The sequence below is a fragment of the Piscinibacter sp. PDB1-1 genome (genome assembly GCF_056675995.1).
Genome location: NZ_JBWVZJ010000003.1, coordinates 113,330 through 169,605, shown reverse-complemented (window position 1 = coordinate 169,605; position 56,276 = coordinate 113,330). Strand labels below are relative to the sequence as shown.

General features: G+C 64.2%; 55 protein-coding genes and 1 tRNA gene (1 of these 56 cut by a window edge). 31 read left to right on the top strand and 25 right to left on the bottom strand.

Going from position 1 to position 56,276, the window contains the following annotated elements; translation table 11 throughout:
- The 4 genes from cyoD to cyoA all read right to left on the bottom strand — a co-directional run.
- Positions 1-47, bottom strand: the beginning of a protein-coding gene (gene cyoD / locus AC1KAR_RS16755; RefSeq protein ID WP_480319741.1) for a cytochrome o ubiquinol oxidase subunit IV. It extends 370 nt beyond the left edge of the window; the window shows 47 of its 417 coding nt (coding positions 1-47); its start codon is at positions 45-47; its stop codon lies beyond the left edge, outside the window.
- On the bottom strand, positions 44-640 hold the full coding sequence (gene cyoC, locus AC1KAR_RS16750) for a cytochrome o ubiquinol oxidase subunit III (RefSeq protein WP_480320762.1): 597 nt from the start codon (positions 638-640) through the stop codon (positions 44-46). The genes cyoD and cyoC overlap by 4 nt, the downstream gene beginning before the upstream one ends.
- Positions 641-704: 64 nt before the next feature.
- On the bottom strand, positions 705-2,708 hold the full coding sequence (cyoB, locus tag AC1KAR_RS16745; protein WP_480319739.1) for a cytochrome o ubiquinol oxidase subunit I: 2,004 nt from the start codon (positions 2,706-2,708) through the stop codon (positions 705-707).
- Between the two features lie 64 nt (positions 2,709-2,772).
- Positions 2,773-3,858, bottom strand: coding sequence for a ubiquinol oxidase subunit II (gene cyoA / locus AC1KAR_RS16740; protein WP_480319737.1), 1,086 nt, complete (start codon positions 3,856-3,858; stop codon positions 2,773-2,775).
- 169 nt (positions 3,859-4,027) lie between these two features.
- On the opposite strand from cyoA, the gene AC1KAR_RS16735 reads away from it, so the two are divergent.
- The 14 genes from AC1KAR_RS16735 (at position 4,028) to AC1KAR_RS16670 (ending at position 21,149) form a co-directional block, all read left to right on the top strand.
- The gene (locus tag AC1KAR_RS16735) at positions 4,028-5,374 is read left to right on the top strand and encodes an MFS transporter (RefSeq protein ID WP_480319735.1); all 1,347 of its coding nucleotides are present in this window, start codon (positions 4,028-4,030) and stop codon (positions 5,372-5,374) included.
- A gap of 142 nt (positions 5,375-5,516) precedes the next feature.
- On the top strand, positions 5,517-5,756 hold the full coding sequence (locus tag AC1KAR_RS16730) for a hypothetical protein (protein ID WP_480319733.1): 240 nt from the start codon (positions 5,517-5,519) through the stop codon (positions 5,754-5,756).
- Positions 5,753-6,325, top strand: coding sequence for a tRNA adenosine(34) deaminase TadA (gene tadA, locus AC1KAR_RS16725; RefSeq protein ID WP_480319731.1), 573 nt, complete (start codon positions 5,753-5,755; stop codon positions 6,323-6,325). Before AC1KAR_RS16730 ends, tadA begins: the two co-directional genes overlap by 4 nt.
- A 61-nt stretch (positions 6,326-6,386) precedes the next feature.
- Entirely contained in the window at positions 6,387-7,259 is an 873-nt protein-coding gene (locus AC1KAR_RS16720; protein WP_480319729.1) for an LD-carboxypeptidase, read from the top strand.
- A 179-nt stretch (positions 7,260-7,438) separates the two neighbouring features.
- Positions 7,439-9,700, top strand: a complete 2,262-nt coding sequence (locus AC1KAR_RS16715) for an ABC transporter substrate-binding protein (protein WP_480319727.1) — start codon at positions 7,439-7,441, stop codon at positions 9,698-9,700.
- Positions 9,697-10,680, top strand: coding sequence for an ABC transporter permease (locus tag AC1KAR_RS16710; RefSeq protein WP_480319724.1), 984 nt, complete (start codon positions 9,697-9,699; stop codon positions 10,678-10,680). Before AC1KAR_RS16715 ends, AC1KAR_RS16710 begins: the two co-directional genes overlap by 4 nt.
- A gap of 12 nt (positions 10,681-10,692) precedes the next feature.
- Positions 10,693-12,147, top strand: coding sequence for an ABC transporter permease (locus tag AC1KAR_RS16705; RefSeq protein ID WP_480319722.1), 1,455 nt, complete (start codon positions 10,693-10,695; stop codon positions 12,145-12,147).
- Positions 12,148-12,164: 17 nt separating this feature from the next.
- Positions 12,165-14,003: an ABC transporter ATP-binding protein gene (locus AC1KAR_RS16700; protein ID WP_480319720.1), complete on the top strand. Its 1,839-nt coding sequence runs from the start codon at positions 12,165-12,167 to the stop codon at positions 14,001-14,003.
- Positions 14,004-14,332: 329 nt separating this feature from the next.
- Complete coding sequence (locus AC1KAR_RS16695; protein WP_480319718.1) at positions 14,333-17,161, top strand: TonB-dependent receptor; 2,829 nt, start codon at positions 14,333-14,335, stop codon at positions 17,159-17,161.
- Between the two features lie 260 nt (positions 17,162-17,421).
- Entirely contained in the window at positions 17,422-18,072 is a 651-nt protein-coding gene (locus tag AC1KAR_RS16690) for an energy transducer TonB (RefSeq protein WP_480319715.1), read from the top strand.
- 87 nt (positions 18,073-18,159) lie between these two features.
- Positions 18,160-19,011, top strand: coding sequence for a MotA/TolQ/ExbB proton channel family protein (locus AC1KAR_RS16685; RefSeq protein ID WP_480319713.1), 852 nt, complete (start codon positions 18,160-18,162; stop codon positions 19,009-19,011).
- Between the two features lie 29 nt (positions 19,012-19,040).
- On the top strand, positions 19,041-19,469 hold the full coding sequence (locus AC1KAR_RS16680) for an ExbD/TolR family protein (RefSeq protein ID WP_480319711.1): 429 nt from the start codon (positions 19,041-19,043) through the stop codon (positions 19,467-19,469).
- A gap of 13 nt (positions 19,470-19,482) precedes the next feature.
- The gene (locus AC1KAR_RS16675) at positions 19,483-19,914 is read left to right on the top strand and encodes an ExbD/TolR family protein (protein ID WP_480319709.1); all 432 of its coding nucleotides are present in this window, start codon (positions 19,483-19,485) and stop codon (positions 19,912-19,914) included.
- 14 nt (positions 19,915-19,928) lie between these two features.
- Entirely contained in the window at positions 19,929-21,149 is a 1,221-nt protein-coding gene (locus AC1KAR_RS16670; RefSeq protein ID WP_480319707.1) for a tetratricopeptide repeat protein, read from the top strand.
- Between the two features lie 74 nt (positions 21,150-21,223).
- Here the strand turns inward: AC1KAR_RS16670 and AC1KAR_RS16665 are convergent, their stop codons facing one another.
- The 7 genes from AC1KAR_RS16665 to AC1KAR_RS16635 form a co-directional block, all read right to left on the bottom strand.
- Positions 21,224-21,982, bottom strand: a complete 759-nt coding sequence (locus tag AC1KAR_RS16665; protein ID WP_480319705.1) for a 3-hydroxyacyl-CoA dehydrogenase — start codon at positions 21,980-21,982, stop codon at positions 21,224-21,226.
- A gap of 90 nt (positions 21,983-22,072) precedes the next feature.
- On the bottom strand, positions 22,073-22,726 hold the full coding sequence (gene adk, locus AC1KAR_RS16660; RefSeq protein WP_480319703.1) for an adenylate kinase: 654 nt from the start codon (positions 22,724-22,726) through the stop codon (positions 22,073-22,075).
- A 104-nt stretch (positions 22,727-22,830) separates the two neighbouring features.
- Positions 22,831-23,583: a 3-deoxy-manno-octulosonate cytidylyltransferase gene (gene kdsB, locus AC1KAR_RS16655; protein ID WP_480319701.1), complete on the bottom strand. Its 753-nt coding sequence runs from the start codon at positions 23,581-23,583 to the stop codon at positions 22,831-22,833.
- Positions 23,580-23,786, bottom strand: a complete 207-nt coding sequence (locus AC1KAR_RS16650) for a Trm112 family protein (protein WP_480319699.1) — start codon at positions 23,784-23,786, stop codon at positions 23,580-23,582. The genes kdsB and AC1KAR_RS16650 overlap by 4 nt, the downstream gene beginning before the upstream one ends.
- Before the next feature lie 11 nt (positions 23,787-23,797).
- Positions 23,798-24,817, bottom strand: coding sequence for a tetraacyldisaccharide 4'-kinase (gene lpxK, locus AC1KAR_RS16645; RefSeq protein WP_480319697.1), 1,020 nt, complete (start codon positions 24,815-24,817; stop codon positions 23,798-23,800).
- A 42-nt stretch (positions 24,818-24,859) separates the two neighbouring features.
- Positions 24,860-25,285, bottom strand: coding sequence for an ExbD/TolR family protein (locus AC1KAR_RS16640; RefSeq protein ID WP_480320761.1), 426 nt, complete (start codon positions 25,283-25,285; stop codon positions 24,860-24,862).
- 26 nt (positions 25,286-25,311) lie between these two features.
- Complete coding sequence (locus AC1KAR_RS16635) at positions 25,312-25,953, bottom strand: MotA/TolQ/ExbB proton channel family protein (RefSeq protein WP_480319695.1); 642 nt, start codon at positions 25,951-25,953, stop codon at positions 25,312-25,314.
- 231 nt (positions 25,954-26,184) lie between these two features.
- On the opposite strand from AC1KAR_RS16635, the gene AC1KAR_RS16630 reads away from it, so the two are divergent.
- The 3 genes from AC1KAR_RS16630 to AC1KAR_RS16620 all read left to right on the top strand — a co-directional run bounded on the left by AC1KAR_RS16630 (position 26,185) and on the right by AC1KAR_RS16620 (position 28,284).
- Positions 26,185-26,325, top strand: a complete 141-nt coding sequence (locus AC1KAR_RS16630) for a hypothetical protein (RefSeq protein WP_480320782.1) — start codon at positions 26,185-26,187, stop codon at positions 26,323-26,325.
- Positions 26,270-27,625 (top strand): exodeoxyribonuclease VII large subunit, encoded by a 1,356-nt coding sequence (gene xseA, locus AC1KAR_RS16625; RefSeq protein ID WP_480319693.1) that lies wholly within the window; start codon positions 26,270-26,272, stop codon positions 27,623-27,625. The genes AC1KAR_RS16630 and xseA overlap by 56 nt, the downstream gene beginning before the upstream one ends.
- A 77-nt stretch (positions 27,626-27,702) precedes the next feature.
- The gene (locus tag AC1KAR_RS16620) at positions 27,703-28,284 is read left to right on the top strand and encodes a superoxide dismutase (protein WP_480319691.1); all 582 of its coding nucleotides are present in this window, start codon (positions 27,703-27,705) and stop codon (positions 28,282-28,284) included.
- A 66-nt stretch (positions 28,285-28,350) separates the two neighbouring features.
- Here the strand turns inward: AC1KAR_RS16620 and AC1KAR_RS16615 are convergent, their stop codons facing one another.
- Positions 28,351-28,791, bottom strand: a complete 441-nt coding sequence (locus AC1KAR_RS16615) for a DUF192 domain-containing protein (RefSeq protein ID WP_480319689.1) — start codon at positions 28,789-28,791, stop codon at positions 28,351-28,353.
- Positions 28,792-28,936: 145 nt separating this feature from the next.
- Here AC1KAR_RS16615 and icd point away from each other — a divergent pair, with 145 nt between their 5' ends.
- On the top strand, positions 28,937-30,190 hold the full coding sequence (gene icd / locus AC1KAR_RS16610) for an NADP-dependent isocitrate dehydrogenase (protein ID WP_480319688.1): 1,254 nt from the start codon (positions 28,937-28,939) through the stop codon (positions 30,188-30,190).
- A gap of 89 nt (positions 30,191-30,279) precedes the next feature.
- On the opposite strand, the gene AC1KAR_RS16605 is transcribed toward icd, so the two are convergent.
- Positions 30,280-30,534, bottom strand: coding sequence for a cold shock domain-containing protein (locus AC1KAR_RS16605; RefSeq protein WP_480319686.1), 255 nt, complete (start codon positions 30,532-30,534; stop codon positions 30,280-30,282).
- A gap of 215 nt (positions 30,535-30,749) precedes the next feature.
- On the opposite strand from AC1KAR_RS16605, the gene clpS reads away from it, so the two are divergent.
- Complete coding sequence (gene clpS, locus AC1KAR_RS16600) at positions 30,750-31,103, top strand: ATP-dependent Clp protease adapter ClpS (RefSeq protein WP_480319684.1); 354 nt, start codon at positions 30,750-30,752, stop codon at positions 31,101-31,103.
- Positions 31,100-33,403 (top strand): ATP-dependent Clp protease ATP-binding subunit ClpA, encoded by a 2,304-nt coding sequence (clpA, locus tag AC1KAR_RS16595; protein WP_480319682.1) that lies wholly within the window; start codon positions 31,100-31,102, stop codon positions 33,401-33,403. The genes clpS and clpA overlap by 4 nt, the downstream gene beginning before the upstream one ends.
- A 42-nt stretch (positions 33,404-33,445) precedes the next feature.
- Here clpA and AC1KAR_RS16590 read toward each other — a convergent pair whose 3' ends face one another.
- Genes AC1KAR_RS16590 through AC1KAR_RS16570 form a run of 5 tightly spaced genes read right to left on the bottom strand, consistent with a single transcriptional unit; the run spans position 33,446 to position 36,661 of the window.
- On the bottom strand, positions 33,446-34,216 hold the full coding sequence (locus AC1KAR_RS16590) for a M90 family metallopeptidase (protein WP_480319680.1): 771 nt from the start codon (positions 34,214-34,216) through the stop codon (positions 33,446-33,448).
- An 8-nt stretch (positions 34,217-34,224) separates the two neighbouring features.
- Complete coding sequence (locus tag AC1KAR_RS16585) at positions 34,225-34,995, bottom strand: UDP-2,3-diacylglucosamine diphosphatase (protein WP_480319678.1); 771 nt, start codon at positions 34,993-34,995, stop codon at positions 34,225-34,227.
- A gap of 10 nt (positions 34,996-35,005) precedes the next feature.
- Positions 35,006-35,506, bottom strand: a complete 501-nt coding sequence (locus AC1KAR_RS16580; protein WP_480319676.1) for a peptidylprolyl isomerase — start codon at positions 35,504-35,506, stop codon at positions 35,006-35,008.
- A 1-nt stretch (position 35,507) separates the two neighbouring features.
- Positions 35,508-36,059 (bottom strand): peptidylprolyl isomerase, encoded by a 552-nt coding sequence (locus AC1KAR_RS16575; protein ID WP_480320759.1) that lies wholly within the window; start codon positions 36,057-36,059, stop codon positions 35,508-35,510.
- Between the two features lie 53 nt (positions 36,060-36,112).
- Positions 36,113-36,661, bottom strand: a complete 549-nt coding sequence (locus tag AC1KAR_RS16570; RefSeq protein WP_480319674.1) for a tetratricopeptide repeat protein — start codon at positions 36,659-36,661, stop codon at positions 36,113-36,115.
- A 267-nt stretch (positions 36,662-36,928) separates the two neighbouring features.
- On the opposite strand from AC1KAR_RS16570, the gene cysS reads away from it, so the two are divergent.
- The 11 genes from cysS (at position 36,929) to AC1KAR_RS16515 (ending at position 47,293) form a co-directional block, all read left to right on the top strand.
- Entirely contained in the window at positions 36,929-38,302 is a 1,374-nt protein-coding gene (gene cysS, locus AC1KAR_RS16565) for a cysteine--tRNA ligase (RefSeq protein ID WP_480319672.1), read from the top strand.
- Positions 38,303-38,305: 3 nt separating this feature from the next.
- Complete coding sequence (locus tag AC1KAR_RS16560; RefSeq protein WP_480319670.1) at positions 38,306-38,941, top strand: DNA-3-methyladenine glycosylase family protein; 636 nt, start codon at positions 38,306-38,308, stop codon at positions 38,939-38,941.
- A 62-nt stretch (positions 38,942-39,003) separates the two neighbouring features.
- Positions 39,004-39,975, top strand: coding sequence for an acetyl-CoA carboxylase carboxyltransferase subunit alpha (locus AC1KAR_RS16555; RefSeq protein WP_480319668.1), 972 nt, complete (start codon positions 39,004-39,006; stop codon positions 39,973-39,975).
- Positions 39,926-41,266 carry a tRNA lysidine(34) synthetase TilS gene (tilS, locus tag AC1KAR_RS16550; RefSeq protein ID WP_480319666.1) on the top strand — a complete coding sequence of 447 codons (1,341 nt, stop codon included), beginning with the start codon at positions 39,926-39,928 and terminating at the stop codon, positions 41,264-41,266. The genes AC1KAR_RS16555 and tilS overlap by 50 nt, the downstream gene beginning before the upstream one ends.
- 61 nt (positions 41,267-41,327) lie before the next feature.
- Positions 41,328-42,596 (top strand): aspartate kinase, encoded by a 1,269-nt coding sequence (locus AC1KAR_RS16545; RefSeq protein WP_480319664.1) that lies wholly within the window; start codon positions 41,328-41,330, stop codon positions 42,594-42,596.
- Between the two features lie 38 nt (positions 42,597-42,634).
- Positions 42,635-42,727: transfer RNA gene (locus tag AC1KAR_RS16540), tRNA-Ser, on the top strand.
- Positions 42,728-42,839: 112 nt separating this feature from the next.
- Positions 42,840-43,958, top strand: a complete 1,119-nt coding sequence (locus AC1KAR_RS16535; RefSeq protein WP_480319662.1) for a metallophosphoesterase — start codon at positions 42,840-42,842, stop codon at positions 43,956-43,958.
- Complete coding sequence (locus tag AC1KAR_RS16530; RefSeq protein WP_480319660.1) at positions 43,958-44,668, top strand: c-type cytochrome; 711 nt, start codon at positions 43,958-43,960, stop codon at positions 44,666-44,668. Before AC1KAR_RS16535 ends, AC1KAR_RS16530 begins: the two co-directional genes overlap by 1 nt.
- Positions 44,665-45,912: a c-type cytochrome gene (locus AC1KAR_RS16525; RefSeq protein WP_480319659.1), complete on the top strand. Its 1,248-nt coding sequence runs from the start codon at positions 44,665-44,667 to the stop codon at positions 45,910-45,912. The genes AC1KAR_RS16530 and AC1KAR_RS16525 overlap by 4 nt, the downstream gene beginning before the upstream one ends.
- 115 nt (positions 45,913-46,027) lie before the next feature.
- Entirely contained in the window at positions 46,028-46,354 is a 327-nt protein-coding gene (locus AC1KAR_RS16520; protein ID WP_480319658.1) for a plasmid stabilization protein, read from the top strand.
- 180 nt (positions 46,355-46,534) lie between these two features.
- On the top strand, positions 46,535-47,293 hold the full coding sequence (locus tag AC1KAR_RS16515; protein WP_480319657.1) for an esterase/lipase family protein: 759 nt from the start codon (positions 46,535-46,537) through the stop codon (positions 47,291-47,293).
- 33 nt (positions 47,294-47,326) lie between these two features.
- Here AC1KAR_RS16515 and AC1KAR_RS16510 read toward each other — a convergent pair whose 3' ends face one another.
- The 7 genes from AC1KAR_RS16510 to AC1KAR_RS16480 form a co-directional block, all read right to left on the bottom strand.
- Entirely contained in the window at positions 47,327-48,274 is a 948-nt protein-coding gene (locus AC1KAR_RS16510) for an oxygenase MpaB family protein (RefSeq protein WP_480319656.1), read from the bottom strand.
- 6 nt (positions 48,275-48,280) lie between these two features.
- The gene (locus AC1KAR_RS16505; protein WP_480319655.1) at positions 48,281-49,411 is read right to left on the bottom strand and encodes a hybrid sensor histidine kinase/response regulator; all 1,131 of its coding nucleotides are present in this window, start codon (positions 49,409-49,411) and stop codon (positions 48,281-48,283) included.
- Complete coding sequence (locus AC1KAR_RS16500) at positions 49,408-49,992, bottom strand: chemotaxis protein CheB (RefSeq protein ID WP_480319653.1); 585 nt, start codon at positions 49,990-49,992, stop codon at positions 49,408-49,410. Before AC1KAR_RS16500 ends, AC1KAR_RS16505 begins: the two co-directional genes overlap by 4 nt.
- Positions 49,989-50,816, bottom strand: a complete 828-nt coding sequence (locus AC1KAR_RS16495; RefSeq protein ID WP_480319651.1) for a CheR family methyltransferase — start codon at positions 50,814-50,816, stop codon at positions 49,989-49,991. Before AC1KAR_RS16495 ends, AC1KAR_RS16500 begins: the two co-directional genes overlap by 4 nt.
- 12 nt (positions 50,817-50,828) lie before the next feature.
- On the bottom strand, positions 50,829-54,311 hold the full coding sequence (locus AC1KAR_RS16490) for a response regulator (RefSeq protein WP_480319649.1): 3,483 nt from the start codon (positions 54,309-54,311) through the stop codon (positions 50,829-50,831).
- Between the two features lie 70 nt (positions 54,312-54,381).
- Positions 54,382-55,809 (bottom strand): RNA polymerase factor sigma-54, encoded by a 1,428-nt coding sequence (rpoN, locus tag AC1KAR_RS16485; protein ID WP_480319647.1) that lies wholly within the window; start codon positions 55,807-55,809, stop codon positions 54,382-54,384.
- A gap of 207 nt (positions 55,810-56,016) precedes the next feature.
- The gene (locus AC1KAR_RS16480) at positions 56,017-56,199 is read right to left on the bottom strand and encodes a hypothetical protein (protein WP_480319645.1); all 183 of its coding nucleotides are present in this window, start codon (positions 56,197-56,199) and stop codon (positions 56,017-56,019) included.
- Between the last annotated feature and the right edge of the window lie 77 nt (positions 56,200-56,276).

Here is a 56,276-nt window from a genome sequence, read left to right as displayed (position 1 = left end):
CCGTGGCCGTGAGGTGCAGAAGCCGAAGAATCGTTGGTGTGGCTCACGACAAGGACCCCATCAGGTAGACGAAGGTGAAGACGCCGATCCAGACGACGTCCAGGAAATGCCAGAACATCGACAGGCACATCAGGCGGCGGCGGTTCTCGCGGATTAGGCCGTGCTTGCCGAGTTGCGCCACGAGTGTCACCAGCCACACGATGCCGAAGGTGACGTGCAGCCCGTGCGTGCCGACCAAGGCGAAGAATGACGACAGGAACGCGCTGCGCTGCGGCGTGGCTCCCTCTGCGATAAGGTGATGGAACTCGTACAGCTCGATGCCGACGAAGCCCGCGCCCAGCAGGCCGGTCACGATCAGCCAGCCAATCACGGCCTTGAGGCGGTTGCGCTGCGCCTCGATCATCACGAAGCCGTAGGTGATCGACGAGAGCAGTAGCAGCGAGGTGTTGACAGCCACCAGCGGCAGGTCGAACAGATCGGCGCCCGAGGGACCGGCCGCGTAGTTGCGGCCCAGCACGCCGTACACCGCGAACAGGCAGGCGAAGATGAGGCAATCGCTCATCAGGTAGAGCCAGAAGCCCAGCAGCGTGCCGTTCTCGGGGTGGTGATCGCCGCCGTCGTGGAAGTCGGGCATCGGCATCGACGGGCCGCGGCCGGAGCCGGGCGAGGTGCCGACGTCGTTGCCGGTGGGGGTGGCTGTGAGTTCAGACATGGCGTGCCAGCAGTGCGGTGCGCAGGCCCTCGGTGCTTTCGACCTGGGTGACCGGGATGTAGTAGTCGCGCTTGTAGTTGAAGGTGTGGACGATGGTGGCCACGATCAGCGCCGCGAAGACGGCGATCGCCGGGATCCACATGTGCCAGATCAGCGTGAAGCCGAGCGCTGCGCTCAACATGGCGAGCACGAAGCCGGCTGCCGTGTTCTTGGGCATGTGGATGGGGCGGAAGCCTTGCGTCGGGCGTTCGTAGCCGCGCTGCTTCATGTCCCACCAGGCGTCGTTGTCATGCACGCGCGGCGTGAAGGCGAAGTTGTAGTCGGGCGGGGGCGATGAGGTCGACCACTCCAGCGTGCGGCCCCCCCACGGGTCGCCGGTGTGGTCGCGCAGCGATTCGCGGCGCCGGTAGCTCACCACCAACTGGATCAGGAAGCTTGCAATGCCGATCGCGATCAGCACGGCACCGAAGGCAGCGATCTGGAACCAGATCTGTAGCGAGGTGTCTTCGAAGTGGCTGACCCGGCGCGTCACGCCCATCAGGCCGAGCACGTACAACGGCATGAAGGCGAAGAAGAAGCCGATCTGCCAGAACCAGAACGAGCACTTGCCCCAGAACGGATCGAGCTTGTAGCCGAAGGCCTTCGGGAACCAGAAGGTGATGCCGGCCATCAGCCCGAACAGCACGCCGCCGATGATCACGTTGTGGAAGTGCGCAATGAGGAACAGGCTGTTGTGCAGCACGAAGTCGGCCGGCGGAACGGCCAGCAGCACGCCCGTCATGCCGCCGATCACGAAGGTGACCATGAAGCCCACGGTCCACAGCATCGGCACCTCGAAGCGGATGCGGCCGCGGTACATGGTGAAGAGCCAGTTGAAGATCTTCGCGCCCGTGGGGATCGAGATGATCATGGTCGTGATCCCGAAGAACGAGTTCACGCTGGCGCCGCTGCCCATGGTGAAGAAGTGGTGCAGCCACACGAGGTACGACAGGATCGTGATCACCACCGTGGCGTAGACCATGGACGCGTAGCCGAATAGGCGCTTGCCCGAGAAGGTGGACACCACTTCCGAGAAGATGCCGAACACCGGCAGCACCAGGATGTAGACCTCGGGGTGGCCCCAGATCCAGATCAGGTTCACGTACATCATCGGGTTGCCGCCCAACTCGTTCGTGAAGAAGTTCGTGCCGAGGTAGCGGTCCATGGACAGGAACGCGAGCACGGCCGTCAGCACCGGGAAGGCAGCGACGATCAGCACGTTGGTGCACAGCGAGGTCCAGGTGAAGACGGGCATCTTCATCAGGCTCATGCCGGGCGCGCGCATCTTGACGATGGTGGCGATGAGGTTCACGCCCGATAACAAGGTGCCTACCCCCGCCACCTGCAGGGACCATATGTAGTAATCGACCCCCACGTCGGGGCTGTACGCGATGCCCGAGAGCGGCGGGTAGGCCAGCCATCCGGTCTTGGCGAACTCGCCGACGAACAGCGAGCACATCACCAGCGCCGCGCCGCTGGCCGTCATCCAGAAGCTGAAGTTGTTGAGGAAGGGGAAGGCCACGTCGCGCGCGCCAATCTGCAGCGGCACGATGTAGTTCATCAGCCCCGTGACCAGCGGCATGGCCACGAAGAAGATCATGATCACGCCGTGTGCCGTGAAGATCTGGTCGTAGTGGTGCGGCGGCAGGTAGCCCAGGTTGTCACCGAAGGCGACGGCCTGTTGCAGCCGCATCATCAGCGCGTCGGCAAAGCCGCGCAGCAGCATCACGATGCCCAGGATCATGTACATGATCCCGATCTTCTTGTGGTCGATGCTGGTGAACCAGTCGCGCCACAGCATGCCCCACAGCTTGAAGTAGGTGAGTGCGCCCAGGATCGCCACGCCGCCCAGCACGACGGCGGCGAATGTCGCCAGCAAGATGGGCTCATGCAGCGGAATGGCTTCCCAGCTCAGGCGGCCAAGCAGCAGGCTGGTCGTTTCGGGGTGGTTGGTCATCGTGGATCCTGGCGCTGCCTGAAAGGGCGTCTCGTGATGCGTGGGGAGTGGGCGAGGGTGCCGGTCACTGCAGGCGGGTTGCCGTCAGTTCGAGCTGCGGCTCGCCGGCCGGGTTGTCGCTGGTGCAGAGCAGGGCCTGCACGTAGGTCCAGTTGCCGCCAGTGGGCGCGGGGCGGCCGTCGTCGGCGGCGCGAAAGCGTGATGCCGTCACCAGCGTGGCCTGGCCGGTGCGGCCGAGGCCCCCTTGGGCGTCGATGGCCATCATCTCGTTCATGCACATCTTGCCGGCCTCGACGCAGCGGTTGAGGATGGCGCCGTACAGGGTCGGGTCGACCTGGGCGTAGCGGCGCACGGGTTCGCGCTCGCTCGGTCGCTCGAGCTCGAGGTAGTCGGTGCGAGACAACGCCTTGCCCTCGGCCTTGTTGCGAGCGACCCAGGCCTGGAACTCCTGGTTGCCCAGACCATGAAAAGTGAAACGCATCCCGGAGAAGCCTGCGCCGCTGTAGTTGCTGGAGAAGCCTTCATACGCGCCGGCCTTGTTGATGACCGCGTGGAGCTTGGTTTCCATGCCAGGCATGGCATAGATCATGCCGGCCAGCGCCGGGACGTAGAACGAGTTCATCACCGAGCTGGCCGTGATCTTGAACTGGATCGGCTGGTCCACCGGCGCGGCCACTTCGTTCACGGTGGCAATGCCTTGCTCGGGATAGAGGAAGAGCCACTTCCAGTCGAGTGCGACGACCTCGATCACCAGCGGCTTGACGTCGGCCGGGATCGGCCGTTGGGCGTCGAGCCGCGACAGCTTGCGGAAGGGGTCCAGCGTGTGCGTGCTCAACCAGGTGATGGCACCGAGCGCGATGATGATGATCAGCGGCGCGGACCAGATCACGAGCTCCAGCTGGGTGGAGTGGTCCCAATCAGGCTGGTAGTCAGCCTGGGTGTTCGACGCGCGGTACTTCCAGGCGAAGAACAGCGTGAGCGCGATCACCGGCACGATGATGACCAGCATCAGCAAGGTCGACACCACGACCAGCTTGCCCTGTTGAGCGGCAATGTCGCCAGAAGGGTTGAGCACCACGGTGTTGCAGCCGGCGAGCAAGCCGATCAGGCAAAGCAGGGCAAAGCCACGGAGTTTTTTGAAGTGGTGCATACGAGTTGACGAGAGCGCTGGCACGGAGGGGCAGCATGGCCCCCATGGCGATCGCCGCAAAATTTAATCCTGTTGGGCGCATTTGGCGATTGGACGTTTTGTCCAATTGGCTCAAACTCCGGTTGGTGACACCCTGACGGCCTTGCGCACGATCCAAGACCCTGCCCAGATGTCGAGCATTGCCCCCCCTCACGCCGATCCCTCCAGCACCCCGCAGTCGCGAGGCAAGCATCACTCCACGGAAGTCGCCCCGAGCGACATCGCGGTGGGGGTCGTCATCGGCCGCGCGTCGGAGTACTTCGACTTCTTCGTCTTCGGCATTGCCTGCGTGCTGGTCTTCCCGCCGCTGTTCTTCCCGTTCACCGACCCGCTCAGCGGCACCCTGTGGTCGTTCGTCGTCTTCTCGTTCGCCTTCATCGCACGACCGGTGGGCACGGCGATCTCGATGCTCATCCAGCGCCGTTGGGGGCGTGGGACCAAACTGACGGTCGCGCTCTTCCTGCTGGGTACCTGCACGGTGGGCATGGGTTTCCTGCCCGGTTACCAGACGGCCGGCTTTGCCGCCATCGTGCTGCTGTCGCTGTTTCGCATTGGCCAGGGGCTGGCGCTTGGCGGCTCCTGGGATGGGTTGCCGTCGCTGCTGGCCATGAACGCGCCGAGCCGCCGCCGCGGTTGGTACGCCATGCTCGGCCAGCTGGGCGCACCGGTCGGTTTCGTGCTGGCCTCGGGCCTTTTCGCCTTTCTGTATGCCAACCTGACCCATGAGGATTTCCTCAGCTGGGGCTGGCGTTACCCGTTCTTTGTCGCCTTTGCCATCAACGTGGTGGCACTCTTTGCTCGGCTGCGACTGGTGGTCACGCATGAGTACGAACAGGCACTCAGCCAGCGTGAACTCCAACCCACCAGCGTGGTGGCGGTGGTGCGCGAGCAGGGCTCCAACATCGTGATCGGCGCGTTCGCGGCGCTCGCGAGCTATGCGCTCTTCCACGTGGTGACGGTGTTTCCGCTCTCCTGGATCATGCTGTTCTCCAAGCAGTCGATCACGGGCTTCCTGGTGATCCAGATCATCGGTGGCCTGCTGGCCGCGGTAGGCATCATCGCTTCGGGCTGGATTGCCGATCGCGTGGGCGGTCGCCGGCGAACGCTCGCCGCGCTGGCGATCATGATCGCGGTGTTCAGCGGGTTCGCCCCCACGCTGCTTGACGGCGGTGAGCTCGGGCAAGACGTCTTCATTCTCGTGGGCTTCGTGCTGCTCGGGCTCTCGTACGGCCAGGCGGCCGGCACAGTCACATCGAACTTCAGCTCGAAGTACCGTTACGTGGGGGCCGCGCTCACGTCCGACTTGGCATGGTTGATCGGCGCCGCCTTTGCGCCGCTGGTGGCTCTCGGGCTGTCAGCGCACTTCGGGTTGGGCTACGTGAGCGTCTATCTGCTCTCGGGCGCGGCGTGCACGCTGGCCGCGCTGATGATCAACCGGGCGGTCGAAACCCGGGACGACCCGGCCGAGCCGAGCTAACGCGATTTAAACGATGTGTCTCAACCGACAGACGGTTGAGACCCGCTGCGCAGCGGTAGCCGCCCGGGGCGGGGCGCGAAGTTACAGTCAACGCTCCGTTTGGCCCCGAACGTCTGGTGCGCTTGCCCGCCGACCACTCCCCATGAGAATCCTGTTCAGTGTCGTTTCGCTGCTCGTGGTGCTGGCGATCGTGGGCATGCTCGCCACGCGACAGCTCAAGTCCGCGAGCGAGGCGCCCGTCGTGTCTTCGGCTGCCAGTGAAGCGGCGGCACCGCAGGGCAACACGCCCCGCGAACAATCGCGCCAGTTGCAAGAGCAGGTGCTGCGCGACGTCAACAAGGCACTCGAACAAGGTGCGCGCAAGGCGGAGCCCGAGCAATGAGCTTCACGCCTGCTGACGAACACGCGATGCGTATCGCGCTCGACCAGGCGCACAACGCCTGGCTCGTGGGCGAGGTGCCGGTCGGCGCCGTGATCATGCGCAATGGGCAGGTGATCGCCACCGGCTACAACCGGCCGATCACCGAGCACGACCCGACGGCGCACGCCGAGATCGTGGCCTTGCGCCACGCGGCCACCTTGTCGTCGAACTACCGCCTGCCCGAGTGCGAGCTCTACGTGACGCTCGAACCTTGCGCCATGTGCGCCATGGCGCTGATGCACGCGCGCTTCAAGCGCGTGGTGTTCGGCGCCACCGACCCCAAGACCGGTGCGGCGGGTTCGGTGGTCGATCTCTTCGGGCAGCCCAAACTCAACCATCACACGCAGATCGAAGGCGGCCTTCTGGCCGACGATTGCGGCAAGGTGCTGCGTGAGTTCTTCGCCGAGCGGCGCGAGTTGTATCGCCAGCGCCGCGCCGGCGCCAACACCGAGCCCGGCGGCCTGGAGCCGCCCGCCATCCCGACCGGAGAGGTTCTCGAAATTGAGCCGACATCATCACCACCCCCGTGAATGCCCTGACTGTGGCCACGATCACGATCACGCCCATGAGCACGCCGCTCCTACGCTGACCTTGTTCACTCCGGCCGGCGTGCTGCCGAAGGCCGCGCCGCTGCGGCTGGCGGCCAAGCGGCTGAGCGGCCTGGGTTTCGAGGTGCAACTCGACGAATCGGCGCTGGCGCGCCATCAGCGCTTTGGCGGCGACGACGACACCCGCCTCGAGGCCATCCACCGCGTGGCCCGGGCCGCGCCCGGTGTCGCGCTGGCTTCGCGCGGCGGCTACGGCATCACCCGCCTGCTCGATCGCATCGACTGGAAGCTGCTCGGGCGCAGCGCCGAGCACGGGACGCGCTGGGTCGGCTACAGCGACGTAACGGCACTTCACCTCGGCTTGCTGGCGCACACCGGCCAGCGCAGTTGGGCTGGCCCCTTGGCCTGCGACGACTTCGGCCGCGAGGCGGTGGATGACGTCACCTCCGCGTGCTTTGCCGAGGCCATGACCGGCGAGCTCGAAGCCGTTGGCTTCCGCACGGAGGCAGGCTTCGACGGGCTGGAGGCCAAGGGCGTGCTGTGGGGCGGCAACCTGTGCGTGCTGGGCACCATGCTCGGCACCCGCCACTGGCCCAAGGTGAAGGGCGGCATCCTCTTCCTGGAAGACGTGAACGAGCACCCCTACCGAATCGAGCGCAGCCTGCTGCAACTCCACCAGGCGGGTGTGCTCGATGCGCAGAAGGCGATCGTGCTGGGTGCCTTCACCGAGTACCGCAAGTCGCCGCTCGATCGCGGTTACTCGCTCAAGACAGTGATCGAGCACCTGCGCTCGGTCACCAAGACGCCCATCCTCACGGGGCTGCCGTTCGGTCATGTTCCGACAAAAGTCACGCTTCCCGTGGGTTCGAAGGTGACGCTGCTCGTTCAGGCACGGGATGTGCTGATCGGCTGGTAGCCCTCTCTAAAACTCGGGCTGAATACCCTGAGGCGCCTGTGAAAGGGCGCGCATAGAATCCGCGGCGCTCGCCTCGTGCGGCACCGGGCACAAGCCGGTTGCTGACGCAGGCGCTTTTGTTTGTTGTCTTCGCATCGCCTATCCGCGCGGTGCGGATGCAGGAGCTGGAGACAGATTGAATGGGCGCAACCACGCGTCGACTGAGGGTATGGCTGCGCGTTGTCGCAATGACGGGTTGCGTTGCAGCTTTGGCGGCATGCAACAACAGCCCCTACCCGGCGGGTGAAGAGTCGAAGAACACGCTCTTCAATTCATTCGACGAGCGGTCTCCGCGCTACCTCGATCCCACGGCGTCGTACAGCAATCCGGAAACTCCGTACACCTACTCGATTTACGAGCCGCTGTACTCCTACCACTACCTGAAGCGGCCTTACCAGTTGATCCCCAAGGCGGCACAGGAAGTCGTGCAGCCGTATTACCTCGACAGCGCAGGCGAGCGTTTGCCGCAGGATGCTCCCGTCGATCGGATCGCTGAAAGCGTCTACGACATCCGCATCAAACCGGGGATCCTGTACGCGCCGCATCCGGCCTTTGCCAAGGACGCACAGGGCAACTACCGCTACCACCAACTGACCCGAGAACAACTCGGCGACAAGCGTTCTCCGTTCGAGTTCGAGTACTCCGGAACGCGCGAACTGGTGGCCGATGACTATGTGTACGCCTTCAAGCGCCACGCTACGCCGCGCATCGAGACGCCCGCATTCGCCACCTTCTCCGAGTACGTTATCGGCTTGAAGGAGTACGGCAAGCTGATTCGCGCTGAAGACGCCAAGCTGCGCGCCGGCCTACCGGAATCGGCACCGGACAAGCCGTTTCTGGATTTCCGCAAATGGCCCCTGGAAGGCGTGAGCACGGTCGACAAGTACACGCTGCGCATCCGCCTGAAGGGAAAGTATCCGCAGTGGAAATACTGGCTGGCGATGACCTTTACCTCGCCAGTTCCGTGGGAGGCCGACGCGTTCTATGCGCGCCCCGGCATGGCAGGCAACAGCTTGTCGATGAACCAGTGGCCGATCGGTACCGGCCCGTTCATGATGACCGAGTACGTGCAGGATCGCCGTCACGTCATGAAGCGAAACCCCAACTACCGGGGCGAACCGTACCCCTGCGAGGGCATGCCGGGAGACAAAGAGCTGGGATTGCTCGACGACTGCGGAAAGATGATGCCGTTCGTCGACACCATTGTTTCCACGATCGAGAAGGAGAAGGTGCCGCGCAAGGAGAAGTTCAAGCAGGGCTACCTCGATGTGCCGGAGATCGAACGCCCGGAATGGGGAATCGACTTTCGCGTCGACATGGAGGACTCCGACGAGGTCAAGCGCGCCTACGAGGAGCGCGGCTTCAACTTCCCTGTGACGACGGACATCAACAACTGGTACCTGGGCTTCAACTGGCTCGACCCCGTGGTGGGCAAGGGTGGAACACCCGAGCAGCAGATCAAGAACCGCAAGCTGCGCCAGGCTCTTTCCATCGCCATCGACTGGGAGGAGGGCTACGGGCGCATTTTCCGAAGCAAGGGTGGCGTCGCGGCCGAAAGCGTGATGCCGCCGGGCGTTTTTGGATCGAGGCACGGCACGCTGGCCGGCATGAACCCGATCACGCACAAGGTCGTCGATGGGCAGATCGTTCGGCGCCCCATCGAAGACGCCAAGAAGCTGATCGCCGAGGCCGGTTACCCCGAGGGGCGCGACGCCGTCACGGGCCGCCCCCTGGTGCTCAACTACGACTACCAGCGCACGCCAACGCCCGAGATCAAAGCCGAACTCGATTGGATGGTGCGTCAATTCGCCAAGCTCGGTGTGCAGTTGGAGATACGCGCGACCGACTACAACCAGTTTCAGGACAAGGTACTCAAGGGCAAGCAGCAAATCTTCTGGTGGGGCTGGCTCGCCGACTATCCCGACCCTGAGAATTTCCTCTTCCTGCTCTACGGCCCCAACAGCAAGGCCAAGCACGAGGGCGAGAACACCGCCAATTACGAGAACGCCGAGTACGACGGCCTCTACCGCCAGATGCAGACGATGGACGACGGCCCCGAGCGCCAGAAGCTGATCGACCGCATGGTTGCCATCTCGCAGGAAGACGCCGTCTGGGCCTGGGGCTACTTCCCCTACGTGGGCGTGGCATTCCAGTCGTGGGTGCACAACGGCAAGCCGAGCATCGTGGTGCGTGACCAGGCTAAGTACTACCGTGTCGACCCGAAGCTTCGCGCCCAGCGGCAGGCGCAATGGAACGCACCCATCTGGTGGCCTGTGCTGGCTGCATTGCCGCTGCTGCTTCTACTCGCGTGGGTGGCGCGCCGGGGATACAGGGCACGCGAGCAACGCACGGCCAAGCCGGTCTTGGCGCCTGACCTGAAAACCGGTGCGACACACGCATGATCAGCTACCTTCTTCGCCGCCTGGGCTATGCCCTGCTGATCCTGATCGGCGTCAATCTCTTTACCTTCTTCCTCTTCTTCACGGTCAACACGCCGGACGACATGGCACGCCTGAACATCGGCGGCAAGCGCGTCACGCAAGAACAGATCACGAAGTGGAAGGCTGAACGTGGCTACGACAAGCCGCTGTACTGGAACGACAAGCAGCAGGGCTCGTCCAAGCTCACCGATACCATCGTCTGGGAGCGGTCAGTCTCGCTGATGGCGCTGAATTTCGGCCGCTCAGACTCACGAAGCGCGGTGGACATCGGCCACGAGATCAAGGTGCGCATGGGGGTGAGCCTGCAACTGGCGGTGCCGGTCTTCATTTTGCAGATCATCGTGAGCACGGCCTTCGCGTTGCTGCTCGTGTTCTTCCGGCATACACGCATCGATTTCTGGGGTGTCGTGCTGTGCGTGCTGATGCTCTCCATTTCAAGCCTTTTCTACATCATCGTCGGGCAGTACTTCTTTGCGCGGGTACTCAAGCTCGTCCCCATCTCGGGCTACGCCGGGGGGCTCGATGCGGTGAAGTTCCTGCTGCTGCCGGTGGTGCTCTCGTTGCTCGCGCGCCTGGGCACCGAGGCTCGTCTATACCGCGCCATGCTGCTCGAGGAGATCGGCAAGGACTACGTTCGCACCGCGCGCGCCAAGGGCGTGGCTGAACACCTCGTCCTGATCCGCCACGTGCTGCGCAACGCGCTGATTCCGATCGTCACCAGCGCCGGCGCCTACCTGCCTTACGTTTTCCTGGGCAGTCTTGTGTTCGAAAGCTTCTTCGGCATTCCAGGTCTTGGCACGTTCGTCATCGAAGCCATCACGGGGCAAGACTTCGCGATCGTGAGATCGATGGTCTTCCTCGGCGCAGTGCTCTACATCGCGAGCAACCTGCTCATCGACATCATCTACACCTGGGTCGATCCCCGGGTCCGTCTCGCCTGAGAGATCCGACACATGGGCTTCAAGTTCGTTTTTCTCTGGACCGACATCGCGCTGTACGCGATCTTCGTGGCCATCCTGTTCTACGTGTGGCGCGTGGTTCGCCAACCCAACCTGCAGGCCACCTGGAAGAAGGTGATGCACGATCCGGCGGCACTGAGCGCGGGCGTAGTCCTGGCGATCTTCAGTCTCATCACCGCGCTCGACAGCGTGCACTTCAGGCGCGTGCTGGAGTCGACGGTGAACAACGGCGCCGTCTACTACGACACTCGAACCATCTCGCTGCTCGATCTGGTGATGTCGCGCCAGGTTGAGATGCGAGAGGTCACCTATTCGCGCCCGCTCGGCTACGTCGGGATCACCAAGGAATCAGTGAGCGTCAACGGCACCACGACACGCGAATTCCCGCGCCTCAAGTTTGGCGGCGCGCATCTGAAGGAACCTGAAACTGAATGGGCCGGCGATGTGACGCGGCGTGCGGCCTCGGGACTCGTGGGCGGGTTCGCCTTGTTCGGCGTGCTGCTGGTCGGCGCGGCTCTGGTGCTGCGCCCTTCGCACGGCAGCTTTTGCGGAGCGCTGCGCGACATCGCCTCCGATCGCACCCACTATCCGTTGCGCGCTACATCGGCCACCTTGTTCGTGCTGTGTCTGGTCGGCGGTGTGATTGGTGCCTTGATGAATCACTACCACGTGTTTGGCACCGACCGCACCGGCAACGACGTGCTCTACCTGTCGCTCAAGAGCATTCGAACGGCCTTCGTGATCGGCGCGTTGTCGACGCTCGCCACACTGCCGTTCGCAGTGGTCCTGGGCATCCTGGCCGGCTACTTCAAGGGCTGGGTTGACGACGTGATCCAGTACATCTACACCACGCTCACCGCGGTGCCCAACGTCCTGTTGATTGCTGCCTGCGTGTTGATGGTGCAGGTGTTCCTCGACAAGCACCCCGAGCTGTTCGAAACTGGGGCTGAGCGATCAGACCTCAAGGTGCTGCTGCTGTGCGCGGTGCTGGGCCTGACTGGTTGGGCCACCCTGTGCCGACTGGTGCGCGCCGAGACCCTCAAGCTTCGTGAGCTGGACTACGTGCAGGCTGCCACCGCCTTCGGCGTGAGCCACTCGCGCATCATGGCGCGGCACATCTTCCCCAACGTCATGCACCTGGTGTTGATCACAGCGGTGTTGAGCTTTTCGGACCTCATCCTGTACGAAGCCGTGCTGACCTATGTGGGCGTGGGCGTGGATCCAGCGACCAGCAGCTTTGGCGGGATGATCAATCTGGCACGCAGCGAGATGAGCCGCGACCCCACGGTGTGGTGGCAATTCGCGGCGGCCTTTGCCTTCATGGTGACGTTGGTGCTGGCGGCCAACCTCTTCGCCGATGGAGTACGCGATGCTTTCGACCCGCGAGCGCGCAACTTCCGTCCCCGCCTGATCAAGGCACCTGCGGCCCACCCGGGCGCCGCGTCTTGAGTCGCCACGAGGAAGCCATGCTGTCAATTGACGATCTCAAGGTGGCGCTCGATTCGGACTCGGGCCTGATCAAGGCCATCGACGGGCTGAAACTATCTATCGCGCGCGGGGAGACCTTTGCTCTCGTGGGCGAATCGGGGTGCGGTAAGAGCATGACGGCGCTTGCGCTGATGCGCTTGCTGCCGGAGAACGGCCGCATCACGCAGGGCAGCTACCTGCTCGAAGGTGAGGATGTGTTGGCGTTGCCCGAGTCGGGCATGCGTGGATTGCGGGGGGGGCGAATCTCGATGGTGTTTCAGGAGCCATCGACCAGCCTGAACCCAGTCATGCGCGTTGGCGACCAGATCGTCGAGGCAATCGAGGCGCATACCGATCTAAGAGGTGCGGCCGCACGCGCCAAGGCGATCGAGTGGCTTGGGAGGGTCGGGATCCCCGAGCCGGAACGCCGAATCGACGAGTACCCATTCCGCCTCAGCGGTGGACAGAAGCAGCGCGTGATGATCGCCATCGCGCTCGCTGCGGAGCCCGACTTTCTCGTGGCCGACGAACCGACCACCGCGCTGGACGTGACGATCCAGAAGCAGATCCTCGACCTGCTCAAGCACCTGCAGAAAGAGCAGGGCATGGGCCTGCTGCTGATCACGCATGACTTGGCCGTGGTGTCGGGCATGGCCGACCGCGTGGCATTGATGTACGCCGGCCAGATCATCGAGGTGGCGACCGCGGATGAATTCTTCCGTGCACCGCAGCACCCATATGCGCGCCTTCTGCTGAACGCATTGCCCGATTCGAGCAAGCGAGGCGGCACGCTCGCTGCCATCGCGGGCACGGTGCCGCCGCTGTGGCAAGACTTCGCCGGTTGCCGCTTCGCCCCGCGCTGCGACCGCGTGATGCCCGAGTGCCATGCCACCCAGCCCGAACTGATCCACACCGCCAGCGAACACGTTGTGCGCTGCCTGCTCTACCGCGACGGGGCCACGCCAGCGGGAATCAGCGTGCCCGAGGCGGCTGCGGAGGCCCCAAAGCCGCCGCTGATCGGCGACACCTTGCTCGACGTGCAGAACCTGTCGGTGCGATTCCCGATCCGTAAAGGTGTCTTGCAGCGCACGCACACGTACTTCAACGCGGTCAACGACGTCTCGTTCACCATCGCTGCGGGCGAGACATTGGCGCTGGTGGGGGAGTCGGGTTGCGGCAAGACCACGACCGGCAAGGCCATCGTGCAGTTGCTTCGCCAGCAGGCGGTGATCGAAGGCAAGGCGATGTTTCGCGGCCAGGATCTGTTCACCCTGCAAGGCGATGCCCTGCGCAACGCCCGCAGCGCCATTCAGATCATCTTCCAGGACCCGTTCGCGTCCTTGAACCCGCGCATGCGGGTGTTTGACCTGCTGGAGGAGGGCCTGCTGGCCCTGCGCCCTGAGATGCATGCCCAGCAGCGGCGCACCGAGCTCGAGATGCTCGTCGATCGCGTAGGTTTGCGCCGCGATGCTCTGCAGCGCTACCCGCACGAGTTCTCGGGTGGACAGCGCCAACGCATTGCCATTGCACGCGCTCTGGCCCTCAAGCCAAGCCTCATCGTCTGTGACGAACCCACCTCAGCGCTGGACGTGTCGGTGCAGGCCCAGATCCTCAACTTGCTGCTCGAGTTGCAACGCGAATTGGGCATGTCCTACCTTTTCATCACCCACAACATCGGCGTCGTGGAGTACATCGCCGATCGCGTGGTGGTGATGCAGCGGGGCCGCGTCGAGGAGGAGGGGCCCTGTGGTGATGTGTTGAATCGCCCGCAGTCGGCTTACACCCGCACGTTGCTCGCGGCCGTTCCGAGAATCGAGACGCCGACAGCGGCGCTGTGATCGCCCGAGCCGCCGCTGCGAGAAGCGGTGGCCGACGCGGTGATCAAGAGACAGAACGATGTCCTTCGCTTGCCCGAGTGGATTACTCGGGAGCGCGCCTCGTCCGAGCACGCCGTATTGCTGGAATGTTGCCGCCAGCCAACGCGCGATGGCACGAAATCCGAGAGTGATTCCCCTAGATCCAGCGGGCGCGCACCCGCGCATTCCCGGGTGTTTTGCACATCCACCGTGGGCAAACGAGGTGTACTGAGCCTGCTGGCGCGAATTCTGCAAGGGGACCTGCTGGCGCTGGACACGAGTGGTGTGTCTGACAGGGAAATACCCTCGACGTGCACCATGTCGGTTCAGTGACAATCTTTTTACACGTCCTCATGGATCGGGCGCGATCGGTTCAAAAAGCCGATACGCGCCAGGCAGTGAGAGTGGGTTTTATCAATCAACCTTTCAGTGTTTCAGGAGATCAAATGTTTAGAAAGACGAAGGTCTGTCGCGGCTTGATGCTCGCGTTCGGAGGAAGTCTTGCGATCGCTTCGCTGCCTGGCCACGCCCAGCAGCAAATGGACCGCGTTGAGATCACGGGATCGGCGATCAAGCGGATCGATGCTGAAACATCGGTCCCCGTGACCGTGATCAAGGGCGACGACCTGCGCAAGCAGGGCGTGACGTCGGTCGAGCAGATCATGGCTTCCATCGCTGCCGTGCAGACGAGCACTGGCACCAGCCAATCGGTCGGTGCGGGCACCGGCGGCGCATCGTTTGCCGACTTGCGCGGTATCGGCGCCAACAAGACGCTGATCCTGTTGAACGGTCGTCGGATCGCGAACAACGCGCTCGACAGCTCGGCTCCCGACTTGAACATGATCCCGATGGCTGCACTCGACCGCGTCGAAGTGCTGCGTGATGGCGCATCCGCGCTTTACGGTACCGACGCCATCGGCGGTGTGATCAACTTCATCACCAAGAAGGACTTCACGGGCGTTTCGCTGAGCGCAGGCTACAAGAAGCCCGAAGATGAAGGCGGCGAAACCAAGAACTTCAACATCGGTGCAGGCTTTGGTGACCTGAACACGCAAGGCTTCAATGTCTTCGGCTTCTTCGACTACGAGAAGCAGAACGAGATCACCGGGACCCAGCGACCCTGGAACACGCGTGAACCTGGTGGCCTGTCGCCGACGACATTCCCGGCCAACTACTTCCAGGCCGGCAACAGCTACAACCCCACAGCACCTGGTTGCAACTCGCCCAACCTGATTCCTGATGCCACGAACACGGGCTGCCAGATCACCACGGCATCCTTCGTGAACTACATCCCTGAGTCGGAGCGCTATTCGGGCATGCTGAAGGGCATGCTCAAAGTGAGCGATGCGCTGACCTTGGGCCTGGAGTACTTCGGCAGCCACAGCGAAGTCATCAGCAAGATCGCACCGGTGCCGTATGGCGGTCTTCGCATGAATCCGACCCGTCCGGATGGCACGCCCAATCCTTACTTCCCGACGATTGGCGTCGACCCGAACTATGGTGGCCCGAACAATGCAGCCGGTGTTCCCACCCTTCCGGCAGGTATGCAAACGGGCTATGTGAATGTTCGCTGGCGCGACATGGTCCATGGCCAACGCACGAACATCGATACGAACGACCAGAAGCGCCTCGTCTTCTCGGCCGAAGGTACGCTCGGCAGCTGGGACTACCGTGCGGCCTACATGTTCAACGAGAACAAGTACGAGAACGGTCTTGCGGGCTATAGCGATGGCCCGACGATCACCGCCGGCGTTCGCGATGGCGTGATCAACCCGTTCGGACCGCAGGACGCAGCCGGCACCGCGCTCCTCGCAGGTGCTGGCCTCGACGGCATCCTGCAGACGGCGAAGGGTACCGTCCATACGGTTGACGGCGTGGCGAGCACCGAACTCGGTGACTGGTTTGGTGCCGGCCGCCCCGCGGCGCTGGCCATTGGCGCTGAGTTCCGGAAAGAGAAGTTCACGAACGCCGGTAATGTCGACTTCGCCACCAAGGTGATTGCCAGCACGGGCTTCGACCCGAACACCTTGAATGAAGGTTCACGTGACGTCTACGCTACGTTCGGTGAAATCAACATCCCGCTGCTCAAGACGCTCGAGATCACTGGCGCTCTGCGCTACGACAACTACAGCGATTTCGGCGACACGATCAATCCGAAGGTCTCGTTCCGCTACCAGCCGATCGATCAGGTGCTGTTCCGCGGTTCGTACTCGACGGGTTTCCGTGCACCCTCGCTGTATGAGCTCTACGCAGCGCAGACGTACACCAACACCGGTCAGTTCAACGACCCGATCAACTGCCCGGGCGGTGTGCCCATCGCTGGCAAGTCGGCGGCCCAGAACTGCAATGTGCAGTTCCAGCAGCTGCTCGGCGGCAACACCAACCTGAAGCCTGAGAAGGCCAAGAACGCCACGTTGGGTATCGTTTTCGAGCCCGTCAAGGATTCGAGCATTGCGCTTGACTTCTGGTGGATCAAGATCCGCCAGCAGATCGGCAACATCGCCGATGGCACGGTGCTGGCTGATCCGGTCGCGTACGGGAACCTGTACTTCCGCAACCCGAGTGGTGACCTGTCTACCGACGGTTCGTCCTGCCCGGATCCCACCACCTGCGGCTACATCGACACCCGCACGTCGAACCTCGGTGGCCTGAACACCAACGGCTTCGACCTGTCCGCGAGCTACCGCTACAACGCCGGTGATGTCGGCATGTTCGGCTTCTGGTTCAACGGCACGTATGTGACGGAGTACGAGTTCCAGGAAGCAGGCGAGTCGAGCCCCTGGCAGCAGAACGTGGGTCGCTGGGCCGGTATTGCCCCGATCTTCCGCCTGCAGCACAACATCGGTGTGAACTGGAACCTCGGCGCGTTCGGCGTGGGCGTTGTGGCTCACTACAAGTCGCATTACGTCGACCAGGATCCGTCGAACACCGTGAGCGCGTACAACACGTACGACCTGAACACGTCGTGGACTCCGACCAAGGGCTTGCTGCTGACGTTCGGCGTGCTCAACGTGACGAACCAGGACCCGCCGTTCTCCAACCAGGTGCAAGTGTTCCAAGCTGGCTACGATCCGCGTTTCTCGGATCCGACCGGCCGCACTTACTACCTGCGCGGTACGTACAACTTCAGCCTGTTCTGATCGGCTGGTTTCCAGCATGACGCAGCGAGAAGGCCGCAAGGCCTTCTCGCTGCTTTCTTGACGGATTCGAAGTGCTTTCCGAGGCCGCGCGTCAACCCGCTGCGCTCTCGCGTTAACGCCTTCAAGGCTACGGCTTTCCCCGCGCAATACCTTCGCGCGATTGGATAATCAACGACCCGGCCAAACGCTGTCCAGCTGCCACGAGCGGCAGGTCTGCGTGCTACCGTCAGCCATCGATTTGTGACTGGAGATCCCAGGGTATGGATTTTTCAAAACAACAAAGAGACCCACGACGCCATCTCTCAGGCATCGTGTTCGTCGTGCTCTTTCACGCATTGCTTGTCTATGGGCTCATGTCGGGCCTGGCTCGCAAGGTGGTGGAAGTAGTGCGCGCCCCCATCGAGACCAAGGTGATCGAGGAGACCGTCAAGCCTCCGCCGCCGCCTGAAGTGGTCGTGCCGCCGCCTCCCAAGCTAGAGGCACCGCCGCCGCCTTACATCCCGCCGCCCGAAGTGGTGGTGGCTGCGCCGCCACCGGTAGCGCCCACCATCACGGCCGTCCCGACGCCCCCCCCTGCGCCGACGACCATGACGCCGGTGGCTCCGCCGGCTGCTGCACCTGCCCCCGCCGCGCCCGCCGTGGTGTCGGCCTCGGTTGTGTGCTCCAACTACGCCACCAAGATGGGTGAAGCCGGCTATCCGCGTGATGCCGTTCGCCTGGGGCTGGAGCGTGGTGAAGCGGTCGTTCAATTCACGCTCACCACCTCGGGCGAGATCAAGGACATCAAGACCATCCGCTCCACGCACACCGTCTTTGCGCGCAACAGCATGCGCATCGTCAGCGAGTACAAGTGTCAAGGGCAAGCCCAGGATGTGGTCGTGCAGGTGCCCTTTGGCTACAAGCTTGAGTAATCTTTGAGCCGACCAGCTCTACGTAGAGGCATTCCAACAGGGTGGCCTCGCTTCTATCCTTCTTCCTACAAGTAGATCGGAACAACCATGTCAATCATCAAGAACATCAACTCGTTTGCCGCCGGACTGGTGGTGATGGCATCGCTGGCATTCACCGCTGCGCATGCGCAGGCTCCGGCGTCCGCCCCCGAGGCGCCCGTTGCCGCGACCACCGAAGCGGCACCGGCACCGGCCGTTGCTGCAGCTCCCGCTGCAACCGTCAGCAAAGAAGCGGTGGAGAACCCCTATGACCTGAAGCACCTGTGGGCGCAGGGCGACGTGGTTGCGCGTGGCACGCTGATCATCCTGGTCATCATGAGCGCGGCGAGCTGGTACATCCTGGTCACAAAGCTCTACGAGAGCGTCAAGTTGAGCGGCGAAGCCAAGCAGGCGCGTGCGTCGTTCTTCAAGTCGGCCAGCCTTTCCGATGGCATCAAGACACTCAAGGCCGGCAGTGCGTTCCACTTCATCGCAGAAAGCGGCGTGGAGGCGGGCAAGGACCACGCGGGTGAACTCACCGCCAACATCGACCGCAACACCTGGATCGGCATGAGCGTGCAGCGCGCGATCGACAACGTGCAAAGCCGCTTGCAAGATGGTTTGGCCGTGCTTGCGACCGTCGGGTCCACGGCTCCCTTCGTGGGCCTCTTTGGCACGGTGTGGGGCATCTTGAACGCGCTGACGGCTATCGGCATCGCCGGCCAGGCCTCGATCGACAAAGTGGCGGGCCCCGTGGGCGAGTCGCTGATCATGACCGCCATCGGCCTGGCCGTGGCTGTGCCGGCCGTGCTCGGCTACAACTGGCTGGTTCGCCGCAACAAGGTGGCCATGGAGTCCGTGCGCAGCTTTGGCGCCGACCTGCACGGCGTGCTGCTGGGCAGCCGCTCTGCGGCACGCTGATTGCTGCCCCGACACACTAGGAGCAATCCATGGCCATGAATGTCGGAGCCGCAGACGGCGACGATGATGACGTGGTGGCATCGATCAACACCACGCCGCTCGTCGACGTGATGCTGGTGCTGCTGATCATCTTCCTGATCACCGTGCCGGTCGTGGTCCAGAACGCTGCGGTTTCCTTGCCCAAGGAAACCAACATCGTTCGGCAGACCAAGCCTGAGAACATCGAGATCTCCGTCACGAAAGACGGCGACGTGTTCTGGAACGCCATGCCGGTGGCAGACAACAACGCGCTGGTCGACCGGCTGAAGAAGGTGGCGGTTCTCGTGCCGCAGCCCGAGATCCACATCCGTGGCGACGAGAAGTCGCGCTACGAGTCCGTGGGCCGCGTGGTCTTCGCATGCCAGCGCGCTGGCATCCAGAAGATCAGTTTCGTGACCGAACCGCCGCCGCGCGGCTGACGAAGGAGCCCACATGGGAATGAATGTAGGCTCCGGAAGCAGCAGTGGCGATCCGGATGTGATGGTCGAGATGAACACCACGCCACTGATCGACGTGATGCTGGTGTTGCTGATCATGCTGATCATCACGATCCCGATCCAGTTGCACTCGGTCAATCTCAACATGCCGAGCGGAAATCCGCCGCCACCGACCGCACCGCCTGTGGTGGTGACGATCGACGTCGATTTCGACGGCACCGTGTTCTGGAACGGTGAAACCGTGCCTGATCACGCTGCACTCGAATCGCGCCTGGCGGCCACGGCGGCCTTGCCCGATCAGCCCGAGGTGCATCTGCGCCCGAACAAGCTGGTCGAATACAAATCGGTCGCCTCGGTGATGGCCAGCGCGCAGCGCCTGGGCGTGACCAAGCTGGGCATTGTTGGCAACGAGCAATTCATCAAGTGACGCACAGGCAATCCATGAAGAGACACGCACTCAACCTGGCCGTGGCGGCCTCTGTGCTGCTCGCCACAGGGGGGCTGGGCGCCCAGGAGGCGCTGCGCCCCGACGTGGGCAGGCCACTCCAGGCCGCCCAGGAGCTGATCAAGTCTCAGAAGTACAAGGAGGCGCTCGCCAAGGTTCGAGAGGCGGATGCCGTAGGCAACAAGACCGCGAACGAAACCTACATGGTCGAGCGCATGCGCATCGCCGCGGCGTCGGGCGCGGGCGACGTGGACACAGCAGCCAAGTCGTTCGAGTCCCTGAAGGCCACCGGGAAGCTCCCGGCGGCAGAGCAACTGCGCATGATGGAGTCGCTGTCCGGCTCCTACTATCGCGCCAAGGACTACGCCAAGTCGGCAACCTGGGGCAAGCGCTATCTGGCCGAGGGCGGCTCGAACGGCCAGATTCGTACGCTGGTCATCCAGTCGCAGTACCTGGGTGGTGACTACGCAGGCGCTACCAAGGAATTGGTGACCGAAGTGCACGGTGACGATCGGGCAGGGCGGGCGACCCCGGAAGACCGGCTGATGCTGCTGCTGAACTCGGCGCAGCGCGCGAACGACAACAACGCCCATGTGCTCGCCATGGAGCGCCTGGTCATGTACTACCCGAAGAAGGAGTACTGGGCCGATCTGCTGACCCGGGTGCAGCGCAAGCCGAACTTCAGTGACCGCCTCACGCTCGACACCTATCGCCTGATGCTCGCGTCAGGCAGCATGCGCAGCGCCAATGACTACATGGAGATGGCGCAGTTGGCGGTCCAGGCGGGGCTGTCTGGCGAAGGCAAGCAAGTGGTCGACAAGGGGTTTGCCGCGGGTGTACTGGGTGCTGGCACCCCGGCCGAGGCGGACCGCCATCGTCGTTTGAAGGATCTCGTGGCCAAGCGGGCGGACGAAGAGAAGCAAGGCCTGGCCGCCAAGCAAGCCGAGGCGAGCGCCGCGAAGAGTGGCAACGATCTGGTCGATGTCGGTTTCAGCCAGGCGTTCCTTGGCGACCCGAAGAAGGGTGCCGCACTCATGGAACAGGGGATCGCCAAGGGTGGCCTCAAGCGTACCGACGACGCCAAGTTGCACCTCGGCATTGCACTGCTGAATGCCGGAGACGCTGCCAAAGCGCAGGCGGCGTTCAAGACGGTGGGCGGTGCCGACGGCACGGCCGATCTCGCGCGCTTGTGGAGCCTGCTGGCTCGTCGCAAGTGACGGCGGCACCCGCGGGTCGCTGAGCGCGACTCGCGGGCCGCTCCGATCTCTCTGGTGGTCGGCCAGCCTCGCTGCTAGCGAGGCGCCAGTCGGATCGCCCCATCCAACCGGATCACTTCGCCGTTGAGCATGTCGTTGGTAATGATCTGGTGCACGAGCTTGGCGTAGTCCTCGGGGGTTCCGAGGCGGCTCGGAAACGGCACGCCCGCAGCGAGCGAATCCTGCACCTCTTGAGGCATCGAGAACAGCATCGGCGTACCGAAGATGCCTGGGGCGATCGTCATGTTGCGAATGCCATTGCGAGCAAGATCGCGGGCAATCGGGAGTGTCATCCCGACCACACCCCCCTTTGACGCCGAATAGGCGGCCTGGCCGATCTGGCCGTCGTAGGCGGCCACGCTGGCTGTCGAGATGAGCACGCCACGCTCGCCAGTGGGCTCAGGCTCGTTGCGGCTCATGGCTTCGGCGGCGAGCCGGATCATGTTGAAGCTGCCGATCAGATTGACGGTGACGACCTTGCTGAAGAGCGCCAACGGGTGGGCGCCTTCCTTGCCGACGGTCTTGATTGCGGGTGCAATGCCTGCGCAGTTGACGAGCCCCATCAGCTTGCCCATGCCCGCGGCGGCAGACACGGCCGCCTGGCCATCGGCCTCCTGGCTCACGTCACACTTCACGAACTGGCCCCCCAGATCCTTGGCGATTGCCGTACCGCGGTCTTCCTGAAGGTCGGCGATCAGCACCTTGCCGCCGTTCGACGCGAGCATGCGCGCTGTTCCTTCACCCAGGCCCGACGCGCCGCCTGTGACGATGAAAACCTTGCCTGCGATGTCCATGGGCTGCTCCTGATGCGATGAGGGTTGCTGGACGATTCTGAATGAAAAAAGCCGCTCGAGGAGCGGCTTCGACCGGGCGCGGTTTGGGTGTCAGCGCAAGGCGTCCAGTGCGCGTGCGGTGATCTCGTCGAGCTGCCCGAGTCCGCTGATCTTGCGATATCGGGGAGCGTTGCTGTCGCCGCTGTTGGCCAGTTCGGTGTAGTAGCCCACCAGCGGCTCGGTCTCCGCGTGGTACTTCTCCAGGCGCGTGTTGACCTTCTCCAGCGTGTCGTCGGCACGTTGGTCCAGCGGCTCGCCGGTCACATCGTCCTTGCCTTCTTGCTTGGGTGGGTTGAACTTCACGTGGTAGACGCGGCCCGAACCCCCATGGACGCGGCGACCCGTGACGCGCTCGCGCACGACTTCGTCGGGTACGTCGATCTCGAGCACGTAGTCGAGCTTCACGCCGGCGGCCTTCATGGCGTCGGCTTGTGGGATGGTGCGGGGGAAACCGTCGAACAGGAAGCCGTTGGCGCAATCCGATTGCGCGATGCGCTCTTTCACCATCCCGATGATGATGTCGTCACCCACGAGGCCGCCCGAATCCATGACCTGCTTGGCGGCCAGACCCAATGGGGTGCCAGCCTTCACGGCGGCACGGAGCATGTCGCCGGTAGAGATCTGCGGGATGCCGAACTTCTGGCAGATGAATGCCGCTTGGGTGCCTTTGCCTGCGCCAGGCGCGCCCAGCAGGATCAGTCTCATTGTGTGTCCTCTACTTGTGATGTCATGCGTTGCGCGTGCAGAGTGGTCGCGGGCGCAGCTGCGGTCGAGAATATCATGCGTGCCCCCGCGGAAAACTTACGGGCCTAGGAGAGAAGCCGACGCACGCGCTCCAGGTCTTCCGCCGTGTCGACGCCCGGGCCGGGGCGTACCGGACTCACGTGCACGCTGATGCGCTCGCCATGCCACAAGACGCGAAGTTGCTCCAGCGACTCGATCGATTCCAGTGGGCAGGCGGGCAGGGCCGGAAAGCGGCGCAGGAAGCCGGCGCGGTAGCCGTAAAGCCCGATGTGGCGCAGCGGCGGGCTGGGCGGCAACTGCGTGATGCCTTGTGCGTGGCCATCGCGCCACCACGGAATTGGCGCCCGCGAGAAGTACAGGGCCCGGCCCGCACCGTCGAGCACCACTTTCACGACGTTCGGGTTGGTGAGCTCGGCCACGTCGTCGATGGCGTGCGCGGCCGTGCTCATGACGCAATCGGGCCGGCTCGCCAGCATCTCGGCGCAGGCGTCGATAAGTGCTGGGTCAATCAAAGGTTCGTCGCCCTGGACGTTGACGATGGCATCGTCGCCGTCAAGGCCGAGCAGCGCACAGGCTTCGGCGAGCCGATCGCTCCCGGTGGGGTGTTCCGGCTTGGTCAGAACACAGTCGACGCCGTGTGCCTGACACGCGCTGACGATCAGTTGATCATCTGCCGCGACCACGACGCGCGTCGCCTTGGATTGCGCCGCGCGGCGGGCAACCCGCACCACCATGGGTACACCACCGATCACGGCGAGGATCTTGCGCGGCAGGCGGGTCGATTGCAGACGCGCCGGTACCAGCACGGTGTAGCTCACGCCGCGGCCTCGGGTGCCGTGGACGGCGCGTCGAGCGAACGCGCTTCGGATTCGAGCATGATCGGGATGCCGTCGCGCACGGGGTAGGCCAGCCGATCCGCCTTGCACACCAGCTCTTGACTGGCCTGGATCGGCGGGCGCAGGTGCTCCAGCGGGCCTTTGCAAACAGGGCATACCAGCAGGTCGAGCAGTCGAGTGTCCATGGTCAGGTCCTTCAGGTTCTGGCTGGCAGGGGCAGGTACTGCAGCAGTTCGGCTGCAAACTCCGCGCTCAGTTCAAAGTCTAGCGTTGCCACCCAGACCCGCGTGTCACCCACGCGTTCGGGCCGAAGCTTCACGGCATCCTTCTCGGTGACGATCACGTCGGCGGTGCCGGCTGGCCAGGGAAGGGTTGCGTAATCGTGATGGTCGGGCAGGGGAAGCTCGTCGACGACCAGACCCTGCGCCCGCAACATCGCGAAGAAGCGCTCTGGCCGGGCCAATCCCGCTGCGGCGAGCGGGCGCAAGCCTTTCAGGCCAAGGCGATCCGCGGTTTGCGGCGCGTCGCCAGCCCACCAAGCCTGCAGACTCGCGTAGCCCGACAAGCGCCGCTGTGCCAGGTGGCCCGGTAGGGGTGTGCTGGCGGCGGTGGCGTTGTAGAGCACGACGCTTCGGGGCGGGAGCTTCGCGGGCATGGGTTCTCGAAGTGGCCCCGATGGCAACAACCAGCAATTTCCTGCACCCCGCTCGTCGAAGACGATGACTTGCGCGTCTCGTGCCAGGCGCAGGTGCTGCAGGCCATCGTCGCTCAGGAGGATGTCGACGCCAGGGTGTCTTGCAAGAAGTGCCTGGCCGGCGGCGATGCGATCGGCGCCCACGGCGACGGGCACCTGCGAGCGCAGGCGCAACAACAGCGGCTCATCGCCTGCATCCGTGGCCGGCATGCTCGGCTCGACCAAGGCGACCTCGGCGGAGTCTCGCCCGTAGCCCCGCGACACGATGCCAGGCCGGTAGCCTCGGTCTCGCAGCAGATTGACAAGCGCCAGGGTGGTTGGTGTCTTGCCTGCCCCGCCCGCGATCAGGTTGCCGACCACGAGCACGGGCACCGGCAGACGCTCGGCACGCGGCCACCCCCAGGAGTAGGCGCGTTTGCGCGCAGATGTGAGTGCGGCATAGAGGGCCGTCATGGGCAAGAGGCACCAGGCCAGCCACCCGCGACTCAGCCAGCTCTGCTGCAGTTTGGATTGAACGGACATGCCCCGACGCTCAAAGGCTCGGGCGCATGGCCGCGATGGGCGTCACTGGTCCCGGCCTTGGCCGGCTTGTGTCGCGAAGGTCAGCTTCGCCAACCCCGCGCGCCGTGCGGCGTCCATGACGGTGACGACCGACTGGTGAGCCGAGGTCGCGTCCGCCGAGATGATCACGACCGCATCCTTATTGCCCTCGGATGCAACCGCCAGCTCGGCGGCGAGCAGCTCGACGCTGCGCCCGTCGAGGGCCTTGCGATTGATGGCGTACCGGCCGTCGCCAGAGACGGCGACGATGATCTCGCGTGGGTTGTCGCGCGGCTTTTCTGCGTCGGCGACGGGCAGCACCACCTGCAGTTCGGTGAACTTGGAGTAGGTCGTCGAGAGCATCAGGAAGATGAGCACGACCAGGAGCACGTCGATGAACGCGATCAGGTTGATCTCGGGCTCTTCCGGGTGGTGCTTGCGAAAATTCATCGCCATGACGTTCTCCCGGCTCGCTGTCAGGCTGCCGCCTTCTTGACCGGAACGGCGAAGCGCATCAGGTGCGGCACCATGCGCTCAGAAGCCTGCTCCATCTCGAGCGTGTAAGCCTCGATCTTGCCGCGGAAGTAGCGGTAGAACATCAACGATGGGATCGCGATCATCAGGCCGAAGGCAGTGTTGTAAAGCGCGATGGAGATCCCGTGGGCCAACATGGCGGGGTTGCTGCCGCCCGTAGGGGCCTGCGAGCCGAAGATCTCGATCATGCCGACCACCGTGCCGAGCAGGCCCAGCAGAGGAGCCGCCGACGCGATGGTGCCCAGCGTGTTCATGTACCGCTCCATCTTGTGAACCGCGGCGCGGCCGGCCGACTCGAAGGCATTGCGCAGCACCGGTTCAGTAAGTCGCGGATCGGCGATCACGCTGCGCAATCCGCTGGCGAGCACGGTGCCAAGAATGGAGTTCTCGGCGAGTTTGTTCACCACGTCTGCTCCGGGCAGGTGGGCGCGCGTGACCGACACGACTTCATCGAGCAGTTTGGGTGGAGCGACTCGCGCAGCGCGCAGGCTGGAGAGGCGTTCGATGATGATCGTCAGGGCGACGACGGAGCACAGAAGTAGCGGCCAGATGGGCCAACCAGCGGCTTGTATGATCGAAAACAATCCGGTCCTCTTGAAGTTTTGACCCATTCGGGACGGGCGATTATGGCCCCAAGGTCAGGGCTCCCACGCAGCGATTGGTTTGATGTTGTCACCGCGTTTCGCGGTCATATTCCGCAACTTGCTGATGCGCCGACACCCATCCACTGCAACTGTGGACAACTTTGTGGGCAACTGGACTGTGAAGCACCGAGAGCCGCGAAAACTCAGGCGTCGCGACAAGTTGCCCAAATCTTGAGCAAGAAAAATCCTTTGAAAATCAATAGTTTGCGTGATTGTGAAAGCGCCGTGACAGCGAAAATGCCACGCAAAGCCTTGAATGCCGGGCTTGTGGAGTTCTCGGCCCGCGCCAGTACTGGGTTTGCGCGTGATTGAAGGTGCGCAGCCCCGAGCGGAGCGCGCCGTGTGGGGTGTGGCGGCATTGCTCCACGCCGTCTCGGATGCACTCGCTGCGCGGTTCACGGCATGCACCATCCGCGGCGAGATCTCAGGGTTTTCGCGGGCGTCCAGCGGCCATTGCTACCTGAGCCTGAAGGACGCTGACGGCAAGGCGGGCCTGCTGCGCTGTGCGATGTTTCGCCGCGCGGCGAGCCTGATCGACTTCGAGCCCGCCGATGGCCAACTTGTCGAGGTGCGGGGCCGGCTCGCTGTGTACGAACCCCGAGGCGAGCTGCAGTTCGTGATCGAGTCAATGCAGCGCGCTGGCGCTGGGGCCTTGTTCGAGCAGTTTCTGAGACTCAAGGCGCTCCTGGAGGCCGAGGGCTTGTTCGACGCCGTGCGCAAGCGCGAGTTGCCGCGCCTTCCACGGCGTGTGGGAGTTGTCACCTCGCTCGGTGCCGCAGCGTTGCACGATGTGCTGACGGCGCTGAAGCGCCGCGCGCCGCACGTCGAGGTCGTCGTCTATCCGAGCCTGGTGCAGGGGGCCGACGCGCCGCCGAGCCTGGTCCGTGCGCTCGAGGTGGCGAACAAGCGAGCCGAGGTCGATGTGCTTCTCGTGTGCCGCGGCGGTGGCTCGCTGGAGGACTTGTGGGCCTTCAATGACGAGCGTGTGGTGCGCGCCATTGCGGCCAGCGACCTTCCGGTCCTTTGCGGCGTGGGGCACGAGACCGATATGACGCTGGCCGACTTTGCAGCCGATGTACGAGCGCCCACGCCGACCGCAGCCGCGGAGATCGTGTCCCCCACGCAGGCGGACGGGCGGGCCTTGCTGGCTGCAGTGGCGTCGGTGATGACAGCGTGCATGTACCGCGTGATCGACACGCAGCAGCAGCGCATGGATCGCGCCCAACTCCGGCTGATGCGGCCAGCTGACGGCATACGCCGGCTCGACCAGCGGCTTGCACTGCTGCAGCAGCGCATGAACGCCTGCGTGCGACAGCGTGTACCGCGCCAGGTGCAATCCGTGTCGGCGGCCCACGCGCGCTTGGGCCGGGCGCTGGCTGTGACGCTGGCTGCGCGGCATCACCGGCTTTCCTCTCTGGAGGCACGCCTGACCGCGCTCGACCCTCGCAGGGTTCTGTCACGAGGCTATGCCTGGCTCACGGACGAGGAGGGCAGCCCCATCACGCATGCAGAGGGCCTCTCGGCTGGCCAAAGGGTTCGCGCTGAGCTGGCGGATGGCCAGGTCAGCGCAACGATTTCAGGGGTGGCTTTGAAACCGCGGGCAGAGCACTGAGATTCGAAGCGCCGGCGGCATCTTCGAGCAAGCTGCCTACAATGAATCAGCTCTCAGCCACCAAGAAAGGACATCACATGGAACATACCCTGCCGCCACTGCCGTATGCACAAGATGCACTCGCACCCCACCTCAGCAAGGAGACGCTCGAGTACCACTATGGCAAGCATCACAACGCCTATGTGGTGAACCTGAACAACCTTCAGAAGGGCACCGAGTTCGAGAGCATGAGCCTCGAAGACATCATCAAGAAGTCTTCGGGTGGCATCTACAACAACGCCGCCCAGATCTGGAACCACACGTTCTTCTGGAGCAGCATGAAGCCGCAGGGCGGTGGCGAACCCACCGGCGCGCTGGCCGACGCCATCAACGCCAAGTTCGGCAGCTTTGCCGCGTTCAAGGAAGCCTTCACCAAGAGTGCGGTGGGCAACTTCGGCTCGGGCTGGACCTGGCTTGTGAAGAAGCCCGACGGCAGCGTCGACATCGTCAACACCGGCGCGGCAGGCACGCCGCTCACCACGGCCGACAAGGCCTTGCTGACGATCGACGTATGGGAGCACGCGTACTACATCGATTACCGCAATCTTCGCCCGAAGTTCGTCGAGACGTTCCTTACGTCGCTTGCAAACTGGGAGTTCGCGGCAAAGAACTTCGCCTGAGCGAAAGTCCTTTCCGCAAAGAGAAGGCCGGTCTTTGACCGGCCTTTTTTCTGGTGGCGGTGGGGCCTACTGGGTGAAGGGCCGGCCCTCAAGCTTCGACCCGGGCTTGATGCCTCGCTTGTCGAACCAGCCTTGGTTCATTTCCAGAACAAAGCGCACCGGCTTCTTGGAGCAGTGGGAGTCAAGCGTCTGTGGCTTCATGTCTTCAATATTGACCACCGTGCCGTTGTCGGCGATGAATGCCGTTGACAGCGGCAGGAGGGTGTTCTTCATCCAGAAGCACTGGACAGCCTTGTCCTCGAAGACGAACAACATCCCTTCATTGGTCGGCATCGAAGCTCTGTACATCAGACCCGTGGCTCGCTGGTCGGGTGTCTGTGCGACCTGGGCCTGAATGTTGTGAATGCCTGCACTCAGACGGATGGTGGGCAAGTTCTGCGGTTCCTGAGCGATTGCGGCGCCGGCAAGCAGCAGCGCGATGACGGCGAACCAGGCGCGCGTGTTCATGAGTGATGATTTCCGGTCGAGTGGGGTGGGTGACGATTATGGGCATCCATGTGCGCCTATCGGCCAACGGTGCGTGCCGTCAGGCGGTTGACAGATACCCTGGCATAGAATCTTTGATCACCCCTCGCAGCGCGGAGTCACTCCTATGTACAAGCACATCAAGGTTCCCCAATCTGGGCAGAAGATCAGCGTCAATTCCGACTTTTCGCTCAAGGTTCCCGACGAGCCGATCATTCCTTTCATCGAAGGCGACGGCACGGGTCTCGACATCACTCCGGTGATGATCAAGGTGGTTGATGCCGCGGTGGCGAAGGCTTACGGCGGCAAGAAGAAGATTCACTGGATGGAGGTCTACGCTGGAGAGAAGTCGACCAAGGTCTACGGCCCCGATGTGTGGCTGCCCGAAGAGACCCTCGAAGCGCTCCGCGAGTATGTGGTGTCGATCAAGGGGCCCCTGACCACGCCGGTGGGCGGTGGCATCCGTTCGCTGAACGTGGCGTTGCGCCAAGAGCTCGACCTGTACGTTTGCCTGCGTCCGGTGCAGTACTTCAAGGGCGTCCCGTCGCCGCTCAAGGAACCGGAGAAGACCAACATGGTCATCTTCCGCGAGAACTCCGAAGACATCTACGCCGGTATCGAGTACGAAGCAAAGTCTGACAAGGCCAAGAAGGTCATCAAGTTCCTGCTGGAAGACATGGGCGTCAAGAAGATCCGCTTCCCTGAGAGCTCAGGTATCGGTATCAAACCGGTTTCGATCGAGGGCACCGAGCGCTTGGTGCGCAAGGCGCTCCAGTACGCAATCGACAACGACAAGCCCAGCGTCACGATCGTGCACAAGGGCAACATCATGAAGTACACCGAGGGTGGCTTCCGTGATTGGGCCTACGCCCTGGCGCAGAAGGAGTTCGGCGCCGAGCTGATCGACGGTGGCCCGTGGTGCAAGTTCAAGAACCCCAAGTCTGGCAAGGACATCATCGTCAAGGATTCGATCGCCGATGCCTTCCTCCAGCAGATCTTGCTGCGTCCAGCCGAATATTCGGTCGTGGCCACGCTGAATCTGAATGGTGACTACATCTCGGACGCTTTGGCAGCGCAAGTCGGCGGCATCGGTATCGCCCCGGGTGCCAACCTGTCAGATTCGGTAGCCTGCTTCGAGGCCACGCACGGCACGGCGCCCAAGTACGCCGGCAAGGACTATGTGAACCCTGGCAGCGAGATCCTGTCCGCCGAGATGATGCTTCGCCACATGGGCTGGACGGCCGCGGCCGATCTGATCATCAGTTCGCTCGAGAAGGCCATCGCGAGCAAGAAGGTCACCTATGACTTCGCTCGACTGATGGACGGCGCGACGCAAGTGTCCTGCTCTGGTTTCGGTCAGGTGATGATCGAGAACATGTGAGCGCGTTCGGCGCGGGTGCCCATGCCGGGCGCCCGGTGCGGGAAAACGAAAGGCCCACCAATGGTGGGCCTTTTCATTGGGGCAGCGCTTCAGAGCGTGGCGCTGCTTCCCGCTTGGCTGGCCGCGGCTGCCGCGATCATCGCGAGTGGACCGGACTCCTGCGGGCAGATGTTCTGGGCCAGTTGGCCTTTAGGGCCCTGCACGAGTTCATAGCTCACGCGGCCGCCTTGCTTCAATGTGCGAAAGCCGTCCATCTGGATGGCCGAGAAATGGGCGAACACGTCGTCGCCCCCGCCTTCGGGCTCAATGAAGCCAAATCCCTTTGCATCGTTGAACCATTTCACCGTTCCGATAGCCATAACGGGCACCCTCCCTTAAGTCGGCGCGATTCTCATTCCCGATTTTTTGGCTGTCAAGGAGTGGGTTAGGGATGTATTGCCGGGGCCGAAATGGCTTGAAAAATGCGTTACCCGTGCCGCAGTTCGCCTCTTGCAGTGATCACATCTGACTCAATATCCGAGACACTGATCGCGGAAAACCAACTCGATAGAATGAATCCATGCCCGACGACACACCGAAGTCACCAACTCCGCCGAAAGGGCCTGCGCCTGATCGCGGGCAGGGGGCGGTCGTTGCCGAGCGAAAGGCGGCCAAGACGGCGCCGCCGCGAATGTTTCAGGTCGTGCTGCTCAATGACGACTTCACGCCGATGGAGTTCGTTGTGATGGTGCTCCAGGAGTACTTCAAGCGCGACTTGGAGACTGCGACGCAGATCATGCTCAAGGTACACAAGGAAGGTCGGGGCGTTTGCGGTGTCTACACCAAGGATGTCGCGGCCACGAAGGTCGAACTGGTACTTACCGCCGCACGTCGCGGCGGACACCCGCTTCAATGCATTATGGAGGCCGCATGATTGCGCAAGAGCTTGAGGTCAGCCTGCACATGGCGTTCGTCGAGGCGCGCCAGCAGCGCCACGAATTCATCACCGTCGAGCACCTGTTGATGGCGCTGCTCGACAACCCGTCTGCGGCAGAGGTGCTGCGAGCGTGCGCCGCCAATATCGATGAGTTGCGCAAAAGCCTCGCCCAATTCATCAAGGAGAACACACCCACAGTGGGTGGGTCCGAAGAGGTCGACACGCAGCCGACGCTGGGTTTTCAGCGGGTGATTCAGCGCGCGATCATGCACGTGCAGTCCACAGGCAGCGGCAAGAAAGAAGTGACCGGCGCGAACGTGCTGGTCGCCATCTTCGGCGAGAAGGATTCCCACGCCGTCTATTACCTGCACCAACAAGGTGTGACTCGCCTCGATGTGGTGAACTTCATCGCCCATGGCATCAAGAAGTCTGATCCTCCGGAGCAGCCCAAGTCCAACGAGGGCACCAGCGGAGAAGGCGAGAAGGAAGAGGGTGAGTCAAAGGGGTCGCCGCTAGACCAGTTCACGCAGAACCTCAACCAGATGGCCCGCGAGGGCAAGATCGACCCGCTCATCGGCCGCGAACTCGAGGTCGAGCGAGTCATTCAGATCCTGTGCCGGCGCCGCAAGAACAACCCCCTGCTGGTCGGCGAAGCAGGCGTCGGGAAGACGGCGATCGCCGAAGGCCTGGCATGGCGCATCACTCAGAACGATGTGCCGGAGATCCTGTCGGACGCCCAGGTCTACGCCCTCGACATGGGCGCGCTGCTGGCCGGCACCAAGTACCGGGGTGACTTCGAGCAGCGCCTGAAGAGCGTGCTCAAGCATCTGAAGGATCAGCCGAACGCTGTTCTGTTCATCGACGAGATCCACACCTTGATCGGTGCCGGCGCGGCGTCGGGGGGGACGCTGGACGCGAGCAATCTGCTCAAGCCAGCGCTCAGCTCGGGCCAGATGAAGTGCATCGGCGCCACGACCTTTACCGAGTACCGGGGCATCTTCGAGAAGGATGCGGCCCTGTCACGCCGGTTCCAGAAGGTTGACGTGGTCGAACCTTCGGTCGAGCAGACCATCGAAATCTTGAAGGGGTTGAAGTCGCGCTTCGAAGAGCATCACAGCGTCAAGTACGCAGTTGGGGCGCTTCAGGCTGCCGCCGAGCTCTCCGCCAAGTACATAAATGACCGCCACCTGCCCGACAAGGCGATCGACGTGATCGACGAGGCTGGTGCTGCCCAGCGCATCCTGCCCAAGAGCAAGCAGAAGAAGACCATCACGCGCAACGAAGTCGAAGAGATCGTGGCGAAGATCGCACGCATCCCGCCGACCAGCGTATCGAGCGATGACCGCTCGAAGCTCAAGACCCTGGAGCGCGATCTGAACAGCGTCGTGTTCGGTCAGGAGCCTGCGATCGAGGCGCTGGCTGGCGCAATCAAGATGGCGCGATCGGGCCTGGGCAAGCCAGACAAGCCGATCGGCTCGTTCCTGTTCAGCGGCCCGACCGGCGTGGGCAAGACCGAAGTGGCCAAGCAGTTGGCGTTCGTTCTTGGAATCGAGTTGATTCGCTTCGACATGAGCGAGTACATGGAGCGCCACGCGGTGAGCCGCCTGATTGGCGCGCCCCCGGGTTACGTCGGGTTCGACCAAGGCGGCTTGCTCACAGAGGCTGTTACCAAGAAGCCGCATGCGGTCCTGCTGCTCGACGAGATCGAGAAGGCCCACCCGGATGTCTTCAACGTGCTTTTGCAGGTGATGGACCATGGTTCGCTGACCGACAACAACGGTCGCAAGGCAGACTTCCGCAACGTCATCCTGGTCATGACGACCAACGCGGGCGCAGAAACCATGAACAAGGCGACCATCGGCTTCACCAACTCGCGAGAGCAGGGCGACGAGATGGCCGATATCAAGCGACTGTTCACGCCGGAGTTCCGTAACCGGCTGGATGCCACGGTGAGTTTCCGAGCGCTCGACGAGGAAATCATCCTCCGTGTGGTCGACAAGTTCCTGCTGCAGCTCGAAAGCCAACTGGCCGAGAAGAAGGTCGAGGTGACCTTCAGCGACGCCTTGCGCAAGCACCTTGCCAAGAAGGGCTTCGATCCGCTCATGGGTGCGCGACCCATGCAACGCCTCATCCAGGACACGATCCGGCGCGCGCTGGCTGATGAATTGCTGTTTGGTCGCCTGGTCGACGGTGGGCGTTTGGCGGTCGACATCGATGACGACGGCAAGACCGTGCTCGACATTCAGCCTGCGGGCAAGAGCGACAAGCCCAAGTCCGAGCCAGCCACGGCGGCTTGATCGCTGTCGCCGGCAAAGACGGGGCCTTCGTGGCCCCGTTTTTCATGCCCGTTGCGCCGGGTCCTGCCTGAAGAACCGAGCCAGCAGCGCGTAGACACCCGGGTGATCGTCCAGCAGATCCTGCGGCGAGACGAAGAACGCCTCGCATGCCACTGCGAAGAACTCGCTCGGCGCTTCGGCGCCGTAGGGGTCGAGCCAGGTGTCCACGCCCGCATCCACGTATGCGCAGAACGCGTCGTACGCGGTCGTGAAGGTCTCTATCCATTCGGCTCGGGCCGCGCGAGTGGGAAGGGGCGGGACGCCGTCGGCCTCTCCATCGCGCATGTCCAGTACGTGAGCAAACTCATGGATGACGACGTTGTAGCCCCACTCGGCGCTGGTCCCGGCCTCGGCCACGTCGTGCCATGAGAGGGTGACAGGACCGCCCTCCATGGCTTCACCCGATAAGGCTTCGTCGTAGTGATGCACGACGCCATCCTCGTCCATGACCTCTCGACTGGCCACTACCTCGTTGGCATGGACCACGATGCCAACAAAGCTGTCGTACCAGTCGAGGCCCATATTGAGCACGGGCAGGCAGGCCTGCGCAGCAATGGCTACCGCCATATCGTCGGTGATCTCGAACCCTTGCGCGCCATTGAATTGCTTGCGCGCGAGAAAGAGGGTGCTCAACTCGCGCAGGGTGTAGGCATCGGTCGCAGAGAGCCGGTCCAGGAACGGAAAGCGCGCCAAAGTGGCGCCCCATAAGGCGCCGGGTATGGGGCGGCGCGTCAGAGTGCGTTGATCGCGCCAGCGGCGCCAGGCTTGCAGCACCACGCGCTTCAGGCGAGCGCGGCGTTCAGCGGCAGCCTAAGAACGCCCTCTGCGCAGAGTCGTAGGACCTCGGCGCGGTGAGGCGGGTGATCGAGGTCCCAGTCGGACAAGACGTGGCGCACGACCCCGGGTCCGATGGTTTCGGTGGCGGGGCGGTGCGTGTGGCCGTGGATCAAGGTCGAGCTGCCGGCACGGCTCAGCCACTCGGCGGCGGTGCCGGCGTCGACATCCGCCCAGTCGGACGGCTCAGGCATGCCCTTCTTGCGTATCTCGCTTTGCGAGCGAACCTCGCGCGCGTACCGCTGGCGAGCGTCGAGTGGTTGAGCGATGAAGCTTGCCTGCCACGCCGGGTCGCGGACCACGCGGCGGAACTTCTGGTATTCGACGTCGTCGATGCACAGTTCGTCACCGTGGCTGAGCAACCACCCCTGGCCGAATGCGGTCAGAAGGCAAGGGTCGGCAAGGGCCGTCATGCCGCAGGCGTCGAGCATGTCTGCCCCGACGAGGAAGTCGCGGTTGCCGACCATGAAGAACATGGGGCGCAATCGGGATGCCCGAGCGAGCACGTCGGTGCAGCGAGCCTCGAACCCGTCGAAGCGCGCATCGTCACCGACCCACACCTCGAACAAGTCACCCAGCAGGAAAACGGCATCGGCCGCGGTGCCGAGCAGGTACTCGGACCAGGCATCGAAGGTGCGAGGCGTGTCGCTCCCGAGGTGAAGATCGGAGATGAAGTCGATGTTCCGCCACTGGGGCGGCGCAAGGACTTCAGACTTCATGCGCGTTCTCTCAGACGACCAATGCCTGCGTGATCACCACGTCTTCGACGGGAACGTCACCGTGTCCGCCACGGTTGCCCGTCTTCACGCCTTCGATTGCGTCCACCACGTCGGCGCCCGACACGACCTTGCCGAAGACGGCATAGCCCCAGCCATTGGGCGATTCCGACTTGAAATTCAGGAAGTCGTTGTCGGTGGCGTTGATGAAGAACTGCGCGCTCGCCGAATGCGGCGCATTGGTGCGCGCCATGGCAACCGTGTAGTGATCGTTCTTCAAGCCGTTGTTGGCTTCGTTCTGGATCGGCGCGTCGGTCGGCTTCTGGCTCATGCCCGGCTCGAAGCCGCCGCCCTGGATCATGAAGCCCTTGATGACGCGGTGGAACACCGTGCCGTTGTAGTGGCCCTTCTCGACGTAGGCGAGAAAGTTCGCGACGGTCGCGGGCGCCTTGGCGTCATCGAGTTCGATGCGGATGTTGCCCTTGTTGGTTTGCAGTTCTACGGTCTTGGTCATGTCATTTCTCCAGGGTGGCCTTCTTGATGGTCACAGGGGTGCGGGGAACGTCGCCAGGGCCGGTCGGCACGGCGCGGATCTTGTCGACCACGTCCATCCCTGAGATGACCTTGCCGAAGACGGCGTAGCCATTCCCATCGGGGGAGCGGGCGGCGTTGAGGAAGTCGTTGTCCTTCACGTTGATGAAGAACTGCGAAGTGGCGGAGTTCGGGTCGGGTGTGCGCGCCATGGCGATGGTGCCGCGGTCGTTGTTGAGGCCGTTGCGGGCTTCCAAGGGAATGGGTGCACGCGTGGGCTTCTCTTTGAGATCGGCTGTCATGCCCCCGCCTTGGATCATGAAATTGTTGATCACGCGGTGGAACACGGTGCCGTCGTAGTGGCCTGCCTTGACGTACTGCACGAAATTGTCGACGGACTTCGGCGCCTTGGCTGCGTTGAGTTCGACGACGATGTCTCCCTCCGACGTGGCGAGCTTCACCTTCTGGGCGTGGGCGGAAGCGCTCGCTGCGAGGCCGATGCAGGCCGCAGCAAAGAGAGCCAATCCGTGGGTCATTTTCTTCATGAAATCGCTCCTTCTGGAATTTCGTTGATTGTTGTTGGTTTGAGCTAGCGGCGTGATGCAGTGTTGGCCTTGGGGCTGTCGCCGTCAGGCGTACGCGCGGCCGGTGCCAGCAACTCCCGAATCAGCGCGAGCTTGGGGCCAAGCGTGGCGGTGTTCGATGCATCGAGCTGCACGGATCTCGAGTAAGCCTGGGCCGCGAGTTTGGCGTAGACATCTCCGAGATTCTCATATGCAGGCGCATACCCGGGGTTTGCGCGGATCGCCGATTCGAGTGTGCGACGAGCCTGATCGTACTGACCTTGCTTGCTGTAGAGCACTGCGAGGTTGTTGTACGGCTCCGGGCGCTCTGGGAAATCCTGGGTCAGCTTCACGTAAATCGATGAAGCCTCGACCAGGCGGCCTTGCTCCGTGAGCGCGAGCGCCTTCGAGAATCGCATGCGAGCGTCGCCGGGATGCGATGCAAGGAACTGATCGGCCCTCTGAACTGCGTCGGTCCATTGGCCGGCGCCGATGAGGCGTTCGACGTCTGCATGGTCGTCGGCACGCACCGTTTGCGAGGCGAGTAGCAGGCCCGCGACGATCAATGCGAGCAACGGAGCACGTGTGCAGACCATCGGCTTCCTGAAGTGGGTTGCAAGCGCTTGTGACTCAGGCGCAGGGTGCGGAGAATGCCCTGAGTGGCAAGAGGGCGGGCCGCTATACTCGCAAAATTGTATCGCAGCCCCTGTCAAGGGGCGCTCTTTGGGTCGACGTTCCATGCACGAGTGCGACACCAAAGTACGCTGGCCGTCTCACCGATCGCCATCCCGGTTCAACAGTTCGGCCGCCAGTTGCTGAGCGCCCCCTCCAGTCCATCACCGATGACATTGCGCATCTTCAACACCTTGACCCGAAAGACCGAGGTGTTCGTTCCCATCGAGCCGAACCATGTTCGCATGTACGTGTGCGGCATCACCATCTACGACTACTGCCACGTCGGGCACGCACGGATGATGGTGGCGTTCGATGTGATCTACGGTTGGTTGCGCGCGCTGGGCTACAAGGTGAGTTATGTGCGCAACGTGACGGACATCGATGACAAGATCATCCGCCGGGCGCTCGAGCGCAAGATCTCTCTGCGCGACCTGACCGACGAAATGATCAACGCGATGCACGACGATCTTGGCGCGCTCGGCATCGCTCGACCGACACACGAGCCACGAGCGACCGAGTACGTGCCGCAGATGCTGTCGATGATCGGTCAGCTCGAATCCAAGGGCCTGGCCTATCGCTCGGACAACGGCGATGTGAACTTCGCGGTGCGCAAGTTCCCGAACTACGGCCAGCTCTCAGGCAAGTCGATCGATGAGTTGCGTGCGGGGGAGCGCGTCGCCGTTCTCGGCGGCAAGCAGGACCCACTCGACTTCGTTCTCTGGAAGGCCGCCAAGCCCGAAGAGCCGGAGGACGCCAAATACGACTCTCCCTACGGTGCAGGGCGCCCCGGCTGGCACATCGAGTGCTCGGCGATGGGCTGCGCGATCCTGGGCGAGCAGTTCGACCTGCACGGCGGCGGGGCCGACCTGCAGTTCCCGCATCACGAGAACGAGATTGCGCAGAGCGAGGGCGCCAATGGTGTGCCGCCAGCCAAGGTGTGGGCGCACAACGGCTTGCTGAATGTCGACCACGTGAAGATGTCGAAGTCGCTCGGCAACTTCTTCACCATTCGCGCAGTTCTCGAGCGCTACGACGGCGAAACGATTCGATTCTTCATGCTGCGCACGCACTACCGCAGCCCGTTCAACTTCAGCGATGTGAATCTCGACGACGCGCGCAACGGCCTGCGACGCTTGTACACGGCGCTGGCCGATGTGGAGGCGGATGCCGCCCCGATCGATTGGTCGCACCCCTCGGCGGCGCGCTTTCACGATGCGATGAACGAGGATTTCGGCACGCCCGAAGCGGTTGCGGTGCTGTTTGAACTTGCTGGTGAAATCAATCGCACCAAGTCGCCCGAGCTGGCGGGGCTGCTCAAGTCACTGGGTGCCACACTGAACGTGCTGCAGCAAAACCCCCGTGTTTACTTGCAGGGCGGTGGTGGGGTCGACGAGTCGGCCATTCAGGCTCGGATCGACGCGCGTGCCGCCGCCAAGAAGGCGCGCGATTTCGCCCTGGCAGACCAGATCCGCAAGGAGCTGCTCAGCGAAGGCATCGAACTGCAGGACTCGCCGCAGGGCACGACCTGGACGAAGGTTTGACCGGTGCGATTGTCGACTCCTGATTACTGGGACGAGGCGTGCAAGCACCTCTCCAAGCGCGATCGTGTGATGCGCAAGCTCATTCCGCTTGGCGAAGGCCGGCTGGAGAGCCGCGGCGACGCCTTCACGACACTGGCTCGATCCATCGTCGGCCAACAGATCTCGGTGCGCGCGGCGCAGGCCGTGTGGGATCGGTTCGCTGCACTCGTGGGTGGGCAGCCTGCGCGCGTGATGCCAGCCTCGGTGGTCGGGATGGAGCCGCCGCGCCTTCGCGAGGCCGGGCTGTCGGCACGCAAGGTGGAGTACCTGCTGGACCTGGCGCAGCATTTCGAATCGGGCGCTGTCCATGTGCGCCAGTGGCAGCAGATGGACGACGAAGCCATCATCGAAGAGCTGGTGGCAATCCGTGGCATCGGCCGTTGGACGGCCGAGATGTTCCTGATCTTCCACCTGATGCGGCCCAATGTGCTGCCGCTCGACGACATCGGGCTCATCAAGGGAATCAGCGTGAATTACTTCAGCGGCGAGCCCGTTTCGAGGGCTGAGGCGCGTGAAGTGGCCGACGCCTGGGCCCCGTTTCGCTCAGTGGCCACATGGTACATTTGGCGCAGCCTCGACCCCCTGCCTGTCGCGTACTGAGCGCCTCCATCGCCTCATTGAAGACGCGCAACGCGTCTCTCTCAACCCAGGATTACAGCCGGATGAGCAAACGACATTTCCTCGAGTTCGAGCAACCCATTGCCGAACTAGAAACCAAGATCGAAGAGCTGCGCTACGTGCAAAGCGAATCGGCTGTCGACATCTCCGAAGAGATCGATCGTCTCAGCAAGAAGAGCCACCAGCTCGTCAAGGACATCTATTCGAACCTGACGCCTTGGCAAGTCACGCAGATCTCGCGCCACACGCAGCGACCGTATGCGATGGACTACATCAACGAGGTCTTCACCGACTTCCAGGAGCTGCGCGGCGATCGTCACTTTGCCGATGACCAGTCCATCGTCGGCGGCTTGGCCCGTTTCAACGGCCAGGCCTGCATGGTGATTGGCCACCAGAAGGGCCGTGACACCAAGGAGCGCGCGGCGCGCAATTTCGGCATGTCACGCCCCGAGGGCTATCGCAAGGCCCTGCGGCTGATGAAGCTGGCCGAGAAGTTCGGTTTGCCGGTGTTCACGCTTGTCGATACGCCTGGGGCCTACCCGGGCATCGGCGCGGAAGAGCGTGGCCAATCCGAAGCCATCGGCCGCAACATCTACGAGATGGCGCAGCTCGAGGTTCCGATCATCGTCACCATCATCGGTGAAGGCGGTTCGGGTGGGGCGTTGGCGATCAGCGTGGGCGACCAGGTGCTGATGCTGCAGTACTCGGTGTACTCGGTCATCACGCCGGAAGGCTGCGCATCGATCCTGTGGCGGACGGCCGAGCGGGCGCCCGATGCGGCGGAGGCTCTTGGCATCACCGCACACCGCTTGAAGGCGTTGGGCCTGATCGACAAGATCGTCAACGAGCCCGTCGGTGGCGCGCACCGCGACCACAAGCAAATGTCGGCCTACCTCAAGCGGGCGCTCAATGACGCGCTGCGCCAGGTGAGCGACCTTTCGACCAAGGAACTGCTGCAGCGGCGTTATGAACGGCTGCAGTCCTATGGCCGCTTCACCGACACCAGCGAACGCTGATCCCTCACCAAGCATCGCGGTGGCCTATAGCGGCGGCCGCGATTCGACGGCGTTGCTGCACGCGACCGCGCTTGCAGCTGCGCAGCAGGGCGCGCAGGTCGCCGCGCTGCATATCCACCACGGGCTGAGCCCTCACGCAGATGCGTGGCTCGCGCACGCGCAGCGGCAGTGCGAGCGCTGGCGGCGAAAGGGCTTGCCGGTGCGCTTGTTGTCTCATCGTCTGGCGGGCCGGCCCGCGCGCGGAGAAAGCGTCGAAGCGTGGGCGCGAGATGGCCGCTACCGCGCGTTGGCATTAATGGCCAAGGAGTCGGGCGCGCAAGCAGTGCTTCTGGCACATCACCAGCGCGACCAGGCCGAAACCTTTGTTCTGCAGGCGCTGCGTGGTGCAGGCATGGCCGGGCAGGCTGGCATGCCGAGTCGGTTCGAGCGCGATGGCATCACCTGGCTTCGGCCGTGGCTCAACCAACCGCGCGAAGCGATCGAGGCTTACGTGCGCCATCACCGGTTGCGTTATGTCGAAGATGACAGCAACGCCGACCCGCGGTTCGCGCGCAATCGTTTGCGGCTAGAGGTGTGGCCGCAATTGAAGGCCGCGTTCCCTGGTGTCGATGCGAGTCTGGCGTTGGCTTCTGGCTGGGCCGCCGACGCCGCGGAGTGTCTCGAGGACCTGGCGCGCATTGACCTGCAAGCCGTGGCTGACACCCGTGGGCTTCGAATCGACCTGTGGCGCGCCTTGAGCCGTGTTCGGCAGTCCAACGCCTTGCGCAGTTGGTTGAGGGATCAACTCGGCAAGCCCGCTCCGGCGAGCCTGGCATTGCGCCTGTTGGACGAGGTTCCATCCGGCGGCACCGCACAGTGGTCAGCAGGCGAGGGGACGCTGCGCTGCCATCGAGGCCGACTCCGCTACGACGGTGTGCCGGCAGGTTCTTCACCCGCGGCGGATCGCGAGGCAGTGCTCAGCATCCGGCGCGCCGGCCGCTATCCGTTGCCAGGCTGGGGCGGCGTGCTGGTGGCAGAACGGGTCAAGGAGGGTGGCGTGCCCCTCGCATGGTTGGCGCATCTGGAGTTGCGTGAACGGGCTGGCGGCGAGCAGTTTCAGGCGGGCGTCGGCCGGCCCGCACGCAGCCTGAAGAAGCAGTTCCAGGCAGGCGAGGTGCCCTCATGGCAGCGACAGGGGCCGCTCGTTTACAGCGGCGGGCAACTCGTCTTCGTGCCGGGCCTGGGCATTGATGCTCGGGTGATGGCGCTCCCAGTGCAGGCCCAGATTGGCTTGAGCTGGCACAGCAGCTAAAATGCGCGGTTGCTCCGCACGGAGCAGATTCATTCCTTGATCCCCGCGAAACCAGTTTTTCATGGCACTCATCGTTCATAAATACGGCGGCACCTCCATGGGCTCCACGGAGCGCATTCGAAATGTCGCCAAGCGCGTGGCCAAGTGGGCCCGCGCGGGCCACCAGATGGTCGTGGTGCCGTCCGCCATGAGCGGCGAAACCAACCGCCTGCTGGGTCTGGCCAAGGAACTCTCGCCCGAACTGGCCGGAGACGGCATTCAGCGCGAACTCGACATGATCGCCTCGACCGGCGAGCAGGTGTCGGTGGGCCTGCTCTCTATTGCGCTCCAGGCCGAGGGGCTGGAAGCCGTCAGCTACACCGGCTGGCAGGTGCCCATCGCCACCGACTCGTCGTATACCAAGGCGCGCATTCAGAGCATCGACGACAAGCGTGTGCGCGCTGATCTCGCCGCCGGCAAGGTGGTCGTGATCACCGGGTTCCAGGGGATCGATGACAAGGGCCATATCACCACGCTCGGCCGGGGCGGCTCTGATACCTCGGCGGTGGCGGTGGCTGCGGCGATGAAGGCCCACGAGTGCTTGATCTACACCGATGTGGACGGCGTCTACACGACCGACCCGCGCATCGTGCCCGAGGCGCGCCGCCTGAGCACTGTGAGCTTCGAAGAGATGCTCGAGATGGCCAGCCTGGGCTCCAAGGTGCTGCAGATCCGCTCGGTCGAGTTTGCCGGCAAGTACCGCGTTCCGCTGCGCGTGCTGTCGAGCTTCACGCCCTGGGACATCGACCTCGCCGAAGAGGCCAAGTCGGGCACCCTGATCACATTTGAGGAAGACGAAAAGATGGAACAAGCCGTTGTTGCAGGCATCGCGTTCAATCGCGACGAAGCCAAGATCTCCGTTCTGGGCGTGCCCGACAAGCCTGGCATCGCGTTCCAGATCCTGGGCCCGGTGGCCGAGGCCAACATCGACGTCGACGTGATCATCCAGAACGTGTCGCACGACGGCAAGACCGACTTCTCGTTCACGGTGCACCGCAATGATTACGCGCGCACCATGGACCTGCTGAAGAACAAGGTTCTGCCGCAGACGGGCGCGGTGGAGTTGTCGGGTGACCCGAAGATCTGCAAGGTCAGCATCGTCGGCATCGGCATGCGCTCGCACGTCGGCGTGGCCAGCAAGATGTTCCGTTGCCTGAGCGAAGAAGGCATCAACATCCAGATGATCACCACGAGCGAGATCAAGACCAGCGTCGTGATCGACGAGAAGTACATGGAGTTGGCCGTGCGCGCACTCCACAAGGCGTTCGACCTGGAGCAGTCGGCGGCCTGAAACGCCGAAGTTCTGGCTTAGAATGCCGCACTTGTGCTGGAGTCGTGACCGAGTGGCCGAAGGTGCTCCCCTGCTAAGGGAGTATGTGGGCAAAACCTGCATCGAGGGTTCGAATCCCTCCGACTCCGCCAACCAGCTCTGCAAGAAGCCCCACTCGCTGGGGCTTTTTTGTGCCCGTGCCACGTTGAATGGCGGCCAGTCGGGCGCATCTATCGGGCTTCTTGATTTGCGTGGAGCGTGTTCATGCCGGTGAAGGCCCTGTTCGTTCTGTCGACCGCGCTGCACCTCTACATCGGCTGGCGCTTGGTGCCGGCGCTGGGGTTCGCGTGGGCGGCCTGGGCGGTGAGCTCGGTGCTGCTCGCATCGGCCGCGCTGATGCCCATGGGATTGCTGGCGCGGCGTGTTCGCAATCGCACCATGTCAGATGCTCTGGCATGGGCGGGGCTCATCTTCATGGGCATGTTCTCGTCGCTGTTCGTGTTGACGCTGGTTCGAGATCTCGCGCTCTTGGCCACAACGCTGCTTGGCGCATCGACGGCTGCATACGCCCAGTGGTCCGCGCGAGCGGTACCGCTGGTGGCGGGGCTGGTCACAGCGTGGGGCTTCGTGAATGCGCGGCGTCGCGCTCGCGTGGTCTCCGTGGATGTCCCGATCGAGGGCCTGAGCGCGTCGCTGCAGGGGTTCACCATTGCGCAGATCAGTGACATCCACGTCGGCCCGACGATCAAGGGCCCGTACCTGCAGGCCATCGTCGACACCGTCAACGGTCTGCACGCCGACATGGTCGCCGTGACGGGCGATCTCGTGGACGGCAGCGTGCGCGAGTTGTCGCAGCATGTGGCCCCGCTCGCGGACCTGCAATCGAGGCATGGCACCTTCTTCGTGACGGGGAATCACGAGTACTACTCGGGTGCGCACGCGTGGATCGCCGAGTTGCGCCGCCTGGGTGTGCGGGTGCTGCTGAACGAGCACGCCGTGCTGCAACACGGCTCCGCGCCGCTCGTGGTGGCGGGCGTGGCGGACTACAGCGCGCACCACTTCGATCTCGCGCACCGCAGCGACCCGCAAGCTGCCGTGGCGGGCGCGCCGCTCGATGCGACGCGCGTGCTGCTGGCGCATCAGCCTCGCAGCGCCGAGGCGGCTGAACGTGCGGGCTTCCAGTTGCAGTTGTCCGGGCACACGCATGGCGGGCAGTTCTTCCCCTGGAACTTCTTCGTGCCGCTGCAACAGCCTTTCACGGCCGGGCTGCATCGGCTGGAGAAGCTGTGGGTCTACACCAGCCGCGGTACCGGCTACTGGGGGCCGCCGAAGCGCCTGGGCGCGCCGTCCGAGATCACATTGCTTCGATTGGTGGCTGCCTGATGAAACGCCGATTGCGTTGGTGCCTGGTGGTGTGCGGCCTGCTGACGGGTGCGGCATGGGCATCGCCACCTGAGTCAGCTGGTGAAGGCATGGCGCAGCGCGTGCTGGCCTGCACCGGTTGCCACGGGCCGGAGGGGCGGGCGGCACGTGATGGGTACTACCCGCGCATTGCCGGCAAGCCGGCGGGTTACCTGTATCACCAACTACTCAACTTTCGCGATGGCCGACGCCACTATCCGACCATGTCGCGCCTGATCGAGCCGCTGAGTGACGCCTACCTCCAGGAGATGGCTGTGTACTTCGCAAGCCTCGATCTGCCGTACCCCGCCGTGCAGGCTGTTGGCGTTGCGAACGATGCACTGCGCCGCGGCGAAGCGCTCGCGCTGCACGGCGACTCGGCCCGTGGCATCCCGGCGTGCGTGCAGTGCCACGGCTCATCGCTCACCGGCGTTGCGCCCGACATCCCCGGGCTGCTCGGGCTGCCTCGCGACTACCTCGTTGCGCAACTCGGTTCCTGGAAGACGGGTGCGCGTCGTGCGAAGGAGCCCGACTGCATGGCCCACATCGTTCGCCAACTCGCGGCCGACGACGCGAGTGCCGTTGCGAAATGGCTGGCAGCGCAGCCCCTGCCAGCGACTGCCAAGCCCGCGACCACCATGCCCGGCCCCATGCCCATGGATTGCGGTGACGTGACTGGCGCTGCGCGATGAGGCGCCTCGTTGCCGTGGCAGTGGTGGTGCTCGTCGCGGCGAGCGCCGTGGTCGTGGGGCTCAATCTGCGTGGTGAGTCGCCAATGACCAACGCGACCCTGGCGGTCACGCCCGAGTTGCTTCAACGCGGCGCGTACCTGGCCACGGCCGGCAATTGCGCGGGTTGCCACACGGAGCGGGGAGGGCCGCCCTATGCGGGCGGCCGGGGCATCGAAACGCCGTTCGGCGCGGTCTACGCATCGAACCTGACGCCTGATGTGGCCACCGGCATTGGCGGATGGTCGGCCGACGAGTTCTGGCGCGCCATGCACAACGGCCGATCGCGCGACGGGAGGCTGTTGTACCCGGTGTTTCCGTATACGAACTACACGCTCGTTGCCCGAGCAGATTCGGACGCCATCTACACCTACCTGCGCAGTCTGCCGCCGGTGGTGCAGCCCAATCGGGCGCACGACCTGGGCTTCCCGTTCAGCACCCAGGTGGCACTTGGGGTGTGGCGTGCGCTGTACTTCCGGCCGCACGACGGCGGATCCGGCAGCGAGCAAGGTGGTGAGCTCGAACGCGGTGCCTACCTGGTGCAGGGCCTCGGCCACTGCAACGCATGCCATGCCAGCCGCAACGTGTTCGGCGCGACCATGGGCCCGCTCGACCTGGGCGGCGGGCTCATCCCGATGCAGAACTGGTACGCGCCTTCGCTGAGCGACCCGCACGAGGCGGGGCTGTCCGAATGGCCGCTGGACGAGATCGTGAGCCTTCTGAAGACCGGTGCGAGCAAGCGCGCCTCGGTGCTCGGGCCGATGGCCGAGGTGGTCGGTCGCAGCACGCAGCATTTGAGCAATGCCGATCTGCACGCGATGGCGGTGTATCTCAAGTCCTTGCCGAGCGTGCCGGTGGCGCAGCAGGCCCAACGACAGGCTGCGCCGAGCGGTGTGGATGGCGCTGCGATCTATCAAGATCAATGCTCCCAATGCCACGGCAAGCAGGGCGAAGGCGTGGTCGGTGCCTTCCCTGCGCTGGCGGGGAACCGCGCGGTCACCATGGCACTGCCGACGAACCTGGTGCGCGTGGTGATCGAGGGCGGCTACGCGCCATCCACGGCAGGCAACCCGCGGCCGCACGGCATGCCGCCATTCGGCCCCACCTTGACCAGCGCCGAGGTGGCCGCCGTGCTCAGCCACATTCGCAGCGCCTGGGGCAACCAGGCGGGTGCCGTCTCCGAGCAGGACGTCAACCGATACCGTTGACGCGCATGCGGCGTCGCGAGGCGCCGACGCGTGGGTGCGCAGACGTCCTACAGCGCCTTTGTGCGGATCGCAGGACGATGTACGCCCCATGTCGACGCATGAAAGGAGTACCGCCATGCCTCAGAACGAATGGAGCGCCAAGCGCGAACGTCAGTACGAGCACATCAAGGCCAGCCAGAAGGCCAGTGGCAAGGGCGAGAAACTCGCCGAAGAGATTGCCGCACGCACCGTCAACAAGGAGCGCGCCCGCAACGGTGAGGCGCGTGAGGCCAGCCGCAGTTCGGTCGACGACATTTCGTCCGGCGAGCGCGGTGGCCAGCGGTCGCACAGCGGCGCCCAGGGCCGTACGTACGACCAGCTCTACAACGAGGCGCGCCAGCGCGGTGTGAAGGGCCGGTCGTCGATGAGCAAGGCTGAGCTGCGCAAGGCGGTCGGCCGCTGACCATCAGGCGTCTTGTTTCGTCGCCGGGCGCGCTGCCGTCCGGCGCGCGGTGCTGCTTGGGCAGGTCGTTACGCAGATGCACGTAGGCGATCCCGCACAAGCTAATGCGGCGACCAGAAATTGTGCAATGCAGCAGACGCCGAGAAGATGCCACGCAACCCCAACCCTCGGAGGATTGCGATGACCAGCACACAGGCCTTCCCGACGCCCCGGCCCTCTTCGATGGCGCCTTCACTGGGCTTGTTGAGCATGGAGCCCTTTCGGGCTGCCTTCGAGTACGCCGGCATGCGCTTCATGGACCACGGCGTGCTGCCTGAAGGCGACGGTCACCCGGTCATCATCTTCCCCGGCCTTGCCTCCGACAGGCGCTCGCTGCTGCCGCTGCGCAGTTGCTGCGAGACGCTGGGCTATGCCGTCTACGACTGGGAAGAAGGCTTCAACACCGGCCCGCACGGCGACATCGACGAATGGCTAGCCAACCTGGCCGAGCATGTGCGCGGCGTGGCGGCGTTGCATGGTCGCAGAGTGAGCCTCATCGGCTGGAGCCTGGGCGGCATCTACGCGCGCGAGATCGCCAAGATGCGCGCCCCGCTGGTGCGCCAGGTGCTCACACTCGGCACGCCCTTCGCCGGCACCGGCAAGGAGACGAACGTGAGCTGGCTGTACCGCCTCGTCAATGGCAGCGAGCCCTTCATCGACGACCACCTGGCGCAACGCCTGCGGACGTCGCCACCGGTCCCGACGACGTCGATCTTCAGCCGCACCGATGGCGTGGTGGCTTGGGAAACCTGCATGCTCGACGGCAGCCACGAGGCGGAGAACGTGGAGGTCGACAGCAGCCACATCGGGCTGCCCTGGAACCCGCAGGTGCTGCGCATCGTGGCCGATCGCCTCAGCCAGCCCGAAGGCGGCTGGCGCCGGCACGAACCGGCGGAGTAACGCGTGGGGTGCGGTGCGGGTGGGGTCGTGGCATCAGGCCGATGGCCGGCGGTACAGGTAGTCGTCGGGCAACCCCAGTCGCCGGCAGGCCTGCACGGCCGGGCTGTCCACCAGCAGCACGCGATCGGCCAGGCGCGCGGCCGTGATCACAACGCGGCGCCCGGTCGCGCCCAGTGACCATTGCGTGTCCAGCTCCAGGCGCTCGCGCACCCAGCCGGGCAGCAAGTTGACGGCTGCCCTCACGAGCAGGCGCTGCAAGGGCTGCGCGGCGGCGGGCAGCGCGGGTACGCGCAGCATGATCTCGAGGAACTCGTGCACGATCGGCGAGGCCACGAGCCGCGGCCCCATCTGCATGAGCAGGGTCTCGGCCTGGGCCTGGGTGGTCGGAGCCGACGTGGCGCCGTACAGGCGCGCCGATGCCTGGCCTTCGGCATAGAAGGCATCGAGCTGATGGGGCGACAGCGGGTGCACGTAAGCGTCGAACGCTCGCACGAAGCCGTAGCTTGCCGTGGCCTGCACCCAGTCGAGAAGGTCGGGGTCGAGGGCGTCATAGGGCTCGCCGTCGGGGGTCTGACCGCGGACGAGGCCATGCAATCGGGTCACTCGGGCGATCAGGGTTTCAGCCTGCTGGCGAGTGCCGTACACGCTCACCATCGCTGCGTAGGCGGTTCGCTGGATGCGCTCGAGAGGGCGCTCTCTGAAGCTCGTGTGTCGCCAGACGCCTTCTCGCACGCGAGGCTCCGCGAGTTCGAGCAACACCGCTGTCACGCCACCGACAAAGAGCGACAGCGGGCTCTTGAAAATGCGCCAGGAGATCGAATCGGGCCCCATGAAAGCGGCGGCGCCCGGTGGCGAGTCGAAGGCGATGGACGGCCCCCGAGGCGCCGCCAGAAACGCGTGTGCACGGCGATCGATGCCGCGCTGGATGAACCCCGGCAGCCGGAGCGCGTTCGATGCGGCCTGAGGCACCTCAGCCGCCATCGCCGTTCACTCCGCCTTGCGCGGCAGGCTGACGGTGAACCGGGTCACCTGGCCGGGCTGCGAGTGCACGTCAATCTGGCCGCCGTGGGCCTGCACCACCTGCTGCACGATGTACAGGCCCAGCCCCAGGCCCTTGGTGCGTGCACCGGCCTGGCGGCCACTGCGGAAGGGGTCGAAGATGTGCGGCAGGAGTTCAGGCGCAATGTGGCCCTTGTTCTGCACGACCAGCACCACGGAGTCGTTGGCGCTGCCGTCGAGCATCACGTCGATCGTGCCCTCGGCTGCGCCGTGGTGCAGGGCATTGCCGATCAGGTTGGACGCCACCTGCACGAGGCGGTCCTCGTCCCACCAGCCCAGCAGGCTGCCGCTTTGGGTGTACTCGATGCGGCTCTCCGGGAAGATGACCTCGTGCTCCTGGATCACGCCCTGGATCACCGTCTCGAAGCTGGTGTCACGCCGGTTGATCGGGATGCCCTGGCCCAGGCGGGCCCGCGTCAGGTCGAGCATGTCCTCGATCATGCGGCTCATCCATGCGGCGCTTCGCATCAGGCGGCCGCCCATCTTCTGCAGCGATTCTTCGTCGCGCTTCTCCAGGATCTTGGCCGAGAGCTGGATGGCACTGAGTGGCCCGCGCAGGTCGTGGCCGAGCACCGCGTTGAACATCTCGTTCATGCGCAAGGCGTTGGTGCGCTCCTGCAGGTCGCGTGCGAGCTGCAGCTTCTGGCGGTAGAGCTTGAAGAACACCTCGGCCTTGCTCTTGAGGATGTGCGGTTCGATGGGCTTGTAGAGGAAGTCGACCGCACCGCTGTCGTAGCCTCGGAACTGGCGCTTGGAGTCTGTGCCACCGGCGGTCACGAAGATCAACGGCACGTCGCGCGTGCGCTCCACGCTGCGCATGATTTCGGCGAGCTGAAAGCCGTCCATGTCGGGCATCTGCACGTCGACCAGCGCCAGTGCCACGTCGTGCACCAGCAGCAGTTCGAGCGCCTCGGGGCCGGACTGCGCCAGCAGGAGCTCCACATCGTCGTGGCGCAGCAGGGCGGACAGCGCCGAGAGGTTCTCGGTCAGGTCGTCGACCAGCAGGCACTTGACCTTGATGCGCTCGGGCGGGCTCGGGGTGCCAGGCGATGTATTCACGGACGAGCTCCTGAGTTCAATGTTCGTAGCAGGTCGGCAATGCCGTCGAGCGGCAGGATGTGGTCCACAGGGCCGTGCTTCAGCGCCGATTCCGGCATCAGCGAGGCGTAGGCCGTGTCGGGTTGCTGAACCACGGTGCGGCCACCGAATTGTCCGATGCGCGCCAGGCCCAGGGCGCCGTCCTGGTTGGCGCCGGTGAGCACGATGCCCATCAGCCGCTCGCGGTACACGTCGGCGGCGGATTCGAACAGCACATCGATGGAAGGCCGCGAGTAGTGCACCGGCTCGTCCACCGAGAGCGCGAGGGTCGGGCCGGTGTCGACGAGCAGGTGGTAATCGGACGGTGCGAAGTACACGTGGCCGGGCAGTGCAGGCTCCTTGTCGGTCGCCTCACGCACCGTGAGCGCGCAGCGCGGCGTGAAGATCTCGACCAGCAGGCTGCGGCGCTCGCGCGGCAGGTGCAATACCACGAAGACGGCAGCACTCAGGCCGGCCGGAAGGGCTGGCAGCAGCGTCGAGAGCGCTTCCACGCCCCCCGCCGAGGTGCCGATCACGATGGCGTCGACCGAGGGGGCGGTCATGGCGAGTTCCTGCGCTGGTAGATGCGTTCGGCATCGGCGAAGTCGTCGAACGCATCGCGGTGCGCCGAGAAGCGCAGCGACTCCTTCGAGCCCAGGCCGAGGAAGCCCTTGCGCACCAGGGTGTCGCGGAAGAGGCCGATGGCGCGGTCCTGCAGGGTGCGGTCGAAGTAGATCAGGACGTTGCGGCACGACACCAGGTGCATCTCGGCGAACACACTGTCGGTGGCCAGGCTGTGATCCGAGAACACGATGTGCTTGCGCAGCGTCTTGTCGAACACCGCGCGCCCGTAGGCCGCGGTGTAGTGCTCCGAGAGCGACGACCGCGCGCCGGACTTCTGGTGGTTGCGGGTGAACTGCACGATGCGCTCGAGGTCGTACACGCCCGCCTCGGCCTTCTTGAGGGCCTGGGCATTGATGTCGGTGGCGTAGATCAGGGTGCGATCGAGCAGGCCTTCTTCGCGCAGCAAGATGGCCAGCGAGTACACCTCTTCGCCGGCACTGCAGCCCGCCACCCAGACCTTCAGCGAGGGGTAGGTGCGCAGCAGCGGCACCACGTCGTCGCGCAGGGCCTTGAAGTAGCTCGGGTCGCGGAACATCTCGCTCACCTGCACGGTGAGGTAGTCGAGCAAGGCCGGGAAGGTCGACGGATCGTGCAGCAGTTTGTCTTGCAACTGCGAGAGCGTCTGGCAGGCGAAGCGGGTCATGGCCGTGGTCAGGCGGCGCTTCAACGAGGCCGTGGCGTAGCCCCGGAAGTCGTAGTGGTACTTCAGGTAGATGGCGTCGACGAGCAGTCGCAGCTCGATGTCGAAATTGCGGTGCGGCACGCCCACGCTCCCTTACTTGGGCATCCAGACACGCACCAGCGACATGAGCTTTTCCACGTCCAGCGGCTTGGCGATGTAGTCGTTGGCCCCTGCGGCCAGACAGCGCTCCTGGTCGTCACGCATGGCCTTGGCGGTGAGCGCGATGATGGGCAGCTTGTTCCAGTGCGCCTGCTTGCGGATCTCCCGCATCGCGGTCAGGCCGTCCATCTCCGGCATCATGATGTCCATCAGCACGAGGTCGATCGGGTGCTCCGATTCGCCGCGGCTGCGTTCCAGCGCGGCCAGTGCCTCCAGGCCGTTGCGGGCCAGGTCAACCTTGGCACCCTTGGGTTCGAGCACGCTGGTGAGCGCGAAGATGTTGCGCACATCGTCTTCAACGACCAGGATTCGCCGGCCTTCGAGCGCGCTGTCGCGCCCGCGCGTGGTCTGCAGCATGCGTTGCAGCTCTTCCGGCAGGCTCGATTCAACCTGGTGCAGGAAGAGCGTCACCTCGTCAAGCAGCCGCTCGGGCGAGCGTGCGTCCTTCACGATGATCGACTTCGAGAAGCGCCGCAGCTGCTGCTCTTCTTGCGACGTGAGCGAGCGGCCGGTGTACACGATCACCGGCGGGAACGCTGTGTCCTCTTGCGCGGCCATGCGCTCGAGCAGCTCGTAGCCGCTCAGGTCGGGCAGGTTCAGGTCCATGATCATGCAGTCGAAGGTGGCTTCCTTGAGGAGCGCGAGCGCCTCATGGCCGGTTTCGACGCCGGTGATGCTGACGTCGTTGCTTTGCAGCAGTTGCCGGATGCTCTCGCGCTGGCGGGCGTCGTCTTCCACGACCAGCACGCTGCGCATGCGTTGCGAGAACTTCGACTCCAGCCGCTCCAGCGCCTTCATCACCTGTGCGCGCTTTACCGGCTTCAGGTCATAGCCAACCGCACCGCGCTCCAGCGCCTCCTGGGTGTAGTCGGCCACCGAGAGGATGTGCACCGGGATGTGCCGCGTGAGCGGGTCGTGCTTGAGTTGGTCGAGCACCCCCAGGCCAGAGTGATCGGGCAGGTTCACGTCAAGCAGGATCGCGTTCGGCTTGTAGATGTGCGCGGCGGCCAGCCCCTCGCTCGCGGTATGCGTGACGACGCACTGGAACTGCATCTCGCGCACGAGATCTCGAAGGATGGTCGCAAAGCGCGTGTCGTCTTCGACCACCAGGACGAGGCGGCGGCCCGGGTCACGGCTTGCGCGGTCGTCCTCGATGGCAATGGGCGTGAGGGTGGGCTTGTAGGCTGGGTCGGTTGTCTTGAAGAGGCGCTGGGGCGCGGCCGGCCGCTCGGCGGGCGGGACCGGCACAGGTCTTGGCGCCTGCGTGGGGCGCGGCGCCACCACCTGGGCGGCGTCTGCGGTCCAGGCCACGGGCAGCGTGACGACGAACGTGCTGCCTTCCCCGGGCGCGCTTTGCAGCGTGATGTCGCCTCCCAGCAATCGCGCTAGATCGCGCGAGATCGACAAGCCCAGCCCAGTGCCGCCGTACTTGCGGTGCGTGCTGCCGTCGGCCTGGCGGAAGGCTTCGAAGATGAGCTCCTGCTGGTGCGTGGCGATACCGATGCCGGTATCGCGCACGGCGATGGAGACTGTCTCCGGGGTGTCCTGATAGGCATGCAAGGTGACCTTGCCGGTGGCGGTGAACTTGATCGCGTTGGACACCAGGTTCTTCAGGATCTGGCCCAGGCGCTGGCCGTCGCTCACGATGCGTTCGGGTGTGCCTGCCTGCACGGTGGCGCTCAGGGTCAGCCCCTTCTGCTGGGCCATCGGGCCCATCGTCGAGGCCAGGCTTTCGAGCATGGGCGCAATCGCGATCGGCTCGGTGCTCACCTCGAACTTGCCGGCCTCGATCTTCGAGAGGTCGAGAATGTCGTTGATGAGCGTGAGCAGGTCGTTGCCGGCGTCGGAGATGGTCTGCGCGAACTTGACCTGCTCCTCGTTCAGGTTGCCTTGGGCGTTGTCCGCCAGCAGCTTGGCCAGGATCAAGGTGGAGTTGAGCGGCGTGCGCAACTCGTGGCTCATGTTGGCCAGGAACTCCGTCTTGTAGCGGTTGACGCGTTCGAGTTCGGTCGCCTTGTCGGTCAGCACCGCCTGGGCCTGCGAGAGTTCTTCGGTCTGGTTCTCCAGGTTCTGCGTCTGCGCTTCGAGGCGGGCGTTGGCTTCTTCGAGTTCCGTCTGCTGGGCTTCGAGCTGAGCCTGCGAGGCCTTGAGAACGCGCTCCTGCTCTTCGAGCTCTTCATTGCTGACGCGTAGTTCTTCTTGCTGGGCCTGCAGTTCCTCGGCCTGGCGCTGCGTCTCTTCGAGCAGCGCTTCGAGGCGGCTGCGGTCTTTGGCGGAGCGCACGGCGATGCCCAGGGTCTGGGATGCGCGGTCGAGCAGCTCGCGTTCGGCATCGCCCACGGGGTTCAGGAAGCCCAGCTCGATGACGGCGTGCACCTCGCCGTCGATGCTGGCCGGGGCAATCAGCAGTTCGCGCGGCTGCGCGTGGCCGAGCCCGGACGCCACGCTCAGGTATCCCGAAGGGATGTTGGTCACTTGCAGCGTGCGGTTCTCCTTGGCGGCCTGGCCGAGCAGGCCGTCGCCGGGGCGCACCAGGGGGTTGAGAGCCGGGTCGACGGCATAGCCCGCCGTGCGGCGGAAGTTCTTCTCTTCGTCTGCCACATAGACGGCACCGACGCTTGCGCCCATCTGCAGCGCAAGAAAGTTCAATACGCGCTCGCCCAGCACTTCGAGGCGTTGTTCGCCCTGGATGCGCGCACCCAGGCCGGCCTGGCTCGTGCGCAGCCAGATCTGGATCTCGCGCGATTTGTGATCGCGCGCGGCGAGTACCGCGCCGGCAGCGATCAAGGCCAACAACAGGGCCGCGCCGCCCCAGGTCAGGCCGTACGACGCGTTGACCGACTCGCGCCAGTCGCTTTGCCGCTCGTTGAGCAAGACCTGTTCATCGCGCATGACCTCGGCCACGCCTTCGACGATGGCGTCCATGGCCGCTTTGCCGCGATCGCTGGCCACGACCGCCATGGCCTGGGCGATGTCGCCCGCGCGCCGCAAGCGGATGGTCTGATCGAGCTCGCGCAGCTTCTCGTCCACCAGCAGCTCGATCTTGCCGAGCCGTTCGCTCTGCACCGGGTTGTCGGCCAGCAGCTGCTTCAGGTTGGCGAGTTGGCCCGGCACCGTGGCCTTGGCCTTGGTGAAGGGGCCCAGGTAGCTTTCTTCACCTGTCAGCAAGAAGCCACGCTGGCCGGTCTCGGCATCTTTGGCGCTGGCCGACAGGGACTGCAACTGCTCGACCACCCTGAAGGTGTGCGACACCAGTTCGGCGCTTTCCGTGCGCGAGGTGAGCGACTGGAAAGAGACGACCGAGATCAGCAGCACCACGACGGCCGCCGCGACGAAGCCGGCGAGCGTGAGAGGGGGCAGGGGGGTGCCGGCTCGAGGGCGGGCGACGTGATCGTGTGGCGCGTTTTTTGGGGTCATCGTGGTGGCGCTGGCGCGTCGAAAGGGACGCGGAAACCGGGCCCCATGCTATCCGGGGCGCGACGGTGTCTCATCCGCCTGCGATGGCGCGCCGGCGCTCGACGGCCTCCACGCGCAGCAGATGGCGGTACTTGGTCACGGTTCGCCGCGCCACAGTGAAGCCCTGTTGGGCCAGGAGGCGCGAGATCTCCACGTCCGACAGGGGATCGCCGGGGCGCTCTTTCTCCAGCATCTCTTTGACCAATTCGCGTATCGCAGTGCCCGAGAACGCGTTTCCGCTCGGCGTGGCCATCGCCCGCGAGAAGAAGTACTTGAGTTCGAACACGCCCAGCGGCGTCGCCATGTACTTGCTGTTGGTCACGCGCGAGACGGTGGATTCATGCACCCCGACCTCCTGGGCGATTTCCTTCAGGCCCATGGGCTTCATCGCCAGCGGGCCGTGGTCGAAGAACTGCGTCTGGTGCTTCACGATCGCCTGGGCCACGCCGAGGATGGTGGCGAAGCGCTGCTCCACGTTGCGCAGCGTCCAGCGCGCCTCTCGCAGCTGGTCGGCCATCTCCGGGTGGGCGGCCTGCTGCTGGCGCTGGAACATCTCTGCATACACCTTGTGCAGGCGCACCTTGGGCACGATGGCCGGGTTGAGCGACACCGTCCAGGCGCCGCGCACCTTCTTCACGATCACATCGGGCGTGAGGTAGCGGATGCCGGCGCTGCCGAAGCGCCAGCCGGGCCGAGGGTCGAGCCGGCGGATGCGAGCGCTGGCCGCGGCCACGGCATCCACCGGCTTGCGCAGTGCGCGAGCGAGAGTACTGGTGTCCTTGGTGGCCAAGCCTTCGAGGTGGTTGGTGATGATCTGGCGCGCCACCTCGCGCTCTTCTTCGCATTCGATGGTGTCGATCTGCAGCAGCAGGCACTCCACGATGTTGCGCGCACCGACCCCGGCGGGTTCGAGCGACTGCACGCGGCGCAGCGCGATCTGCAGCTCTTCGCTGTTTGCCGGTGGGGTGAGGGCGGTGACGCCGATCAGCTCGTCGAGGCTTTCCAGGCGCAGGTATCCGTCGTCATCGAGCGACTCGACGATCGCCTCGGCCAATAGCATGTCGCGCTCGGGGAGGGGCAGCACGCGCAACTGGCGGCGCAAGTGGTCGGAAAGAAGCATCTCGGCAGCCACGCGCTCCATCGGCGAGTCTTCGCCGTCCCCGGTGGACGACGCCCCCTCGGCGGTGCTGGTGGCGAGCCAGGTGTCGCGTTCGTCGTCTTCGAGCGGCGCGGGGGCGCTGTCGATGGGATCGGCCGGTGCGTCGTCGTCGGCGGCTTCGAGCGAGTCTTCGGCCTCGTCGGCGAGTTCATCGTCGGCGGTGTCGAGGAAGGGGTTGCGGTCGAGTACGGCCTGAACCTCTTGCGCGAACTCCATCGAGGGCAGTTGCAGCAAACGTACCGCATGCTGCAGACGGGGCGACAGGCCATGTTGCTGTCGCAGCGAGTTTTGCAGTTGCATGGTTCCCATTGAAGAGGTACTCCCAATTCGATTCAGTTGGGTGTCTTCAATGCAATGCCCGTGCCCTGTGTTTTCGCGCGCTTTCCCAAGCGCGGGGGGCATTTCCCCGGGCAATCTTGCCGATTTGCTGCAGCATTTGCGGCAATCGGCATGCCTGCGGCGTGGGCCGCGCGCAGGCGTGTGGCTTGGTGTTCGATCGCTTGGCGACTAGCTCGCGTGATCGTGCCGCTGCCGCTGCGGCGGGCGACGATCGGGGTGCGGCTCGGGGCGCTTCGGCTGCGAATGTTCGCTGTCGCTGAAGTCGAGTTCGAACTGATCGTGGATGCCGGAGCCCTCGTGGTCGGTTCGCTCGTGCAACGGAGGTGTACCGAGGTCGTGCTGTTGTTTCATGAGGTATCTCCGGTTGATTTGGAAAGTCTTACCCAATCACCTGTGAAAAGTGCATGCGGCGGCGTGAGCCTTGTAAG

Excerpts from the sequence above, each read along its gene's own strand:
- AC1KAR_RS16700 (WP_480319720.1), top strand. The coding sequence starts at position 12,165 with ATGCTGTCAATTGACGATCTCAAGGTGGCGCTCGATTCGGACTCGGGC.
- tilS (WP_480319666.1), top strand. The coding sequence starts at position 39,926 with ATGAACGGCTGCAGTCCTATGGCCGCTTCACCGACACCAGCGAACGCT.
- AC1KAR_RS16680 (WP_480319711.1), top strand. The coding sequence starts at position 19,041 with ATGGCCATGAATGTCGGAGCCGCAGACGGCGACGATGATGACGTGGTG.
- AC1KAR_RS16490 (WP_480319649.1), bottom strand. The coding sequence starts at position 54,311 with ATGACCCCAAAAAACGCGCCACACGATCACGTCGCCCGCCCTCGAGCC.
- AC1KAR_RS16690 (WP_480319715.1), top strand. The coding sequence starts at position 17,422 with ATGGATTTTTCAAAACAACAAAGAGACCCACGACGCCATCTCTCAGGC.
- AC1KAR_RS16650 (WP_480319699.1), bottom strand. The coding sequence starts at position 23,786 with ATGGACACTCGACTGCTCGACCTGCTGGTATGCCCTGTTTGCAAAGGC.
- AC1KAR_RS16665 (WP_480319705.1), bottom strand. The coding sequence starts at position 21,982 with ATGGACATCGCAGGCAAGGTTTTCATCGTCACAGGCGGCGCGTCGGGC.
- AC1KAR_RS16710 (WP_480319724.1), top strand. The coding sequence starts at position 9,697 with ATGATCAGCTACCTTCTTCGCCGCCTGGGCTATGCCCTGCTGATCCTG.
- AC1KAR_RS16575 (WP_480320759.1), bottom strand. The coding sequence starts at position 36,059 with ATGACCCACGGATTGGCTCTCTTTGCTGCGGCCTGCATCGGCCTCGCA.
- AC1KAR_RS16640 (WP_480320761.1), bottom strand. The coding sequence starts at position 25,285 with ATGAATTTTCGCAAGCACCACCCGGAAGAGCCCGAGATCAACCTGATC.
- AC1KAR_RS16510 (WP_480319656.1), bottom strand. The coding sequence starts at position 48,274 with ATGGCGGCTGAGGTGCCTCAGGCCGCATCGAACGCGCTCCGGCTGCCG.
- AC1KAR_RS16705 (WP_480319722.1), top strand. The coding sequence starts at position 10,693 with ATGGGCTTCAAGTTCGTTTTTCTCTGGACCGACATCGCGCTGTACGCG.
- rpoN (WP_480319647.1), bottom strand. The coding sequence starts at position 55,809 with ATGCAACTGCAAAACTCGCTGCGACAGCAACATGGCCTGTCGCCCCGT.
- cysS (WP_480319672.1), top strand. The coding sequence starts at position 36,929 with ATGACATTGCGCATCTTCAACACCTTGACCCGAAAGACCGAGGTGTTC.
- tadA (WP_480319731.1), top strand. The coding sequence starts at position 5,753 with ATGAGCTTCACGCCTGCTGACGAACACGCGATGCGTATCGCGCTCGAC.
- cyoA (WP_480319737.1), bottom strand. The coding sequence starts at position 3,858 with ATGCACCACTTCAAAAAACTCCGTGGCTTTGCCCTGCTTTGCCTGATC.
- AC1KAR_RS16580 (WP_480319676.1), bottom strand. The coding sequence starts at position 35,506 with ATGACCAAGACCGTAGAACTGCAAACCAACAAGGGCAACATCCGCATC.
- AC1KAR_RS16685 (WP_480319713.1), top strand. The coding sequence starts at position 18,160 with ATGTCAATCATCAAGAACATCAACTCGTTTGCCGCCGGACTGGTGGTG.
- AC1KAR_RS16615 (WP_480319689.1), bottom strand. The coding sequence starts at position 28,791 with ATGAACACGCGCGCCTGGTTCGCCGTCATCGCGCTGCTGCTTGCCGGC.
- AC1KAR_RS16715 (WP_480319727.1), top strand. The coding sequence starts at position 7,439 with ATGGGCGCAACCACGCGTCGACTGAGGGTATGGCTGCGCGTTGTCGCA.
- AC1KAR_RS16545 (WP_480319664.1), top strand. The coding sequence starts at position 41,328 with ATGGCACTCATCGTTCATAAATACGGCGGCACCTCCATGGGCTCCACG.
- AC1KAR_RS16620 (WP_480319691.1), top strand. The coding sequence starts at position 27,703 with ATGGAACATACCCTGCCGCCACTGCCGTATGCACAAGATGCACTCGCA.
- AC1KAR_RS16500 (WP_480319653.1), bottom strand. The coding sequence starts at position 49,992 with ATGACCGCCCCCTCGGTCGACGCCATCGTGATCGGCACCTCGGCGGGG.
- lpxK (WP_480319697.1), bottom strand. The coding sequence starts at position 24,817 with ATGTCCGTTCAATCCAAACTGCAGCAGAGCTGGCTGAGTCGCGGGTGG.
- icd (WP_480319688.1), top strand. The coding sequence starts at position 28,937 with ATGTACAAGCACATCAAGGTTCCCCAATCTGGGCAGAAGATCAGCGTC.
- cyoC (WP_480320762.1), bottom strand. The coding sequence starts at position 640 with ATGCCGATGCCCGACTTCCACGACGGCGGCGATCACCACCCCGAGAAC.
- AC1KAR_RS16515 (WP_480319657.1), top strand. The coding sequence starts at position 46,535 with ATGACCAGCACACAGGCCTTCCCGACGCCCCGGCCCTCTTCGATGGCG.
- AC1KAR_RS16730 (WP_480319733.1), top strand. The coding sequence starts at position 5,517 with ATGAGAATCCTGTTCAGTGTCGTTTCGCTGCTCGTGGTGCTGGCGATC.
- AC1KAR_RS16675 (WP_480319709.1), top strand. The coding sequence starts at position 19,483 with ATGGGAATGAATGTAGGCTCCGGAAGCAGCAGTGGCGATCCGGATGTG.
- clpS (WP_480319684.1), top strand. The coding sequence starts at position 30,750 with ATGCCCGACGACACACCGAAGTCACCAACTCCGCCGAAAGGGCCTGCG.
- AC1KAR_RS16525 (WP_480319659.1), top strand. The coding sequence starts at position 44,665 with ATGAGGCGCCTCGTTGCCGTGGCAGTGGTGGTGCTCGTCGCGGCGAGC.
- xseA (WP_480319693.1), top strand. The coding sequence starts at position 26,270 with ATGCCGGGCTTGTGGAGTTCTCGGCCCGCGCCAGTACTGGGTTTGCGC.
- cyoB (WP_480319739.1), bottom strand. The coding sequence starts at position 2,708 with ATGACCAACCACCCCGAAACGACCAGCCTGCTGCTTGGCCGCCTGAGC.
- AC1KAR_RS16585 (WP_480319678.1), bottom strand. The coding sequence starts at position 34,995 with ATGAAGTCTGAAGTCCTTGCGCCGCCCCAGTGGCGGAACATCGACTTC.
- AC1KAR_RS16735 (WP_480319735.1), top strand. The coding sequence starts at position 4,028 with ATGTCGAGCATTGCCCCCCCTCACGCCGATCCCTCCAGCACCCCGCAG.
- AC1KAR_RS16530 (WP_480319660.1), top strand. The coding sequence starts at position 43,958 with ATGAAACGCCGATTGCGTTGGTGCCTGGTGGTGTGCGGCCTGCTGACG.
- AC1KAR_RS16535 (WP_480319662.1), top strand. The coding sequence starts at position 42,840 with ATGCCGGTGAAGGCCCTGTTCGTTCTGTCGACCGCGCTGCACCTCTAC.
- AC1KAR_RS16520 (WP_480319658.1), top strand. The coding sequence starts at position 46,028 with ATGCCTCAGAACGAATGGAGCGCCAAGCGCGAACGTCAGTACGAGCAC.
- adk (WP_480319703.1), bottom strand. The coding sequence starts at position 22,726 with ATGAGACTGATCCTGCTGGGCGCGCCTGGCGCAGGCAAAGGCACCCAA.
- AC1KAR_RS16555 (WP_480319668.1), top strand. The coding sequence starts at position 39,004 with ATGAGCAAACGACATTTCCTCGAGTTCGAGCAACCCATTGCCGAACTA.
- clpA (WP_480319682.1), top strand. The coding sequence starts at position 31,100 with ATGATTGCGCAAGAGCTTGAGGTCAGCCTGCACATGGCGTTCGTCGAG.
- AC1KAR_RS16670 (WP_480319707.1), top strand. The coding sequence starts at position 19,929 with ATGAAGAGACACGCACTCAACCTGGCCGTGGCGGCCTCTGTGCTGCTC.
- AC1KAR_RS16480 (WP_480319645.1), bottom strand. The coding sequence starts at position 56,199 with ATGAAACAACAGCACGACCTCGGTACACCTCCGTTGCACGAGCGAACC.